This is a genomic window from Xanthomonas sp. 10-10 (genome assembly GCF_040182365.1).
GTDB lineage: Bacteria > Pseudomonadota > Gammaproteobacteria > Xanthomonadales > Xanthomonadaceae > Xanthomonas > Xanthomonas arboricola_F.
This window is the reverse complement of the sequence record NZ_CP144460.1, coordinates 1210267-1265982: the sequence shown is the minus strand read 5'-3', so window position 1 is coordinate 1265982 and position 55716 is coordinate 1210267. Positions and strand designations below refer to the sequence as shown.

The following is a 55716-nucleotide window of genomic DNA, read 5'->3' as shown; positions in this document are numbered from 1 at the left end:
TGGGCTGAAAAGTCATGCGCAAAGGCTCCCCGCCTCTGCAGGCGTGAAAATATTCAAACGAGGAAAAACAGACGCGGCCCCAAATTCCGCCTTCGCATGGTAGGCGTTTCGCTCGTTCGTTAAGTGTGACGCAGCTCTCACTTTACTCGTGACCGCCCAGGGTTTGCGTGTCAAGCCGACATCCTAGCTCGCAACGCTACGGTGGAGCCTGTCGTGGCTCCTTGTACGCCTGCGGGGGTTAAGGCTTCAGGTTGGCAGTCGCATCCAAGCCGTCGACCACGCCCTGCATTGCGCTGTAGAAGGCGTCCTCTTCGCGGTGCAGACGCAGCCGGTCCAGCCAGACCATCATGGCCAGCTCTTCGGGCGAGGACACGCACAGCCGCCCGCCACGGCGATTGACGAACATCAGCCGCCCGGAGATCGGGCTGATCCACGACAGCTTGCCAGGTTGGACGCGGCCTTCGCGGTCGACGAAATCCAGGCTGGTGCCGATCGCCAGGGCGCGGAAGAAATCGGCAGTGATGCGGTCGAATTCCACCTGCGCCCCGGCATCGAGCATCGGCGTCAGCGGCTCTGCCACCGGGTCGGCCGGGCTGGGCGCCAGGCTCAACGCGCTCAGGGTGGGCGCGAGTCGTTCCGCATCGGCGACAGCCGGCGTGGGTGCCAGCGCGTGCAGCAATTCCAGCAAGGCCTGCTCGGCCTCGCGCGCCCCAAGGCCGGCCAGCGCAAACGCCTGCAGCAGCGCCGTCCGCTGCTGCGCGTCCAGCCCGGTGTCGCTGCGTGCAGGCGTCAACTGCGCCAGCACGGCATCGCCCACTGCAATGGCAGCGTCCAGGGCCGGGCCGGCGCCATCGGTGCGCAGCGCGGCCTGTTGCACGCTCGGATGCCAGACGCGGCTGAGGAAATGCTCCACCACCGGCGGCAGCGGTCCGCGCGCCAGGCGCTCGGCCAGCGCCTGGGCGGCAATGCCGCGCGCGCGTTCGCGACGTTCTTCGGCACGTTGCAGCTCATTGGCGCGGCGCTCGGCAATGTCCACGCGTCGCCGGTATTGCTCGTAACCGGCGCCGAACTCGGCTTCCAGCGCCAGAAAGACCGCTGGATGCTCATCGAAGTCGCGCACCACGGTGGCAACGGCAGACTCCACCTGCGCCAGCAAAGCCTGTTCGGCGGCGGTTTCGCAGCCGTTGCCGTCGCAGGCATCCACCAGCAGATTGAGCAGGCGGCGCGCCGGATGCCCATCGCGCACGAACAGATGGCCGTCGAGCATCGCCATCTTGGCCATCGGCACCAGCAGCTGTCCCAGCAGGCGACGTTGCGCCGCAGAGAGCTGGCTCTGCACCAGGATCGCGTCGAACAGCAGCGCGATCAGATCCAGCGCGTCGGCATCGTTGGGGTCCAGGCAGGTGGTGGCCGGGTCGACGCCAAGCGAGGCAGCCGCGCGCATGAGGTGCTGACGCAGCGCAGACGGCAGGCCCCGCTGGCCGTCGTCGATGCTGTCGAACCCGGCGCCGGGCATGGTCTGCAGCAGCGACAACGCCGAGACCACCTCGCGTGGCGACAGCCGCCGCAGCGCGGCCGACTCCGACCGGCCAGCCTCGGGCTCGCGCAGGCGGCGCGCCTGTTGCAGGCGCTGGTGCAATGCTGCCGGCAGCACTTCGCGGCCACTGCGCAGATGCACGTCGATCACCGCCACGCCGACCAGCGCCCCCTGCCCGCCGGACCAGTCGGCAAAGAAGCGGGCGATCCAGTCCGGCGTGTCGGCGCTGTCTTCGCCACCGGCCTGGCCCTGCCGCGGGATGCCGCTGCGGCGCAGCCGCGCCTGCGGCAGCTCGCGCAGACGGGCAACCTGCGCCAGGGCCTGCTCCAGCTCCGCATAACGCTGGCCCACGCGCGGCATCAGCTGCTGCTCGCACACCTTGATCACCGCCAGATGCACCTTCGCCGCCAGCGTCACGCCCTGGAAGGCCTCGTATAGCGCCACGCCCAGATGCTCGGGACCGAACGGGTTGCTGTCGCCATCGATGCGCAGCCCGCCGGCGATGAAGCCGAGATAGCGATTGAGCCGCATCAGCTCCGGCCGCCACTGATGCTGCAGGGCGGCGGCCAGATTGCGCACCGCCAGCCGGACTTCCAGATCCTGTTCGGGCAACAGGCTCAGCCCCGCCGCGCCGCGCGCCAGGGTGCGCTCGGCCGAGAGCGGGCGCGCGGACTCCAGGCCCTGCCAGGCCTTGGCCAGATGCCCGCGAAAGCGCGCGGTGATCGGCTCGCGCTGCTGCCGCAAGGCCCGGATGGCTTCCATGAAATCGTTCTGCGCCGCACCGGCATCGGCCGCCAGCCGGAACAGCGCCTCGGCCAGCGCATCCTGCACATCGATGAATGCATCGGCCAGCGGCAGCAACACGATCTCGCGCACCTGATCGAGCAGTTGCGGGTTGCGACTGGGTAGCGGCTCGGCGGAAACGAACTGGGTCATCGGACAACGCTGAAAGAGCGGGCAGGAAGGGGCGATGCCTGCAGACATCCCGGGGCCGGCCATCATGCGGCCGGCGTTGGGAAGGGCCCGTCTATAATTGGCGCATTCGTTGCCCAGAACCGCAAATTATGCACGCACCCTATTCGCTCCAGGCGCTGGACGCACGTCGGTCGGTCCCTTCCAAACAACTGGGTGAGCCCGGCCCGGATGAAGACACCTTGCTGCGCATGTTGACATCGGCGGTGCGCGTGCCCGATCACGGCAAGCTGGTGCCGTTCCGTTTCCTGCGCATCAGCGGCGACGCGCGGCATGCCTTGGGCGACTTTCTGGCCGAACGCACCCAGGCCGCCGATCCGCTGGCACCACCGGCGGTGGTCGAGAAAGACCGTAACCGCTTCAGCGATGCACCGCTGGTGATCGTGGTCGTCGCCACGCTACGCCCGGAGCACAAGGTGCCCGAGCAGGAGCAACTGCTCACCGCCGGTTGCGTGTGTTTTGCATTACTGCAGGCCGCGCAGGCGCATGGCTTCGGCGCGCAGTGGCTGACTGCCTGGATGGCCTACGACCCGGCCGTGACCGGCTATCTGGGCCTGGGCGAAAATGAGCGCATCGCCGGCTTCATCCATGTCGGCACGCCGCGCATGCAGGTGCCCGAGCGCGAGCGTCCGGACCCGCGCACCTTGCTGCGCGACTGGACCCCGTGAGCACGCTGCCGGGTGCCATTGCCGCGGCGCTGCCGGGCGGCCCGCGCCCGGAGCCGTTGTACCTGATCGATGCCAGCCTGTACGTGTTCCGTGCCTGGCACTCGATTCCGGACGAATTTCAGGACGCGCAAGGCTGGCCGACCAATGCGGTGCACGGCTTTGCGCGTTTTCTGCTGGACCTGCTGGAACGCGAGCGCCCGCAGCACATCACCATCGCCTTCGACGAAGCACTGGACAGCTGTTTTCGGCACGCGATCTACCCCGCTTACAAGGGCAACCGCGAGCCGGCACCGGATGCACTGCGACGCCAGTTCGCGCACTGCAAGGCGCTGTGCGCAGCCCTGGGCCTGAGCGTGCTGGCCCACCGCGAGTACGAGGCCGACGACCTGATCGGCAGCGCCTTGCACAGCGTGCGCGCGCACGGCCTGCGCGGGGTGATCGTGTCGGCCGACAAGGATCTGTCGCAACTGTTGTTCGAACACGACGAGCAATGGGACTACGCGCGCAACCTGCGCTGGGGCATGGACGGGGTCAAGGCGCGCCATGGCGTGCATGCGCACCAGATCGCCGACTACCTGGCGCTGTGCGGCGATGCGATCGACAACATTCCCGGCATCACCGGCATCGGTGCCAAATCGGCGGCCGTACTGCTGGCGCATTTCGGCAGCCTGGATGCGCTGCTGGAACGCATCGACGAGATTCCGTTCCTGCGCTTGCGCGGCGCTGCGCAAATGGCCGTACGGCTGCGCGAACAACGCGACCATGCGTTGCTGTGGCGCCAGCTCACCACCATTGCACTGGATGCACCGCTGGGCTTGACCGACGCCGGTTTCACGCGCGCGCAGGCCGATGCGGACATGCTGATCGGCTTGTGCGACAGCCTGCGCTTCGGGCCGCTCACGCGCCGCCGCCTGCTGGCCGTGTGCGACGGCGCCGCGCTGCCCCCACCTCCCGCTTCCCTGTCTCAAGGCGCCTGACCATGAACCGACACGACACCCCGCCCACCGTTGTCTACGAAGGCAAGTACCAGCGCATGGTCGTGCGCGGCACCTGGGAGTACTCCGAACGCGTGCATGCCGGCGGCCTGGCCGCGATCATCGTGGCGGTGACCCCGGACGATGCGATGTTGTTCGTCGAACAGTTCCGCGTGCCGCTGCAGGCGCGCACCATCGAAATGCCGGCCGGCCTGGTCGGCGATGTGCATGCCGACGAGTCGATCGAGCTGTCGGCGATCCGCGAACTGGAAGAAGAGACCGGCTGGACCGCCGCGCACGCCGAAGTGCTGATGATCGGCCCCACCTCGGCCGGTGCCAGCAGCGAGAAGATCGCCTTCGTGCGCGCCACCGGGCTGCGCAAGGTCGGCGCCGGCGGCGGCGATGCCAGCGAGGACATCACCGTGCACGAAATCCCGCGCGCGCAGGTCGGCGCCTGGCTGGTGCAGAAGATGGCCGAGGGCTATCAGATGGACCCCAAGTTGTGGGCCGGGCTGTACCTGGTCGATCACGCCCTGGATGGCACGCCGCGTGGTTGATGCCGCCGTGGACCCATTGCTTGGCCCAGAAGACCCGCCGGCGTTTACCGTGCACAACGCGCGGGCGGCATCGCCGTGGCTGTTGATCGCCGACCACGCCGGCCAGCGCGTGCCGGCACGGCTGGACAACCTGGGCCTGCCGCAGTTCGAGCTGGACCGCCATATCGGCTGGGATATCGGCATTGCGCAGGTCACCCGTCTGCTGGCCGAGGCGCTGGATGCGGTTGCCATCACCCAGACCTATTCGCGGCTGGTGATCGACTGCAACCGGCCCGATGGCGCGGCCAGCCGGATGCCGGAGGTCAGCGACGGCACGTCGATTCCCGGCAACCTGGCGTTGACCGCCGCCGATCGCCAGCAACGTATCGATGCGATCTTCGCGCCATACCACGCGCGCATCGCGGCCGAACTGGATGCACGCGCGCAGCGCGCGCAACCGACGCTGCTGGTGTCGATGCACAGCTTCACCCCGGTGATGGCCGGCAACGCGCGTCCCTGGCATGCCGGCGTGCTGTACCACCGCGACACGCGGCTGGCGCATCGTTTGCTGGATGCCTTGCGTGCGGAGCCGGACCTGGTGGTGGGAGACAATCAACCGTATGCGGTCAGCGATGCCACCGACTACGCCATCCCGGTCCATGGCGAAGGCCGCGGCCTGCTGCATGTGGAACTGGAAATCCGCCAGGACCTGATCGGCGACGCCGCCGGTCAACAGGCATGGGCAGATCGATTGGCGCGCATCCTGCCGCCGCTGGCGGATGCGCTGCTGCCGCGCTAAAAAACCGGCAAGCAGGGTAGGAGCGCGCTTGCGCGCGATCGGGCTTTACCGGTAGCGCCCCATCGCGCGCAAGCGCGCTCCTACGGGTCATGCGAGGGCATGACCCGTCTGCGTCCGACATGGTCGTTCAGGCAAACCCGTCGGTCGCGCGTACCAAGGCATCGACATTTTCCGGCTCGAACGCCGAGTGCCCCGAGGCCGGGCTGATCTGCAACTGTGACTTCGGCCAGGCCTTGTGCAGATCCCAGGCGCTTTGCAGCGGGCAGACCACATCGTAACGGCCGTGCACGATCACCCCGGGGATATCGGCAATGCGGTGCGCGTCGCGCAGCAACTGGCCTTCCACCTCGAAGAAGCCCTGGTTGACGAAGTAGTGGTTCTCGATGCGTGCGAACGCCAACGCAAAGTGCGCGTCCTCATGCCCGGTGACGAAGTCTTCGTCGACGTGCAAAAAGCTGGTGGCGCCTTCCCACACGCTCCAGGCCTTGGCGGCGGCCAGCCGCGTGGCTTCGTCGTCGCTGGTCAGGCGGCGATGGAACGCAGCGATCAGATCGCCATGTTCGTCGGCCGAGATGGCGCTGATGTAGTGCTCCCATGCGTCCGGGAACAGCCGGCTGGCGCCTTCCTGATAGAACCATTCCAGCTCGAAACGACGCAGCAGGAAGATGCCGCGCAGCACCAGCTCGGTGACCTGCTGCGGGTGGGTCTGCGCATACGCAAGCGCCAGCGTCGAGCCCCAGCTGCCGCCGAACACCTGCCAGCGCTCGATGCCCAGGTGCGTGCGCAGGCGCTCGATGTCGGCGACCAGATCCCAGGTGGTGTTGTCGGTGAGATCGGCATGCGGGGTGGACCGGCCCGAGCCGCGCTGGTCGAACAGCACGATGCGGTACTTGGCCGGGTCGTGGAAGCGCCGCATCTTGGCGTTGCAACCGCCGCCCGGGCCGCCGTGCAGCATCACCACCGGTTTGCCCTGCGGGTTGCCGCACTGTTCGAAGTACAGCGTGTGGCGGTCGTCGACCTTCAGGCTGCCCTGCTCGTAGGGCGTGATCTCGGGATAGAGCGTGCGCATGCGTCGGTCCTGGGCGAAAACCCGCATTGTAGCGATCGACGATGGAGCCAACGGCCGTGTCTTCCCGCAGCGGTGAGTGCCCGGGCACGCCGGCACGCAGTGACTGCACCGTCAGCGACACTGCAGCAGACAACCTTATTGCGTCGCGCCCGCCTCCCAGCATCCCAGCGTCACCCGATCGCGCTGTTCCAGATCCTGATGCGTGGCCACGTGCGTAAACCCGCGCGCGCGCAGCAGCTCGGCCACGGCCGCACCCTGATCCCAGCCATGCTCGAGCAGCAGCCAGCCGCCTGCGCGCAGATGCGCGGGCGCATCGGCCACGATCGAACGGATGTCGTCCAGCCCATCGCTGCCGGAGGCCAGCGCGCTGGCCGGCTCATAGCGCAGATCGCCCTGCGCAAGATGCGGGTCGCCGGCCGCGATGTAGGGCGGATTGCTGGCGATCAGATCAAAGCGCTCGCCGGCCAGCGGCGCGAACCAGCTGCCGTGGCGGCAGTGCACGTTCGATAGACGGTGACTGTCGGCGTTGCGCTGGGCGATGGCGAGCGCGGCCGCACTGGCGTCGGTGGCGATCACCTGCGCCTGCGGCCGCTCGCTGGCGATCGCCAGGGCGATCGCGCCGCTGCCCGTTCCCAGATCGGCCACGCGGCGGCCGGGCGTGTGCTCCAGCCGCTCCAGCGCCAGCTCGACCAGCGCTTCGGTATCGGCACGTGGAATCAGCGTGGCGGTGGAGACAGCCAGGTCCAGGGTCCAGAACCCTCGCGAACCGGTCAGGTAGGCCACCGGCTCGCCCGCCTGCCGCCGCTGCACCAAGGCTTCGAAGGCCTGCGCCATGGTCGGCGGCACCGGGTCACGGCCGTGCGCGAACAGCCAGGCGCGGTCGCGGCTCAGCGCGTGCAACAGCAGCGGTTCGGCGTCTCGACGGTCGATCCGCAGCGCGGCCTGCCGTAGCAGCTGTTCGGCAGGGATGCCTGCAGGATCGTCGCTCATACGGATCATTCACTCATGCGAAACATCGGCCGACCATTATCGGAGATGGGACGGCCCACCCGCAGCGCCAGATGCCGTCTGCAAAATCGATAGCCAAAAACTATCTATCCAATTCCATCAATCGATTTGAGAAATCTATCGATCCTGCCTACCATGGCGGCTGTTCCATCCCCCGCCCCCCTTCATCGCACGAGGAAACTCAATGTCTCTCATCAACACTCAGGTCCAGCCGTTCAAGGCGAATGCGTACCACAACGGCAATTTCATCGAAGTCACCGAGGCCAGCCTGAAGGGCAAGTGGTCGGTGCTGATCTTCATGCCGGCCGCCTTCACCTTCAACTGCCCGACCGAAGTGGAAGACGCCGCCGACAACTATGCCGCGTTCCAGAAGGCAGGCGCCGAGGTCTACATCGTCACCACCGATACGCACTTCTCGCACAAGGTGTGGCATGAAACCTCGCCGGCCGTGGGCAAGGCGCAGTTCCCGCTGATCGGCGATCCGACCCACAAGCTGACCCGCGCGTTCGGCGTGCACATCGAAGAAGAAGGCCTGGCCTTGCGCGGCACCTTCATCATCAACCCGGACGGCGTGATCAAGACCCTCGAGATCCACGACAACGCGATCGCCCGCGACGTCACCGAGACGCTGCGCAAGCTGACTGCTGCCCAGTTCGTCGCCAACAACCCCGGCCAGGTCTGCCCGGCCAAGTGGAAGGAAGGCGCCAAGACCCTGGCTCCGTCGCTGGACCTGGTCGGCAAGATCTAAACCGACTGACACCTCCGGCCTGTGGTTGAGGCCGGAGCATCTCCGGCCCAGCACTGGGCCGGGGGTGAACCGGAGCCGGTGCCGGGCTGCCCGCCAGCCATCGCCAGCACGCATTCCCGACATCGCGCCGGCTGCGGTTCATCCCCTTCCTCCCCCGGCGACCTGCGCTTGCGCAGCGACGCCACGCTCTCCCCTTGCCCATTTCCAGGAGTTTTCCATGTTGGATGCCAATCTCAAGACCCAGCTGACCGCCTACCTGGAACGGGTTACGCGGCCGATCCAGATCAATGCCTCGATCGACGACAGCGCCGGCTCGCGCGAAATGCTCGACCTGCTCGAGGACCTGGTGTTGCTCTCGGACAAGATCAGCCTGGACATCCACCGCGACGACAACCAGCGCAAGCCCTCGTTTGCGCTGACCACGCCGGGCCAGGACATCTCGCTGCGCTTTGCCGGCCTGCCGATGGGCCACGAGTTCACCTCGCTGGTGCTGGCGCTTTTGCAGGTGGGCGGGCACCCGTCCAAGGCTGCCGCCGAGCTGATCGAGCAGGTCCAGCACCTGGATGGCGACTACCAGTTCGAAACCTATTTCTCGCTGTCGTGCCAGAACTGCCCGGACGTGGTGCAGGCGCTGAACCTGGCCGCCGTGCTCAACCCGCGCATCAAGCACGTGGCCATCGACGGTGCGTGGTTCCAGGACGAGGTCGAAACCCGCCAGATCATGTCGGTGCCCACCGTGTACTTGAACGGCGAGCTGTTCGACCAGGGCCGCATGACGCTGGAGCAGATCGTCGCCAAACTCGACACCAACGCGGCCAAGCGCGACGCCGCCAGGATCGCGGCCAAGGACGCCTTCGACGTGCTGGTGGTCGGCGGCGGCCCGGCCGGCTCGGCAGCAGCGGTGTATGCCGCACGCAAGGGCATCCGCACCGGCGTGGCCGCCGAGCGTTTCGGTGGCCAGGTGCTGGACACCATGTCGATCGAAAACTTCATCTCGGTACCGGAAACCGAAGGCCCGAAGATGGCCGCCGCGCTCGAGCAGCATGTGCGCCAGTACGACGTGGACATCATGAACCTGCAGCGCGCCGAGCAGCTGATTCCGGCCGGTGCCGATGGCCTGATCGAGATCAAGCTCGCCAATGGCGCCTCGCTCAGGAGCAAGACCGTGATCCTGTCCACCGGCGCGCGCTGGAGGCAGATGAACGTGCCTGGCGAAGACCAGTACAAGAACAAGGGCGTGGCCTATTGCCCGCATTGCGATGGCCCGCTGTTCAAGGGCAAGCGCGTGGCGGTGATCGGCGGCGGCAATTCCGGTGTCGAGGCCGCGATCGATCTGGCCGGTATCGTGGCGCATGTCACGCTGGTGGAATTCGACGACAAGCTGCGCGCCGACGAAGTGCTGCAGCGCAAGCTGCGCAGCCTGCACAACGTGCGCATCATCACCAGCGCGCAGACCACCGAAGTGCTCGGTGACGGGCAGAAGGTCACCGGCCTGGTCTACAAGGACCGCACCGGTGGCGACATCCAGCACGTGGATCTGGAAGGCGTGTTCGTGCAGATCGGCCTGCTGCCAAACACCGAGTTCCTGCGCGGCACGGTGGAGCTGTCGCCGCGTGGCGAGATCATCATCGACGACCGAGGCCAGACCAGCGTGCCGGGGGTGTTTGCGGCAGGCGACGCCACCACGGTGCCGTACAAGCAGATCGTGATCGCGATGGGCGAAGGCTCCAAGGCCGCCCTGAGCGCATTCGATCACCTGATCCGCTCCAGCGCACCGGTCAGCGCCGAAAACGTTGCGCAAGCCGCATAAGCGCAACCGCAGCCATCGCCCGGCCATGCCGGGCGCTAAGCTGCATCGCACGTCAGTCGTTAACCGTCACCGCCTTGAGGGCTGCTGCACATGAATCTGCGTGACCTGAAATATCTGGTAGCCCTGGCTGACCACAAGCATTTCGGCCGCGCCGCGACGGCGTGTTTTGTCAGTCAGCCGACACTGTCCACCCAGATCAAGAAACTCGAGGACGAGCTGGGTGTGCCGCTGGTGGAGCGCGCCCCGCGCAAGGTGATGCTGACCCCGGCCGGCCGCGAAGCGGCGATGCGTGCGCGCGGCATCGTGGCCGAGGTGGAACAGATGAAGGAAGCCGCACGGCGCAGCCAGGACCCGGAAGCAGGCACGGTGCGGCTGGGCATCTTCCCCACCCTGGCGCCGTATCTGTTGCCGCATGTGGTGCCGCGCATCCGCGAGCGTTTCCCGCGCCTGGAGTTGCTGTTGATCGAGGAAAAAAGCGACCGGCTGATGCACCAGTTGCGCGAGGGACGCCTGGATGCGGCGCTGCTGGCGATGCCGTTGCAGGACGACCAGTTGCATGCCGAGTTCCTGTTCGAGGAGCCCTTCGTGCTGGCGGTGCCGGAAGGCCATCCGTTGGCGCGCCACGACAGCATGACGCTGGACGATCTGTCCGAACAGCGCCTGTTGCTGCTGGAAGACGGCCACTGCCTGCGCGAACAGGCGCTGGATGTCTGCCATCTGGCAGGAGCGTTGGAGAAGTCGGAATTCCAGGCCACCAGCCTGGAAACCCTGCGTCAGATGGTGGCTGCCAATGTCGGCGTCACCCTGCTGCCGCTGCTGGCAGTCAAGCCGCCGGTTGCCCGCTCGGAAAACATCCGCCTGATCCGCTTCCGCGAAGACAAACAACCCAGCCGCCGCATTGCCATGGCCTGGCGTCGCAGCTCGGCGATGACCGCCTTCCTGGAGCAGCTGTCGCAGTTGTTCAAGGAACTGCCGGACAGCCTGTTCACGCTGGAGCAGCCTGTGACGGGTCCCAAGGCGGTTGCGGCTTAGGATTCGGGAATCGGGAATCGGGAATCGGGAATCGTCAAAGCGTTTCCACGGCTGTGGTCGCTTTTGGCGACATTTGTAGATGACAAACAATGGCGGCGCGGAAGCGGCGCCTTTTGTTCTTCTTGCACCGCTGTTTTTCCAACGCTGCAGATTCATCCGTGCGGCTGCTTCCATCTGGCGGCTTAGATGCGCAGGCATTTGCTCCTGCCATCTGTGCCCTGGGCCTCTGTCGCAGCGCTCGCTTGATCGACGCGCTAATCCCGGCGCCCTGAAAAAACGCTTCGACCTTCGCAAGTCAGTCGCAGTGTTGCGCCGGGCAGGATGTATTGGGATCGGCCGACGGTGCCCTCATCTTGTCGATTCCGCTTGCCGTGTTGGCGAGCCGTATTCGTCAGGAGAGTGCCATGACTTCGCAACATCACAGCGGCTTGCCGCCATCGATCCTTGTCTCCAGCCACGACCTCGCACGTCTTGAGGCCTTGCTCGATTCCCCCGCGTTCAACAAACATCCCGCCGCCACTGCGCTGAGCGACGAACTGGGCCGCGCACGCGTGCTGCCGCCCGACCAGATTCCCGGCGATGTCGTCACCATGCACTCGCGCATCGAATGCGAAGACCAGCTGCACGGCGAACGGCATACGCTTACCCTCGTGTACCCGCATGAGGCCGATGTCCAGCACAGCCGCATCTCGGTGCTGGCGCCGGTCGGCAGTGCGCTGCTTGGCCTGTCGGTCGGCCAGAGCATCGACTGGCGCACGCCCGACGGGCGCGACCTGCGCCTGCGCGTGACTGCCGTGCACGATCAACCCGCTGCCGCGGGCGACTTCCAGCGCGCGGCGCGCTAACGTAGCGCGCTGCGTCCTATCCACGACCCGTTCCACGATTCGAGAGAACCCGCATGACTGCATCCCCCTCCAAGCTTGCCCAACTGCGCGACCTGTCCGTGGTCGTTGCCGACACCGGCGATTACGACGCCATCAAGCGACTGAAGCCGGTCGACTGCACCACCAATCCTACCCTGGTCAAAAAGGCGCTGGACCTGCCGGTCTATGCCGATCTGATCGAGCGCGAACTGGCCTGGGGCCGCGAGCACGGTGGCGAAGACCGCACCGCCACCGTCAACGAGGTCGCCGACCGCCTGACCATCGGCGTGGGCGTCAAGCTGGCCGAACTGGTGCCGGGCCGCGTCTCCACCGAAGTGGACGCCGACCTGGCGCACGACACCCAGGCCACCATCGCCAAGGCGCGCAAGTTCATCGCGATGTACGCCGAGCGTGGCGTGTCCAAAGACAAGATCCTGATCAAGATTGCCGCCACCTGGGAAGGCATCGAAGCCGCCCGTCAGCTGCAGCGCGAAGGCATCGACTGCAACCTCACGCTGATCTTCAATCGCTCCCAGGCGCTGGCCTGCGCAGAAGCCGGCGTGTTCCTGATTTCCCCGTTCGTCGGCCGCATCCTGGATTACTACGTCGCCCAGGGCCAGACCCCGGCCAGCATCGACGAAGATCCGGGCGTGGTGTTCGTGCGCACCGTCTATAACGAATTCAAGCGGCGCGGCTCGTCCACCGTTGTGATGGGCGCCTCGTTCCGCTCCACCGCGCAGATCGAAGCGCTGGCCGGCTGCGACCGCCTGACCATCTCGCCGGACCTGCTGGAAAAGCTGGATGCCGAACACGGGCAGTTGCCGCGCAAGCTCTCGCCAGCGGCTGCCGACAACGCGCAGATCACCCCGATCAACAGCGACAGCTTCGCCACCGACCTGGCCGCCGACCCGATGGCCACCGAAAAGCTTGCCGGCGGCATCGACACCTTTGCCAAGGACCTGCAAGCCCTGCGCAAGACCATCGCCGATAAGCTCGCCGGCTGATCGTCCTGACGTAAAAGCACGACCACCAACGCCCGCAGCCGATGCTGCGGGCGTTGTCGTGTTCGGGAGTGCAGCGAGGATCGCAGCACAGCGTTTTTTCATCCTGCTCGCACCACCGCCCGCGCATCCGATGCACCGCTTGCAGGTCGATACCGCTGCTCGGCGCGCTTCCCCGGCGCCGGCACACGCTGTCTGTTGAGGTAACGCAGGTAACGCGACGGATCCGATCCACACTGCGTGCCTTGCACATGGCGGCCACCGTCTGCTATCCCGCCTATCTCGCAGGCAGCCGCTCGGCTGGCCGATGAACCCGGTCGCGCTGCCGCCCGCTCCCTGCGCATCTCCACACCTTGCTTACAATCGCCGCACGCGCACTGCCTAGAATCCGGATACCTCAACTGGCGTAACGGACAATGGCAAACATTGCAGTGGTGATGGTCGACGGCGTGGCCGATTGGGAAATCGGCGTGGTGCTGCCAGCGGCGCGCGAATGGTTTGGCGACCAGGTGGCCATTGCCAGCATCGATGGCCAGCCGGTGCAGTCCATCGGCGGTCTGCGCATCACCCCGGAATTTGCGCTCTCGGATCTGGCGCCGCTGGATGCCGACCTATGGATCCTGCCCGGCAGCGAGCGCTGGCAGGCGGGCGAGATTCCGGGCTTGAGCGGGCTATTGGTGGAGCGCGTGCAGCACCAGCGCCCGGTCGCTGCGATCTGCGGCGCCACCATCGCGCTGGCCTATGCCGGCCTGCTCGACAACCGTGCCCATACCAGCAACGCGTTGGCATTTTTGCAGGAACATGTGGTGCCGTATGCCGGTGCCGCGCAGTATCGCCACGAAAAAGTCGTCACCGCCGACAGCGTGATTACTGCGCCAGGCACCAGCCCGGTCGGCTTTGCGCTGGCCTGCATGCGCTTGCTGCATCCCGAACGTACCGACATGCTTACGCAGCTGCGCGGCATGTTTGCCGGCGAATTTGTCTGATCCAACGGATGCAGGCACACCTGGCGCATTTGCTGCGCTACCGGATGCAGTGATTCGCCGCACCGATTCATTGCACCGGTTGGCTGTCGTGATTGGCTGTCGTGATTGACCGCAATTGCACCGGTGCGTTGCTCAGCCACACGCGGCGGCGGCGCGTCTGGCGCACGCCGCAAAAAAAGATGGCCACGTCGTCTCCGACGTAGCCATTCAAGTTGCCTGGCATGCACTCCCATGCGCTGCCTGATCGTGATAACGCTGCCGGTCACTATTGGCCATCGGCGCGCTGCCACGATCACGTGGTTGGCAGCGTTTCAATCCGGCCCGCCTTTCCGTCAGGCATCCAGCCCGATCGGGCAGCTCACTCCCGTGCCGCCAAGCCCGCAATAGCCATTGGGGTGCTTGGCGAGATACTGCTGGTGATCGTCTTCGGCGTAGTAGAACGTCGGCGCCGGGAAACGGATCTCCGTGGTGATTGCGCCATACCCTGCAGCATCCAGCTGCTGCTGATAGGCGTCGCGGCTGGCGAGTGCCGCGTCGTATTGCGCCTGCGTCGTGCAGTAGATGGCCGAGCGGTACTGTGTGCCGACATCGTTGCCCTGCTGCATGCCCTGGGTGGGGTCGTGGCTTTCCCAGAACGTGCGCAACAACTGTGCGAACGACACCGACGCTTCGTCGTACACCACCAACACCGCTTCGGTATGGCCGGTCTGTCCCGAACACACTTCGGAGTAGGTCGCATTGGGTGTCTCACCGCCGGCATAACCCACCGCGGTGGTGTACACCCCCGGCACGTTCCAGAACTTGCGTTCCGCGCCCCAGAAGCAACCAAGCCCGAATTGCACCTGGGCCAGGCCGGTAAATTCCCCGCGCAACGGGTGACCGTTGATCAGGTGCGTGTTATGCAACGGCAGCGCTTGCTCGCGGCCAGGCAGTGCCTCGCCCGGACGTGGCATACGTTGTTTGAAGGCGCCGATTCCCAGCATGGTGCAACTCCGCAATCGTGAGGATTGCCTGCTGGATGGCGCCGGCCGCGGCAGCTTTCAAGCCTGCCCGGCCGGCACCCGTCGCCGATGCGGCGCTTACTTGGTCTTGGCGACCGCCGCGCGCGTGTCCACTTCCGGCATCGCCGAGCTGTGGTGGTTGATGATCAGCCACTTGCCGTCGCGCTTTTCGTAGACGAAGGTGTAGCGCGCCTGCACATCGCTCTTCTTACCGTCCTTGTCGGTCAGCGTGAAGGTGTACACACCGGCATCCACCGCGCTGTCGTCATCGAGCACGCGCACGGTGCGGTAATTGACCACGCCCTGAGGCTTTTTGGTCAGGAACATCTCGAAGTACTTTTCGATCTGCTGGCGCGAGGCGCGTACTTCGTTGGACACGGTCGGCAGCAGCACGCCATCGGGCGCATACAGATCGGCCACCTTGTGCGGGTTGCCCGTGGCCAGCGCGGCGTTCCAGGTGTCGAACAGCGCAGCGACTTCACGCTCTTCGCCGCCAGCCGGCAGCGTGGCCTTGTCGGCGTAGTGCATGACGCCGCCGGCCAGCGCCGGGGTGGCAGCCAGAGCCAGAACCAAAGAGGACAGAGTGCGACGCATGGGAAATCTCCGTTGGGTTGTGGTGGGGTGCCTCAGCGGGCGAGCTCAGTATCGAAATCGAGCGACCCCAACAATTCTGCCGAGTGGCATATACTCAAATATGCTGATCGGCCTAGAGCGAATCCATGGAAACCCCTACCAATGCTGGCGATTGGCGTCTGAGCTTGCGGCGCGAGGCTTCCGATAGCGCGCGCTGGCAGGCGTTATGGGAGGCGGCCGTGGCCCTGCGTCAGGCGCACACGCCCGAGCACGCCTGCGATGCGGTGCTTGGCCGCGTGCTGTTGTTGCTGGGCCTGGAACACGGCGCCGTGCTGGCGCAGCGCGGGCCGCGCGCGCAGGTGCTGGCCAGCCGCGGACGCGCACTGCCGCCCGGTGCCAGTGCAGCCGGCGATGGCCACGAAGCGGCCTGGCTGATGCCGCCACGCCCCAGCGACATGCGCGAAGCCAAGGTGCCGATCCATGCGATGGGCACGACCCACGGCATGCTCTGCGTGGCCTGGCACGACAACCGCCCCGCGCCCGGCAACGACGACGTGCAGGCGCTGCAGGCCTTCGCGCTGTTGTTGCCGGCGATGGTGGCCGAACCGGCCAAGCCGATCGCCACGCGTCGGCGCAAACCGATACAGGACGACCGCCTCAGCGCGCTGAGCAAGCGCGAAAAACAGGTGCTGTCGCTGCTGCCGCGCGGGCTCACCAACGCCACCCTGGCAGCTGAACTGGGGATTTCTCCCGGCACCGTGAAAGTGCATGTGGAGCGAATCCTGCAGAAACTTGAGGTAAAAGATCGCACCCAGGCCGCGGTGTACGCGGTCCAAGCCGGACTCGCGCTATGAATGCATTGGCAGTGCGTTGGAACGATTGGCCGATCACCCGCAAGAGTCTGGCGGTGGTGACCCTGCCGCTGCTGTTGCTGGCGGTGGCGCTGATGGCGATCTACAGCGTGGAGCGGCAGAACATCGCCGCCGAAAACGACGTGCGCCAGACGCTGGAAGTGTTGAGCGACCTGTACGAAGCGCATGCGTTGTTGGCCGAAACCGCGGCCGGCGTGCGCGGCTACCGGCTGGTGCGCCGCGACGAATTCCTCACCCCGTACCGCGATGCCGAACCGCGGCTGCAACGCGTGGCCGAGCGCCTGTCGCAACGCATCACCGACCCGGGGCAGGCGCAGCGGTTTGCGCGCATCAAGCCGTTGTTTGCGGAAAAAATGCAGGGTTGGCGCCGCTTGCTGGCCCCGGATCTGAGCCGCGAGGAAGAGATCCGCCAGCTCTGGGACGGCAAGTACAAGCTCGACATCCTGCGTGCCGAGCTGCGCGAGCTGCGCAATTACGAAACCGCGCAATTGCAGGTGCGCACCGCCAAGGCGCAGGGCTTGCGTCAGCGCAATCTCATCATCACCCTGAGTGCGGCCATGCTCGGTGGCCTGGGCGCGGTGTTCGCGGTAGCGTGGTTCGCCTCGGCCTTGTCCGGGCGGCTGCGCACCCTGGCGGCCAACGCCGACCGACTGGGCGAAGGCCTGCCGCTGGCACCGCAGCCGCGTGCCGGCGATGAATTGGGCCAGGTCGGTCAACGCCTAGCGCAGGCCAGCGAGCTGCTGGCCGCACGTGCGGCCGAAGCGCAGCTGGCACGGCGCGAGGCGGAAACCGCCAACCGCGCAAAAACCGAATTCCTCTCGCGCAGCAGCCATGAACTGCGCACACCGCTCAATGCGATCCTGGGCTATGCGCAGGTACTGGAAATGGACCTGCCCGAGCCCGGTCCCCGCCGCCATCTGCAGCACATCCTGGGCGCCGGCCGGCACCTGCTGGGGCTGATCACCGAGCTGCTGGACATCGCGCGGATCGAGGCCGATCAACTGGATCTGAGCCCGGAACCCATCGCGGTGCGCGCAGCCGTGCACGAGGCGCTGGGCCTGATCGCGCCGGATGCCGACAGGTACGGCATCGCGCTGCAGCCGGCCGCCATCGACGGGCCATGGACGGTCCGCGCCGACGCGCAGCGGTTGCGTCAGGTGCTGCTGAATCTGCTGTCGAACGCGGTCAAGTTCAATCGCCCCGGAGGCCAGGTGCAGGTCACCGCACAGGCAGATGGCGAACAGGTGCGTATCACCGTGGCCGACCAGGGCACGGGGCTGACGCCGGCGCAGATCGAGCGCCTGTTCACACCGTTCGAGCGACTGGGCGCCGAGCGGTCGGCCGTGGAGGGTACCGGTCTGGGCCTGGCGTTGAGCAAGCGCCTGATCGAGGCGATGGGTGGGCAGATCGGCGTGGACAGCAGCCGCGATGGCGCACGCTTCTGGATCGCGCTGCCGCAGGGCGAGCCGCAGCGCAGCGAGCCGGCGCGCACCCTGCTGCCCCCCAGCACCAGCGGCAGCGGGGTGTGCCGGCTGCTGAGCATCGAAGACAACCCGTCCAACCAGGCGCTGATCCGCACCCTCACCGAGCGTCGCCCGCAGTGGCATTTGCTCGAAGCCGCCAGCCTGGCGCAGGCACGCGAGCTGCTGCAGCAGGGCGTTCCGGATCTGATCCTGCTGGACCTGCACCTGAGCGATGGCAACGGCGAAGAACTGCTGCGCGAGCTGCAGGCGCAGCCGGCCACGGCACAGGTGCCGGTGGTGGTGATCAGCGCCGATGCCACCACCGCCACCCTGGCGCGCGTCGGAAATCAAGGCGTGCGTGCGTATCTGACCAAACCGCTCGATGTAGCGGAATTCTTCACCGTGATCGACGGGCTGCTGGCATGACACGCGACGAAATCCTGGGCTCGCGCATTCTCATCGTCGACGACGAGCCGGCCAATGTCCGGCTGCTCGAAGACCTGCTGCAGCGCGAAGGCTTCCAGCAGGTCATCGCCACCACCGACCCGCTACGGGTGATGGGGCTGGTGTCGGCGTTCGCGCCCGACCTGATCCTGCTGGACCTGAAGATGCCCGAGCTGGACGGCTATGCGCTGCTGGAACAGCTGGCGCGGCTGTCCGACCCGGGGCATTTCCTGCCGGTGATCGTGCTCACCGCCGACCCCAGCCGCAGCGCGCGTCACCGCGCATTGGGCCTGGGCGCCAAGGACTTCCTGACCAAGCCACTGGACACCTTCGAGGTCGCGCTGCGGGTGTGGAACGTGGCCGAAACCACGGTGCTGTTCAAACGCCTGCGCGCACTGGCCGCGCCGGAGGCCGCGCCGCCAGGATGGCGTCGGCCGGAATGATGGTGCATGTCGCAGGAGCGCACCCGGGCGCGACGAGGCTTTATCGGTAACGCCCGTCGCGCCCGGGTGCGCTCCTACGACTGGCGCTGCGCTACAGCGCGCGGGTGACCTCGCCGCACAGGCCGATGTCGGCCAGCACCGCTTGCGCCTGGCTCAGATGGATGTCGGCCACGCACACCTGCAGCACGCCGAAGGCCGGCAATTCGCCGGCGCCGCCCAGCAGCGATTCGCCGAACACGAAAGAAGTGATGCCGGCATCTTCCAGCGCGTGCTTGGCCAGATGCGCATCGATGATATGGCTGGCGCGATAGGCAACCTGCATCAGCCACGCTCCGCGCGTTCGCGTTCGCGTTCTGCGCCGTTGCGCCATTCGCGCAGCGCCGGCAGCGCATCCAGGGCGGCCAGGTAATCGCCGGCAGCCTCGAACAGCGGTACGCCATAGCTGGCAAAGCGCAGCGCAACCGGGGCATACATCGCATCGACGATACCGAAGTTGCCGCACAGGAAAGTGCCGGCATGGCCGTGCTCGGCGCGCAGGCTGGCCCACAGGGCCTGGATGCGGGTGATGTCGCATTCGGCCGCCGCATCCCACTGCGCCGGACCAGGCGGACGCGCCAGATCCATCGGCAACTGCATGCGCAAGGCGGCAAAACCCGAATGCATTTCGGCCGCGGCCGCGCGCGCCTGGGCCTGCACCGCCAGATCGGCCGGCCAGCCGCGGCCGTCGAGCCAGCGCTCGTTGATGTATTCGCAAATCGCCAGCGAATCCCAGACATGCAGGGTGTCGTCCCACAGCACCGGCACCTTGCGGGTGGGCGAATAACCGGCAATGCGCGCCTGGAACTCGGGCGTATCCAGCGGCAGGCGAACTTCGTCGAACGGCACCTGGAAATGTCGCAGCAGCAGCCACGGCCGCAACGACCACGAAGACAGGGTTTTGTCGCCGATCACCAGGCGGGGCAAAGGCATGCGCTGCTCGCTGCAGAGGGTCGGCGCAGCGTACGCGTCGGGGCCGGCCACCGCCAGCAGTGCCGACCGGGCGCAGCCGCACTCCTTCTGGCAGCCTCGCGGCGGCCTGACGGCTCGCCGCAGCTTGCGGCCTTGGGGATGCCCGTTGCGCCAGCGAAGTGCGCTGATGGCAGGGATGCGGGGGCCTTGCCGGCACTTCACGCCGCCGTAAACCGCATCAGCCGAGCGCGCAACACCCACGCCGCCTACCCCTAACCGGTGCCACCGCCTAAACTTGCGGTTTACTTATTGCCGATGCCCCGCATGTCCGAGATTCCAGCCACCGACGCCACCGCCCCGGCGGAGAAGAAAGACTTCATCCGCCAGATCGTTCGCGAGGACCTGGCCAGCGGCAAGCACACGGTCATCCGCACCCGCTTCCCGCCCGAGCCCAATGGCTACCTGCACATCGGCCACGCCAAGGCGATCTGCCTGGACTTTGGCCTGGCAGCCGAGTTCGGCGGCCTGTGCAACCTGCGCCTGGACGACACCAACCCGGCCAAGGAAGACCCCGAATTTGCAGCCGCCATCCAGGATGACGTGCGCTGGCTGGGCTACGCGTGGGCGCAGCTGCGCCACGCGTCGGATTACTTCGAGGTGTATTACCTGGCTGCGCAGAAGCTGATCCGCGATGGCCATGCCTTCGTCTGCGACCTGTCCGCCGAACAGGTGCGCGAGTACCGCGGCACGCTGACCGAGCCCGGCCGCGATTCGCCGTACCGCGAGCGCAGCATCGAGGAAAACCTGGACCTGTTCGGCCGCATGCGCGCCGGCGAATTCCCCGATGGCGCACGCACGCTGCGCGCCAAGATCGACATGGCCAGCGGCAACATCAACCTGCGCGACCCGGCGCTGTATCGCATCAAGCATGTCGAGCATCAGAACACCGGCAACGCCTGGCCGATCTACCCGATGTACGACTTTGCGCACTCGCTGGGCGATGCAGTGGAAGGCATCACCCACTCGCTGTGCACGCTGGAGTTCGAAGACCACCGCCCGCTGTACGACTGGTGCGTGGACAAGGTGGACCTGGCCGGGCATCCGGAGTTGCTGCAGCCGCTGCTGGACAAGGGCCTGCCGCGCGAGGCCGCCAAGCCGCGCCAGATCGAATTTTCGCGCCTGAACATCAACTACACGGTGATGAGCAAGCGCAAGCTCACCGCGCTGGTGGAAGAACAGCTGGTGGATGGCTGGGACGACCCGCGCATGTACACGCTGCAGGGCCTGCGCCGGCGCGGCTATACACCGGCGGCGATGCGCCTGTTCGTGGACCGGGTCGGCATCAGCAAGCAGAACTCGCTGATCGACTTCTCGGTGCTGGAAGGCTGCCTGCGCGAAGATCTGGATGCCGCGGCGGCGCGCCGCATGGCGGTGATCGACCCGCTCAAGCTGGTGCTGAGCAACCTACCCGACGGCCATGCCGAGACACTGCAGTTTTCCAATCATCCCAAGGATGAGAGCTTCGGCACGCGTGAGGTGCCGTTCTCGCGCGAGCTGTGGATCGAGCGCGAGGATTTTGCCGAGGTCCCGCCCAAGGGCTGGAAGCGCCTGGTGCCGGGCGGCGAAATCCGTCTGCGTGGCGCGGGCATCGCGCGCGTGGACGAAGTGATCAAGAACGCGGACGGCGAGATCGTCGAGCTGCGCGGCTGGCTGGATCCGGAATCGCGTCCGGGCATGGAAGGTGCCAACCGCAAGGTCAAGGGCACCATTCACTGGGTCAGTGCGGCGCATGCGGTGGAGGCGGAAATCCGCCTGTACGACCGACTTTTCTCGGTAGAAAAGCCCGACGACGAATCCGAAGGCAAGACCTACCGCGACTATCTCAACCCCGACTCCAAGCGCAGCGTGCGCGGCTATGTGGAGCCGTCGGCGGCGCAGGCAGCACCGGAGCAGGCGTTCCAGTTCGAACGTACCGGGTATTTCGTGGCCGACCGCCGCGACCACAGCGCGGCCACGCCGGTGTTCAACCGCAGCGTGACCTTGCGCGATACCTGGGCCAAGTAATCGCGGCAACCACGTCGGCGACGCCTGCGATACGGCAGGCGTCGCCGATTGTTTGATGGGAAGATGGAATCGTTCGCCCGCCTTGTTCGAACAACCGGCTTGCGGCCGTCCGGCTGCTGATCGCAGCGGTGTCGTTGCCCACGACGCTCACCCGTGCATGCGGGGGCCAATCATCCTGCATGACGCCTGCAAGCGGACGATCGTGAGAGGCAATGAAAGATCGCGTCGGGCATGCTGCTTGCGGGCGCACCGCTGTGGACTGCTTCATTGTGGACAGAGTGCCGCGGGCATGCGTGCGAGCGGCGAGCTTGATCAACGCAGCGCTGCACTGCACGCTGCAGCGCATTGCATAAAGGAGAAGCACGATGCGTGAGCGCCTGACGATGGGCGTGGCCTGTGGCATCGGTGCGGGCGCGTTATGGGGGCTGGTGTTTCTGGCACCGCAGTTGTTGTCGGCGTTCACCCCGCTGCAATTGGCAGTGGCGCGCTATCTGTCGTATGGCGTGGTGGCCGCGCTGGTACTGGCCCCGCGCGCGCGACAGACCGCTGCCCGTCTGGGTCACGCCGAATGGTGGGCGCTGGTTCGCCTGAGCCTGATGGGCAATCTGATTTATTACGTATTGCTCGGCAGCGCGGTGCAGTGGGCCGGTAGCGCGGCCACGGCGCTGATCATCGGGCTGCTGCCGGTGGTCGTCACCGTCATCGGCACGCGCGCCGCCGGCGCGGTGCAACTGCGGCGGCTCGCCGCGCCATGCCTGCTCTGCGTCATCGGTGTGGCATTGGTCGCGCTGGACACCGTGCAGGACGACTCCGGGCAGCAGGCGAACGACCGCCTCACCCGCATTGCCGGCTTGCTGTGCGCAGTCGGTGCACTGGTCTCGTGGTCGGCCTATTCGATCGCCAATGCACGCTGGTTGCGTCGCCGTCCCGACCTGTCAGGCGGCGACTGGTCGCTGCTCACCGGCGTGGTCACCGGCGCATTGGCGCTGTTGCTGGCGCCGGCCGCACTGATCGGCAGCGGGCCACATGCGCCGCTCGACTGGGCAAGTTTCTGGGGCATTTCGCTGTTGCTGGGCATCCTGGCCTCGGTGATCGGCAATGCCTTGTGGAACCGGGCCAGCCGCGTGCTGCCGCTGACCCTGGTCGGGCAGATGATCGTGTTCGAAACGATCTTTGCGCTGCTGTACGGCTTTGCCTGGGAAATGCGCCTGCCCACGCCACTGGAGCTGGCCGCCATCGCCTGCCTGCTGGTCGGCGTGCTGTGGTGCGCAGCACTGCATGCGGAAGCGAAATGACGCCGACAGCTGATGCACCCATCGGCCTAGATTGCAGGCTGTGTCCGCCAACAACGCCGCCATGTGCCTCCCACAACCACGTTTACGCTCACCCGCAAACACGTTGCGCAGCGCGGTGTTTTCGCTGTCGATCGGCCTGACGGCCTGCTCGCCGCAGCCGCCAGTCTCGAACGCGACGACTCCGGCCGAGGTGTTCTGCACGCTTGTTCCGGGGCGGGCAGATGAGGATCTGCCCAGCGATCGCCGCGACGAAAGCATGCAGCAACTGGACCTTGCCACACGCTGCAACCGGGCGCTGCGCAGACAGCATTGACTGCACGGACGCCGCAGGCGTATTTCGATCACACGCCAGGCCCTGGCCAGCGTTAGCCCGCAGGACAGGGATCCCCGGGTTTTCCAAGGCTGATCCAGCGCTCGCCACATTCGGCGCATCCGGGGCTTACCATGGCCGCTCACCTGTCCTGATCGGAGCGGCCGCATGTCCCGTCTGTTATCCCGGTGTCTGAGCACGATGGTGCTGCTGGCCTGCCTTGTGTCGATCGGCTGTGTGGCCGCACCACAGGCCGGGACGTCCACGCCGCCTCCGGCGACCGGCTCGGCAAGCGGCCCGGCAACAGGCAAACCGATCACCGTGACGACCACCTGCCGCACCGACGCCGATTGCACGGTAAAGAACGTCGGCAACTGCTGCGGCGCATTCCCGGCCTGCGTCAACGTCAACAGCGCCACCGATCCCAAGGGCGTGATGGCGCAGTGCCAGGCCAGCGGCATGATGAGCGTGTGCGGCTTCCGCGAGATCAGCGCCTGCCAGTGCGTGGCCGGGCAATGTGCCGCAAAGGACGCCCAGGCCGATACACTGCGCCCCGCTCCCCCTTCTACCGAAATGGTCCACTGATGCTCTACGCGCAAGTCCACCTCACGCTGCCCGACTGGATCCACGCGCATGTCGACGACAGCCGCGCCTATCCCAGCGACGAGGACAAGGTGGCGCTGGCAATCGACCTGTCGCGAATGAATGTGCGCGAGCGCAGCGGCGGCCCGTTCGGTGCGGTCGTGTTCGGCCCGGACCACCGCATCATCGCTGCGGCGGTGAATCGCGTGGTGCCGCAGACCACCTCGCTGGCGCACGCCGAAAACATGGCCTACATGCTCGCGCAGCAGCGCCTGCAGACGCCGCGTTTGAACGATGTGCTGTCGCCGGTGACGCTGGCCACTTCCGCGCAGCCGTGTTGCCAGTGCTATGGCGCCACGGTGTGGGCCGGGATCGACCGCCTGTTGATTGGCGCGCGCGCCGAAGACGTGATGGCACTGACCGAATTCGACGAAGGCCCGCTGCCTGCCGACTGGGTGGGCGAACTCACCCGCCGCGGCATCGAGGTGGTCCGCGATGTACAACGCGAACACGCCTGTGCGGTGCTGCGCAGTTACGGCGAGGGCGGCGGTGACCATTATTGACCGCTCGCCGCGAGCGCCGCGATGAGCGGGCTGCTCTGCTATTGCCGCCAGGGCTTTGAACCGGAGCTGGCCGCCGAACTGAGCGCGCGCGCCGCATTCGTCGGCATCGCCGGCTATGCACGTACCCAGCGCAACGATGGCTATGTGCTGTTCGTCTGCGATGAGCCCGCGCAACTGGCCGCAAAACTGCACTGGCGCGAACTGATCTTTGCGCGGCAGAAGCTGGTGGTGCTTGCCGAGCTCAAGGGCATCGATCCCAAAGACCGTATCACCCCGATCCTGGCCGCGCTGGAAGGGCAGGCGCGCTTTGGCGATCTGTGGGTGGAGCACCCGGATTCGGACGCCGGCAAACCGCTCGCTGGCCTGGCGCGCAGCTTCGGCAACGCGCTGCGGCCGGCACTGCGCAAGGCCGGCCTGCTCACCGACAAGCCGCAGCCGCGTCTGCCGCGCCTGCACGTGTGTTTTCTCGATGGCGACCACGCCTTGCTGGCGGTGGCCGATGCCGACGACAGCGCGCCGTGGCCGCTGGGCATTCCACGGCTGAAACTGTTACCCGAAGCACCGTCGCGCTCGGCGCTCAAACTCGACGAAGCACTGCTCACCCTGCTCACGCCCGAGGAGCGCGAGCGCCTGGTCAAACCCGGCATGCGCGCGGCCGATCTGGGCGCCGCTCCCGGCGGCTGGACCTGGGTCCTGACGCGCCAGCATCTGCATGTCACCAGCGTCGACAACGGCCCGCTACGCGAGCATGTGCTGGAGACCGGCCTGGTCGAGCATCTACGTGCCGACGGCTTTCACTGGAGGCCTGCGCAAGCACTGGACTGGATGGTCTGCGACATGGTCGAGCAACCGCGCCGCGTGGCCGAGCGCATGGCCACCTGGATCCGCGAAGGCTGGTGCCGCCACACCATCTTCAACCTCAAGCTGCCGATGAAAAAGCGCTGGGACGAGACGCGCCTGTGCCTGGACCTGTTCGAGCAGCAGGCCGAAAAATCGCTGACCGTACGTGCCAAGCAGCTGTATCACGATCGCGAAGAGATCACCGTGCTGGCGATGCGGGACTGAGAGCCGGGAATCGGGAATCGGGAATCGTAAAAGCCGGGGACCGGCGGCGGGATTGCTGGCGACGCTTTCGGTAGTGAACTGCACGGGCTTTGGGTGCTTCATCGTGGCGGGTGGGTGCGCCCGCCATCCTCCCCGCCTGCTCGCCTGGCTTGGGCGGGCCTGCTCCGTCGATGACGGAGCCAGGCGCGATCAGAGCACGATGCGCTTGCTGCCTTCGCGTGCGGAGCGATAGATCGCATCGACGATGCGGATGTCCCGCAGGCCTTCTTCGCCCGGTGCACGCAACGGTGTGCCATTGATGATCGCCAATGCGTCTTCGTCCATCTGCAAGGCCTGCTGATGCGGCACCTTGGCGTCGAACACGCGGCCGTCGCTGGCCTTGCCGGTCACGCCCTGGTAGCTCTGGAACGGCGACAGCTCGTACCAGCCACGCTCGCATTCGGCACGCAGCACATTCATGTTGGCGCCGAAGCTGGTCTTGCATGCCGCACGCACGGAATTGGGAAATTCCAGCGTGAAATCCATATGCTCATCGACTTCATCGAACAACTCGGGACGATCGGTCCAGCGCCTGGCGGTGACTGCCAGCGGCTCGGCACCCACGGTGTAACGCGCGGCATTGAGCGGATACACACCCATGTCGTACATCGCACCGCCACCGAATTGCGAACGCAGCCGCCACGGGCGATCGGCCTTGGTCGTATCGCGATAACCGTTGTAGCCGGCCTCGGCACGCACTCGCTGCATCGCGCCGAACGGCTTCTCGCTGGCCATTGCAATCAGCCGCCGCGTATTGGGTTCGTGCTGCATGCGGTAGCCGATCGTCAGCGCCACCTTGTTGCGCTTGCAGGCCGCGATCATCGCCTCGCATTCGCCTGCGTGCATCGCCATCGGCTTTTCGCACCACACATGCTTGCCGGCCGCCGCCGCACGCAGTGCCAGCGGTGCGTGCATGTGGGTCGGTGTGACGATGTAGACCACATCGATGTCGTCGTTGTCGGCAATGCGGTCGAAGTTGTCGTAGTTGTAGACGTTGCGATCGGCAATGCCGTACTTGGATTGCCACGGCGCAATCTTCGACGGCGTACCGGTCACGATACCGGCCAGTTTGCAGTGCTTGGTCAACGCCAGGCCTGGCGCGAGTTGCTCGCCGGCATAACTTCCCAGCCCGGCCAGGGCCACATTGAGCGGCTTTCCGGGCTTCTTTTTCGGCAGCGCCCATGCAGGTGCGCCAAGCAGGATGCCCGCACTGCCGAAGGCGGCAAGCAAGCGGCGACGCGTCAAGGATTCCACAGACATGCAAACCTCCTTCGTAGAGAGAATAGCGACCGGCGTTGACCAGCGGCATCATGCAGGCAGCGTCAGCGCGATGGACGTTGCGATGCGCGCACGACCTCGGCATGCATCGACCACCTCTGCCTGGCCACACGCCAGCATTGCCCAGCTGCCCTGGTCCGGTACTGCCCGCGCACCTTACTTGATCGCACGTGATCATCGCCATGGTCGGGCTGCACGTTCTGGCACACTGCAAACGATCACATCTGGAGCACTGCGCATGACCATTGCCGCCCGCCGCCGGCTACTGCCACTGGCGTTTTTATTGTCCAGTTCGCTCGCCATCGCCGACGACACCCCGTTTGTTGCACGCGACCTGATTGGCGATGGCGCATTCACTCATAACGCCGAAGGCCCGGCAGCAGGCCCGGATGGCGCGCTGTACGCCGTGAATCTGGGCAAGGACGGCACCATCGCGCGCATCGCGCTGCAAGCAGACGGCAGCGCAACTGCCGAGGTGTTTGTCACCTTGCCTGCCGGCAGTACAGGCAACGGCATTCGCTTTCGTGATGGCGCGATGTACGTCGCCGATTACACCGGCCACAAGATCCTGCAAGTGAACCTGCAGACGCGCGTGGTGAGCACCTTCGCCTCGCTGCCCGATTCCGATGGACCCAACGACTTGGCGCTGGCGCCAGATGGCAGTTTCTATGCCAGCGACCCGAACTGGAAGGACAATAGCGGGCGCTTGTGGCACATCCGTCGCGATGGTGCGGTGCAGCTGATGGAATCGGGCATGACCACGCCGAACGGTCTGGACGTCAGTCCGGACGGCAAGCGCCTGTATGTCAACGAAAGCGTCTCGCGCAAGGTGTGGGTATATGATCGGCGAGACGATGGCAGCCTGCGCAACAAGCGCCTGCTGATCGCCTTCCCCGATTTCGGCATGGACGGCATGCGCTGCGATGCCGACGGCAATCTATATATCGCCCGCTACGATGCCGGGCAGATCGCGGTGGTCTCGCCGGCTGGCAAGTTGCTGCGCACCATCGCGCTCAAGGGCCGCAAGGCCAGCAACGTCGCCTTCGGTGGCAGCGATGGCAAACAGGTGTTCGTCACCCTGCAGGATCGTGGCGCAGTTGAAACGTTCAGATCCGATCGCCCAGGGCGCGAAACCGGACACTGAAATTGCTGCGCGCGTCGCATCGGTTCTCAGGTCGCGCAACAGCATCCTGGCATCCTGCAGGTCACCCGCGGAGGACTCCCCCATGCAACCGATCGAACTCAAGGATGCGGCCGCCTTCGGCAGCGAATTCCTGCGACTGACCCTGTTGCAGGGGTTCCAGTCACTGACCAAACGCGACCTGGAACTGCTGATCTTCGTGCTGCTGGAGCGCGATGGTGCGATCTCGCGCAATAGCTCCAACGCCCTTGTCGCCCTGCAGTTGCGCGTCACCTCGGCCAAGGTCAAGGCCTTGCGTCGCGATGGCTATGCCCGTTGGCGTGCCCTGGTGCCCGAAGAAGGCGACGCGGCAATGCAGCGCATCGTGGCCAACGTGTTCACCGAAGACAATCTGCGCTCCGGTGCCAAGCATGTCAGCGAGCGCAGCCGCAAAGAGGGATTTCTGGCGGTGCGGATCGAGCACCCCGACGACGCACAGCAGTTCGAGCAGGCGATTCTCGATGTCGGCGCATTGCCGGTGTACGAACGCAATCGCGAGGTGGTGGCGGTGCGCTTCGACACGCTGCTGAAGATCGCCGAACGCTGGGGCTATCTGCAGCAGGACCCGCAGGCGGCGATACGCGAACTGCAAAAGCTCACGCCCACTGCCGAAGAAGTGGCGGACCTGTTGAAAAAGGACATCGCGCAGCTGCGTTGGGAAGACGTGCGCCGCGCACTCAACAGCCTGGGCGCCAAGGCCGTGGCCAGCACGGCCGAAGGCGGCTTGAAGGGCCTGCTCAAGATCGTGTTTCCCTTCATCCCCGGCTGAGTGGCCTGCAAGGCGACGGCAACGCTGTCGCCTTGCAAGATCCGCCGTTGACGCCAATGCCGCGACTGCCAACTCGTGCAAGGAAGCTGGCGATGCGCCGCCTTCACCGAACGCGCACCACCGCAAGCGGCCCACACCCTCTATCCTTACCGGCTGTTCCACATCAGGGGGATCTGATGACCATCCGCCGTCTCGCCACATGTACCGTACTGCTGCTCGTTTGCGGCGTCGCATCCGCCCAGCAGGCACCCACGCCGGCCAGCAGCATGCCGCTGGTCGATGTGCCCACTGTCATCCGCACCCAGCCGCTGTCCAGCGGCGAGGTCACCCATCAGACCCGGCTGGAACGCCCGCGCGACGAATCCAGCGTGATCGTGCGCTCGATCCAGCCCAGCAGCGTGGTCGGCAGCTACCGTATCGACTTCCAGGCTATGGACTCGGACGGCGACGGCCGCATCAGCCGTGCCGAAGCCCAGGCCAACCCCGCGCTGGCCGACGAATTCGATGCGCTCGACAGCCGCCACAGCGGCTACCTGACGCGCGAGCAGCTGGCCGGCTGGCTGACTCCGTGATCACGCCGCACACCTGAGCGGCAGGCAGGCGCACCGGCATGACGCAGGTGCGCAACAGCGCTTCGGCTTTCGACATCACCCCCTCTTGCAGCGCCCGCTTCGGTCGGCTAGATTGTATTTAACGGATACAATTTGGATGGATCGATGACCGCTCTCCTGGCACTGGCCAAAGACCTCGGCTACCAACTGCAACTGGCCACCTTGGCGTCCAGCCATGCCGCCCGCCAGGAACTGGCCGAGCTGCATCTCACCCCGGCACGCGTCACCGCGCTGATCCACATCCGCGACCAGCCCGGTTGCGACCAGACCGAACTCGGCAACCGCCTGCTGGTCAACCGCGCCGCCGGCATGAAGATCGCCAATGCGCTGGCCGAGCAAGGCCTGATCGAACGCCTGGCCGGCCGCGACCGTCGCAGCAAGGGCCTGTACCTGACCGACCATGGCCATCGCACGCTGGAGGTGGCGCAAGCCTGCCTGGCACGCGCCGTCGCACGCACCTGCACCGGCCTGCAGGCCGGCGAACAGCAAACCCTGCTCCGCCTGCTGTGCAAATTGAACGCCAGCGCCACGCTGGAGCGCACAGCCGTGGCAGAGGCCGCGCTGGCCGAAGACCTCTGATCCCGCAGCCCCCGACTTGAAGGAGACGCCGCTTGAACGAGCATGACGTGGTATCGGTTCGCATCGAAAACCGCATTGCCTGGGTGAAGTTCGCACGCCCGGACAAGCGCAACGCGATGAGCCCGGCGCTCAACCGCCGCATGATGGACGTGCTGGACGAGCTGGAGTTTGACGACGACGTCGGCGTGCTGGTGCTCGGTGGCGAAGGCACCGCCTGGTCGGCCGGCATGGACCTGAAGGAATACTTCCGCGAAACCGAAGCGCAGGGCCTGCGCGGCGTGCGGCGTTCGCAACGCGAATCCTATGGCTGGTTCCGTCGCCTGCGCTGGTATCAGAAGCCCACCATCGCGATGGTCAACGGCTGGTGCTTCGGTGGCGGCTTCGGCCCGCTGTTCGCCTGCGACCTGGCCATTGCCGCCGATGAAGCGCAGTTCGGCCTGTCGGAGATCAACTGGGGCATCCTGCCGGGCGGCGGTGTGACCAAGGTTGCGGTCGAGCTGCTGTCCATGCGCGATGCGATGTGGATGACGCTCACCGGCGAAATGGTCGACGGCAAGAAGGCGGCCGAATGGCGCCTGGTCAACGAGAGCGTGCCGCTGGAACGGTTGGAGGCACGCACGCGCGAAGTGGCCGAGCTGTTGCTGCGCAAGAACCCGGTGGCGTTGAAATACGCCAAGGACGCTGTGCGCCGCGTGGGCACCATGACCTACGACGAAGCCGAAGATTATCTGGTGCGCATGCAGGAAGCGGCCAACTCGTTCGATAACAACGCCCGCAAGGAAGGCATTCGTCAGTTCATCGACGAAAAGAGCTACAAGCCCGGCCTGGGCGAGTACGACCTCAAGAAAAACAGCGCCTAGGCACGTCCGACGGCGCCCGAAGCGATGCGTGCGACCCACGCACCGCTGGCGCTGCCAGTGGTTTTCTGCACCGAGGAGGGAGTATGGAAGCCTTATCCGCAACGCTGCGCGGGATCGCCGCGCGTGGACCGCTGGGCCTGTTCATCGACGGCCAGTGGCGCGCAAGCAACGGCGATCGCCATGTCGATGTGATCGCCCCGCATACCGAAGAACGCCTGCTGCGCTACACCGAACCATCGCACGCAGATACCGAGGCCGCCGTGGCCGCGGCGCGTGCCGCCTTCGACACCGGCCCCTGGCCGCAACTGTCGCCGCCCGAGCGCGGGGTGATCCTCAAGCGCGTTGCCGACCAGCTGCGCGCACGCATGCCGGAGCTGGCCGAAGCCTGGACCGGCCAGGTCGGCGCCACCATCGGTTTCAGCCGGCGCGCCTCGCAGCAGGCGCCCGGCCTGTTCGACTACTACGGCGATCTGATCGCCACCCATCCGTTCGTCGAACCGCGCGCCCGCGCCAATGGCGGACGCGTGCATGTGGTGCAGGAACCGGTTGGCGTGGTTGCGGCGATCACGCCCTGGAATGCGCCACTGGTCTTGCTTTGTTACAAGGTCGCCGCCGCGCTGGCCGCCGGCTGCACGGTGGTGGCCAAACCCTCTCCGGAGACCCCGATCGATGCGTACATCCTGGCCGAATGCATCAGCGCCGCGGGCGTGCCCGACGGCGTGTTCAACCTGTTGCCGGCAGGCCGCGAGGTCGGCGAGCAGCTGATCCGGCACCCGCTTGTCGACAAGGTCAGCTTCACCGGCTCCACCCAGGCCGGGCGCCTGATCGGCGTGGCCTGTGCCGAACGCCTGGCGCGGGTCGGCCTGGAGCTGGGCGGCAAATCGGCCGCCATCGTGCTCGACGATGCAGACCTGGCCAAAGTGCTCCCCAGCCTGGTGCCCTACTCCATGCCGATCACCGGCCAGGTGTGCTTTTCGCTGACCCGTGTACTGGTACCGGCGCAACGGCGCGACGAAATCCTGCAGGCGTATTGCGCAGCACTTGGCGCACTCAAACTCGGCGACCCATTCGCCGCCGACACCGGCATGGGGCCGTTGGCGCTCGGCCGGCAGCTGGAACGCGTGCAGTCCTATATCGCCCAGGGCAGTGCCGAAGGCGCGCAGCTGGTGATGGGCGGCAACCGCCCGGCGCATTTGCCGCGTGGCTTCTTTATCGAGCCGACGGTGTTCGCCAACGTCACACCGGACATGACCATCGCACGCGAAGAAATCTTCGGCCCGGTGGTGAGCTTCATCGACTATCACGACGAGGCCGATCTGATCGCCAAGGCCAATGCCAGCGACTATGGCTTGCACGGCACCGTCTATGGCGAGGATGTCGATCGCGCGTATCGCATTGCGCGGCGCGTGCGCAGCGGCAGCCATTCGATCAACGGTATGTGGGTGGATATCGAAATGCCGTTCGGCGGCTTCAAGCACTCGGGCATGGGCCGCGAAGGCGGCATCGAAGGCCTGCATGCGTTTCTCGAAACCAAAACCGTCTATCTCAGTTGAGCCTTACCTCAGCGGCTGCGCGGCGAGCCTGCTTGCGTCGCCGCAATACAGCGCGCTGCGCATCAGGACATGTCGTCTCCCGTGATGCGCGAGCAACCTGTCTGTGAACGCGTACTGCGCCGTTGCGCACGCGCATCAACCTTCCTGCCATCTCTGTCGCACTCACGCCAGTCACTCCCCCACCTTGCATTCGGATAGACAGCGCCATGACCATGCCGACCGACTCGATTTCCTTCCATGCCCGCCTCACACCGCAACGGCTTGTCGCGCGCGACCTGTTGCTGGATCAGGAATGGACATATGCCGAACTGGACACCTTGATCGGCCAGCTCGCCGCATCGCTGCAGACGCGCGGCTGCGTCGACGGCGAACGGCTGGCGGTGCTGGCCCGCAATTCGGTGTGGCAGGTCGCGCTGCATTTTGCCTGTGCGCGGGTCGGCGCGATCTATGTGCCGCTCAACTGGCGACTGAGCTCCACCGAGCTGGACACCTTGCTGCAACGCGCGCAGCCGCATCTGTTGCTGGGCGATGACGTCGCGGCCGGGCGCGCGCATGTGGAAGCCCTGGCCAGCTTCATCGACAATGCCAAGGTGCTGGCACCGGCCGAAACGTCGTACATCCCGCCCGAGCGCGTGAGCCTGATCCTGTTTACCTCGGGCACGTCCGGCCAGCCCAAGGGCGTGATGTTGAACGAGCAGAATCTGCAGCAGGTGGCGCATAACTTCGGCGTCACCACACGTGTGGATGCCAACAGCAGTTTTCTGTGCGAGGCGCCGATGTTCCATATCATCGGCCTGGCCACCAATGTGCGGCCGGCATTGGCGGTGGGCGGGTCGATCCAGGTGTCGAGCGGCTTCGAGCCGAAGCGGACATTGAGCTGGCTCGGCAACCCGGCGCTGGGCATTAGCCACTATGTCGGCGTGCCGCAGATGATGCAGGCGTTTCGCAGCCAGCCCGGTTTCGATCCAGCAACGCTGCGTCACCTCACCGCGCTGGTCAGCGGTGGCGCGCCGCACGCCGCAGACGATCTGCTGGGCTGGCTGGACGATGGCATCCCCATGGTCTGCGGCTTCGGCATGAGCGAAGCCGGCACTGTATTCGGCATGTCGGTGGATTGCGATGTGATTCGCCGCAAGCTCGGCGCAGCAGGCATTTCGTCGCCCAACGTGCAGACCCGGGTGGTGGACGGGGATGGCAACGACTGTCCGGCGGGCGTGCCTGGCGAGTTGTTGTTGCGGGGCCCCAACCTCAGTCCCGGCTACTGGCGCGATCCACAGGCAACCGCACAGATGCGCGATGCACAAGGCTGGTTTCGCACCGGCGATATCGTCAGGCGCGATGACGAGGGCTTCTTCTGGGTGGTGGACCGCAAGAAGGACATGTTCATTTCCGGCGGCGAAAACGTGTATCCGGCCGAGATCGAAGCCGTGCTGGCCGATCACCCCGACATCCGCGAGTGCGCCGTGGTCGGCATGGCCGACCCGCAATGGGGCGAGGTGGGGTATCTGGCGATCGTGCCCGCTGCCGAAGCGACGGATCTCGAGCAGATCCGCAGCTATCTGATCGAGCGCCTGGCCAAGTACAAGGTCCCCAAACACCTGCGTCTGGTGGAGGCGTTGCCACGTACGGCGACCGGCAAGCTGCAGAAGGCGCGGTTGAAGGATGCCTTGGCCAAGGAAGCCTGATGGCGTTGGCAGCCGACGGAGACGAGCGTGCGCATCAGCGCGCACGCCCGGACTGCAGCGATGTCGGCTATCGCTGTGCAAGCCACTCGATCAGCCTGGCGCAGGATCACCCGAGCGCGGCGCGGGCTTCAATCATACGTATGCGGCAGTCGAGTCCATCCACGTCCGCAGTCGAACAGCGCAACGGTCCAAGCAAGCGACGCACCGCACGCGTCCCGCCCGGCGATGCACCTCGCGCGTGTCGCTGCGATCATCCGTTATGCAGAGGCATCCAGCAGCATGTCGTCCTCGCCGATGTGCTCGTCCACCCATACCGCACCTTGCTGCGCCATCAGCGCCAGTTGATGTTCCAGCTCGCGCATCAACAACCGTACGCCGGGTTTGAGGATGGCGCTGCTGTCGCGATAGATCACGCCACCTGCGCGCGCCTGCGAGGGCTGCTGTAGCTGGAAGGCCCGCAGTTCGCCGCGTGCGATATCGCCGGCGACCATCATGCTTGGCATCACCGCAATACTGTCGGTACCGAGCAGGATCTCGCGGGTGAAACTGGCAGAACTGGACCGCAGTTGATCGCGCGTGGCCAATCCGTGCTCGCGCATGACCTGCGCCACGTCGCGCTCCACGTGCTGACTCAGGGTTGGCAACACCTGTCTGTAGGCAGCCGCTTCGGCGATTCGCACCGGGCCATTGGCAAACAACGGATGGTCGCTCCGCGCCACCAGCGCAATCGGATCCTGGTACAGCACCTTGCGCACCAACGCGTCGTAGCGCGCCAGCGGATACAGGCGGCCGACGACCAGATCCACCTCGTTTCCGGCAAGCTTTGGCAGCAATTCGTCGGTGCGTCCATGCAGAAGGCGCACCCGTAGCGTCGGCTCGGTGCGGTACAAGGCTGCCAGCACTGCCGGTAGCAGGCCGCTCGCGGCCACCGGCAGGGCACCGACGGTGATGGTGAGCGCATCGTCCTGCAACAAGCCTTCGAAGGTGTCCTGCGCGCGCCGCAGCTGGCCGAGCACGACGTGCGCGGTCTGGACCAGCACCTCGCCCATCGCATTGGGACGCACGCCACGCGAATGGCGCTCGAACAAGGGCGCGCCGACGATCTCTTCGATCTCCTGCAAGGCACGCGTGAGTGCAGGCTGGGTCACATTCAATACGCGTGAGGCGCGGAGCAGGCTTTTTTGCCGGTCCAGCGCCTCGATGACACGTAGATGCCGGACCTTGATGCGGTGTTCGAAGAACACGGAGGACATGGTCATGGGGGTGGGCCTTACGTTGGAAAGTCGGGGGGCAGCACCCGGCCAGCGGCCGGGACGCGCAGATCAGCGTGCCTCGGGCACACGCCTGGTCTGCATGAAGTCTTCGAACGACTCGCCGCGCATGATCGCGTAAACCTGCAGATTGGTCATGCGCACCACGCGGGCGAACTTTTCGATCACAAAAAAATTGGCGCCGTACTGCACCAGTCCAAGCCAGTCGCGCGCGCGCACCAGCGCTTTCTCGTGCTCGGTGAGCTCGGCTTCCTGCATCAACACTTCCGCCTCCTGCAAAAAGCGATCGCGCCATGGGGCGCGGATCATATGCCAGAAGAAGCGATTGAGGCGTAGTGCGCGGTTGCTGGTGCGCAGATCGAACAGATAGGTGCCGTCGATCTTATCCATGTCTTTTACTTGCGGATTCATCAGCAGGCCCTCATGCCGCGTTGGCGGTGCGCGCCAGCAGCTCTGCCGAGCGCGGCGCGTCGGCGCGTTCTTCGCCCGGCTCGTACAACACCACGGTCATCGCGGTGGTCGTCATCAGGTAGTAGTTCTGATGCAGCTTGCGGATCGGCCCATCCAGTGCCCCGCGCATGGCCAGCCACATGATCTGCTCCACGCTCTCGGCACCGCCCAGGCGCACGTAGTCGGTGTGGGTCAGATCGGTCAGCGTTTCCGGCGCGTGCTGGAAGCGGTCCAGAAACTCCATGTCCCAATCGGTGTTGTTGAAGCCGGTGCGCTCGCCATGGATCTGGTGCGACAGCCCGCCGGTGCCGACCACCACCACCCTGAGGTCTTCCGGATACGACTCGATCGCACGACGCACCGCCTGGCCCAGCCGGTAGCAGCGGCGTGCGGTCGGCAGCGGGTACTGCAGGACGTTGATCGCAATCGGCACCACCGTGCCCGGCCAGTCCGGTACATGCGGCCACAGCAGCGGCAGCGGCGCCGCACAGCCGTGGTCGATCGGCTTGTCCTGGAACACGGTCAGGTCGAATTCGTCGTTGACCAGGCACTCGGCGATATGCGCCTGCAGCTGCACGTCGCCGCGGATCGCAGGCAGATTCCGCAGCCCTGCGCCTTCGTCTGCGACCGGAAAGCGCTCGCCCACGCCCAGCGCAAAGGTCGGATACAGATCGAAGAAGAAGGTCGTGCAGTGGTCGTTATAGAAAAACACCAGCACGTCGGCCCGTTGTTCGGCCAGCCACTCGGCCACCGGCGTGTAGCCGTCGAACAACGGCTTCCATACCGGATCCTGTTGCTTGCCCTTGTCGTAGGCCACCCCGATGGTGGGAACGTGCGAGGTTCCGATGCCGCCGATGATGCTAGCCATGCTTTGCTCCTGCGATGCAGCGCTGCCAGCGAAGGCAGCGCGCACGTCATTGATTGAGTCAGGATTGACGATGCAATGGATCCCAACACGGGTGACCAACCACCCCGGATCGCCAAAACGGTATCCTTGGGATCCAAATTGCCATCAAGCGATCTCATCTGCAAGGTTTTTGTACAGGTAATTGCGAGTTTCCCCTTCGAAGGAACGTGCGCTGCGGTACGGCGCGAGAGAATGGAGCCAATGGCGAACAACCACCGATTGCAAGCGGTCCAGCAACTACGCGAATTGATCCTGTGTGGCACCTTTGCCCCGGGCGAGCGCATCACCGAGGCGGCCCTGGCCGAGCGTCTGGCCATTTCGCGCACACCCATCCGCCAGGCGTTGCCGGCGTTATGCCAGGAGGGCCTTCTGGTGCAGGTCGGCAACCGTGGCTACGCGGTCCGGCGTTTCAGCCAGCAGGAAAGCCTGGATGCCCTGGCAGTGCGAGCGCTGATGGAGGGAATGGCGGCGCGCACGGTGGCCGAACAGGGCGCGTCGGCGAGCTTGCTTTCCACCCTGCACGATTGTCTGTGCGAGGGCGACCGGCTGTTTGCCAAGCGTAGCCTCGATGCAGGCGATGAGCAGACCTACGGCGCGATCAATGCGCGCTTCCATCGCGCCATCGTGGTGGCGGCCAACAAACCGATCCTCACCGAAACGGTGGACCGCTGCACGCTGGTACCCTTCGTCAGCCCGGTCAACGTGGTGTTCGGTCAGCGCTCGGCCACCCTGGCCTATGACGATCTGTATTACGGGCACCGCCAGCATGGCGCGATTGTCGCCGCCATCGAACAACGCGATGGCGCACGTGCGGAACTGCTGTTCCGCGAACATGCCAATACACAGCGACACAGCATGGGACTGTGAATCTTGCAGATGCACGGTGCTGTGTGTCGGGTAGAACAATGGCATCGACGTGCGCGCAAGGACCGTCTGTTGTATCCGACGCATGCCCCCACGAACAGCGACACACGGTTTCATCCATCCCGCACGCCGACCACGACGGCCGGTGTGCGTGGCAGATTGCATGCGCTATAGCGAGTGCACGAACATCAGATTGAAGCTGTTGCCGGCCACCGAGTTCTCCACCTTCAGCGGCATGTATACGTTGAAATTGAACACGTTCTTTTGGTCCATGCGCCAGGACAGGCCCGGGCCCAGATAGACCTGCATGCGCTTGCTGTCCGGCACGCGCTGGTCATTGGTACGGTTGTCTTTCAACTGCTGCAGGTAGTAACCGTTCAGACCCACGCGCCATTGCTCGTTGAGTTTGAGCGAGGTAGCCAGATTGACCCACACCGCATCGCCGGCCTGGCCATTGCGAAAACGGAATCCTGGAATCGGCGGCACCCCGCCGGCGCGACTGGTGCGAAAGTTGTATAGGTAATTGATGCGTGCGCTGATTTCCCAGTCGTCGCTGGGTTGCACGGTGAATGCCCAATGCGGCGCCACCGACCAGAACCCGGTGCTCTGGTTAATCGCGGTGTCGCGGTCGAACTTGCCCACCGGCGCAAACGCGTCGATCGCGAAACGCTGAAAGAAGAACACCCGCCCATCGCGCATCACCGGCGGCATCTGCAGTGCCGGCCCGAACGAAATGTCGCCCATGCCGAAGCCGTTGCTGCTCAATCGCACCGGGCTGTCAGCGGCGAATGCGGTGTTGTAATTGACCAACGGCACGATGGCATTGAAGCTCAGCGAGCCGCTTTTCCAGGTGTAGGGCGTCACGTAGATGAGCTGTGTGAGCAGCACGCTGACGTCGACCTGCGGATCGCGAAAGGCCGGCGAGTCGTCGCCGCTCGCGTTCTTGATGGCATTCAGGTTGTAGTGACGCAAATACTCGATGACGGTCCAGCCGGGCGTCATCGAACCGAAGCCGTCCATGAAACTGGTACCGCCAAGATTGATGCCTTGTGGAGGCGCGGCTGTCTCTGGCACTGCTTGCGCCAGTGCCGCATTCGGCAATGCGACGGCGAATAACGCCCCCGCAACCAATGAACACGGCCGGCGTGACAGTGCGCGAGACAGGACAGAGCGACGACGGGCGGGGATGCGAACGCGTTCCACTGGGCGAATCTCCAATGCGAAGGGATGGATGACTGCGAGCGCGACGTGGGGAAGAAAGCGGGACGGCAACGCGCGGCGCGAAACCGGCGCCAGCACCATGCCTGGAGGGGAATGCGGCTCAGCTGCCGATGCGCAGCAACAAGGTTCCAAGGCGTTGCTTGAACAACCAACGCTCCTGCTCGAAGACCAGCACATCGTCGAAACTGCCCAGCAACGCGGGCGATTGCGCGCTCCATGGCGGCGACATCGACGTATCGCCGGCGGTGTAGAGCAGCACGTTGCTGTGCGCATGCGCCAATGTGGGCGATTGAATGTCGACCAGGGTGTTGAGCATCAGATGACAGGTGGTGCGCGGCGGGCGCTCGCGAAAGGCCTGCAGAATCGCCGCGCGGCCATGCACCGGAGCATCGGGCACGCTGGGGCGCGCGAACACGCCATCGTCGGTGAACAATGCCGCGAGTTGCTCATGGTCGTGACGATCGTTGTACAGCGCGAACCGGCGGATCAATTGCTCGCAGGCAATGATGATCGAGACATCGTCGTGCATGCAGCCTCCTTTATTTCCAGCAAACACCGGTTGGCGCGGTCAGCGAGTGCAGCAGTGACCCACGCGCCGTTTCCTCTGCGCCATCACGCGGCCTGCAACCAATCGCGCAACGCCGCCGTCACCGCAGCAGGCGCTTCCACCGGCGCCATGTGCCCGCAGTCTTCGAACACGCTCAGGCGTGCCTGGGGAATCTGCCGTGCCATGTCCTGATGCCGGGCCAGCGGGCTCCAGGCATCCTGGCGCCCGACACCCAGCAAGGTGGGGCAGCGAATCTGCGCAAGCACCGGCGCGGCATCCGGACGCTCCAGCAACGCGTTGACCTGGCCCGCAAAGCTTTGCGCGCTTTGCCGCTGCACCATCGCGCTGAGGCCTTGCATCAAAGCGGAATCGGCAATGCGTGCGGGGTGCAGCATGGGCGGCAGCCAGGCCAGCGCCAGCGCATGCATGCCCTGCGTTCGCGCCAGATCCACCAGCGCCTGACGCTCTTCGCGTTCTTCATCGCGACGCGGCGCGATGCCGGTATCGAGCAGCGCCAGCTGCGTCACCCGTTCTGGCGCCTGACGCATGATTTCCAGCGCAACCCGCCCGCCCATCGAATGCCCGGCCAACGCGAACTGCGGCGGTGCGCCAGCCAACACGTGGGCGGCCATCTGCACGATGCTGTCGAATCCGGGGAAGTCCAGCACCTGCACATCGGCCAGATCCGCCAGCGCGTCGCGCTGCGGTTGCCAGATGGCAGCGTCGCAAAGCAGGCCGCAGAGCAGCAGCAAGGTGGGTCTGGACGTATGCGCAACGGAAGTCATGGCGCGACTGTAGCCACGCCGGACGCGTGCGTCGTATGGAAGATGCGGCCTACGCTATAAGCCAAAAGGCATATAACGTCAGCATTGCCGCCTGGCGGACCGGCCTGCGGGCGCGAGGACGGTCACGCGCCGCCGGATGCGCGTTTCCACAACGCATCGACCAATGGCGGCAGTTTGCCGGCCAGGCCGAGCACCGATCCGCGCAGCAGGGTCAGGTGCATTTCGTCGTTGGAAAACACGCTGTTGATCGCATCGAAACCGTAGGCGGCCACCGTATTTTCGCTGCGGCGGGTGCGCGCCCAGCGCTGCAGCCGATGCGGCGCGGCCCAGTCCGCACGTTTGGCAAGCGCTGCGCGCACTTGCGCGCGCAGCGCAGCGACATCGCGCAGGCCCAGGTTGACGCCCTGCCCCGCCAGCGGATGCACCACATGCGCGGCGTCGCCAAGGGCCAGCACGCGGCCGCTGACGTATTGCTCCACCAATTGCCGTTGCAGCGGAAATGCAGTGCGTGCGGACACCACACGCACCTGTCCCAGGCGCGCGGCAAACGCCTGGGTCAGCTGGTGCGAAAACGCCGCATCGTCCAGTTCCAGTACGCGCTCGGCATCGCTATCGGGCAACGTCCAGACAATCGAACTGCGGCCATCGGCAAACGGCAGGAACGCCAGCGGCCCGGTGGTCAGAAAGCGCTGCCAGGCAGTAGCCTGGTGCGGCTGTTCGGTCTCCACAAAGGCAACCACGCCACGTTGTGCGTAGGCATGCCGCGACACCGGCAGGCCGGTCAGGTCGCGCAAGGTGGACGCTGCGCCATCGGCCGCGACGGCAATCGCAGCTTCCAGCCGACTGCCGTCGTCCAGGCGCAGGCGCACGCCGTTGGCGTCCTGCTCCAGTTCGGCCACGCGCGCCGGACAATGCACTTCGATCCCCGCACTGTGCACGGCCGCCCAGAGGCGATCGACCAGCAGCGCATGCTCGACGATCCAGCCAAGTTGTTCGCGGCCCAACGTGTCGGCGTCGAAACGCAGCTCGCCGCCACCGCCGGCATCCCAGACCCGCATGCGCCGATATGGCTGCACGCGCCCGGTGCGCACGCTGGCCCACACGCCAAGACTGTCGAGCAGCGCGGCGTTGTCGGCGGCGAAGGCATACACACGCAGATCGGGCTGATCGGCATGCCAGCGCGCGGGCTCGCGCCCTTCCACCAGCGCAACGCTCAAGCCGGCGTCTGCCAGCGCCAGCGCGCAGGCGGCGCCGACCACACCACCGCCGACGATCACCGCATCGCGCGTACTGCGGCGGCTCATACGCTCCCCCGGCATAGTTGCGGCACATCGCCACGAAAACCCATCGCTCCGCCGACCAGCATCGATTGCAGCGGCGCGGCCTGCGAGGTCGCGAGCAATCCCAGGCTGCGTAGCGGCCGCAGCAACGGTGCCGGGTTTCCGGTCAGCCGCGCCAGCCCGCTGGAGAAGCCGATCGTCTGCTCGCGGTCCACGCGCCGACGCGCCACATAGTCGGCCAACAGCGCGCCGGACCCGGCATCGCTGCGATCGTGTTCGATCAGCTCGGCCAATGTCAGCGCATCGCGCAAGCCCAGGTTGAAGCCCTGCGCGCCGATGGGGTGCAGCGTCTGCGCCGCGTTGCCGAGCAGCACCACGCGCTCGGCGATCAGGTGGTTGGCAAGCACCTGCACCAGCGGATAGGCGCTGCGTTCGCCGCTGGCGACAAAGCGCCCGGCGCGCCAGCCGGCCGCACGCTGCAACCGGGCCAGCCAGCCGGCCTCGTCGAGCGCGGCGACCGCCTCGGCCTCGGCGCGCGCGACGCAATGGATCGCGCCGTAGTGGCGGTCGCCCCGCGGCAGCAGCGCAGTCGGCCCATGCTCGCCGAAGCGCTCCCATGCGGTGCCATCCGGCGGCCGGGAGGCGCGCACGCGGGCCACGAACAGAGTCTGCAGGAAATCGTGCGTGTCGGTGTCGATATGCAGCAGTTCGCGCACGGCGCTGTGCGTGCCATCGGCACCGACCACCAGCCTGGCCAGGACGCGCTGTTCGCCATCGGCGGTTGCCACGCGCACCGCGCGCATGTCGTCCTGTACCGGCTCCACACCGATGCAGCGCGCCGGGCGGTAACGGCGCACGCCAGCCGTTTCGTCCAGACGTGCCTGCAAGGCGTCGCCGAAGTCGCGCGCCACCACCACCTGGCCAAAGCTGTCGCGCCCGTAGTCGACGGCCTCCAGCTGCACGCGCCCGAAATCGCCGGCGCGGCTGACGTGGATGCGCCGGATCGGGCCGGGCGGGCTGCGCAGCTTGGCCATCACCCCCAGCACGCCGAGCGCGTTGACGGTGGCCGCGGCAAAACTCAGGTTGCGTTGGTCGAACACCGCCGGCGGCGCGCCGGCCGGCGTGGCTTCGACCAGTCCGACATCCAGGCCGAGGCGGTCCAGTGCAATCGCCAGGCTGGAGCCGACCAGGCCGCCACCAACGATCAGAACGTCATGTGGGTGTGTCATCTGGCCATGATAAGCCTTCGCCCCCGGCCCGGTGGCGCCGCTGCGTGGGACATCTTGCCGCGTCTGCCGGTGCGCGCGTCGCCGCAGTCGGCGCCGGTCTTCCCACCGCCCAGCCCGGCGCCGGTCAGACCGCGGCGCGGGCGCGCCGGCTTCCACGCTACACTTCCCCCTCTGCAACCCGGCCCTTCCCGCACATGACGCCTCGCTCGCACGACAACTGGATCCTGAGCCTGCTGGCCGTGCTGATGGCGGCCACGCGGATCAATCACTTCGCCCCGGTGCCGGATGCGTCGTGGGCGGTGTTCTTCATCGGCGGATTCCATCTGGCGGCGCGCACCCGGCTGGCATTCCCGCTCTTGATGGGGCTGGCGGTCGCGGTGGACTGGCTGGTGATCACCGGCCAGGGCATGAGCTTCTGGCAGCACTACTGCGTGTCGCCGGCGTACTGGTGCCTGATTCCGGCGTATTTCGCGTTGTGGGCCGGTGGCGTCTGGCTGCGTCGGCATTACCACGGTGCGCAGTGGAGCGCGTTGGCCTGGCTGGTTCCCACCCTGCTGGTTGCCGTGGCGCTGTGCCAGCTGATCGCCCAGGGCAGCTTCTACTGGATCAGCGCCAGCGTGAGCGAGCCCACCGTGGCCGGCTGGTTCAAGAACTACACCGACTGGCTGGGGCTGTACCTGCGCAGCGCTGCGCTGTACGTGGCTGCGGCGGCGCTTGTCCAGGTCGTGGCCGAGCGCGTGATTGCTCCGCCGCGCCAGACCCACGCAGGCTGAGGTCATGGGCAACCGTCTTTCTCGTATCTATACGCGCACCGGCGACGATGGCAGCACCGGGCTGGGCGACGGCAGCCGTACCGGCAAGGACGCCTTGCGCGTCAACGCCTACGGCACCGTGGACGAAGCCAATTCGGCCATTGGGGTGCTGCTGGCGGCTCCCGGCGTCCCACCCCAGATCGCCGAGCTGCTGACCACCGTGCAGCATCAGTTGTTCGATCTGGGCGGCGAGCTCTGCATCCCCGGCCACGCCGCGATCGAGGCGGCCGATATCCAGGCGCTGGAACACCATCTGGACCACTTCAACGACAGCTTGCCGCCACTGCAGGAATTCATCCTGCCGGCCGGTGGCGAGGCGGCCGCACGCTGCCATCTGGCCCGCACCATCGTGCGCCGGGCCGAGCGCGAAACCGTCGCCCTGTCGCGCCAGGAAACGGTGCGCAGCGAGGCGATCGGTTACCTCAATCGCCTGTCCGACCTGCTGTTCGTGCTGGCGCGGGTACTGGCCCGTGTCGATGGCCAGCAGGAAGTGCTGTGGCGGCACGACCGGCGTCGCGCTTGAGCATGTGCCCGGCACCGCGGAGAGGCTAGAGTTGCCCCATGCTGGTCTTTACCCACCCCGCCTGCCTCGGCCACGACGCCGGCCCTGAGCACCCCGAGAGTCCCGCCCGCCTGGAAGCGGTGGTCGATGCCCTGCGCGCCGCCTTCCCCGATCTGGACTGGCGCGAGGCGCCACTGGCCAAGCTCGGCGACCTGTGCCGCGTGCACGAGCGCGAACAGGTCGACGCCGTGCTGGAAACCCCTTTCACCGGCTACCGCCAGCTGGACGTGGACACCCGCATGGTGCCGGCCTCGCGCGCAGCCGCCCTGCGCGCCGCCGGCGCCGGCATCGCCGCCGTGGATGCGGTGATGCAGGACCTGACCCGCACCGCCTTTTGCGCCGTCCGCCCGCCCGGCCACCACGCCACCGCGCAGGTGTCGATGGGCTTCTGCCTGTTCAACAACGTCGCCGTGGCCGCCGCCCATGCGCGCGACCGGCATGGCCTGGAGCGCATCACCATCGTCGATTTCGACGTGCATCACGGCAACGGTACCCAGGCGATCTTCGAACGCGACCCGGCCGTGCAGTACCTCAGTACCCACCAGTCCGGGCTGTACCCGCATTCGGGCAGCGTCCATGAGCGCGGCGTCGGCAATGTCCACAATCTGCTGTTGCCGCCGGGCAGCGACGGGCTGCGCTTCCGCAATGTCTGGGAGGACGAAATGCTGCCGCTGATCGATGCGTTTCGTCCGCAACTGATCCTGATCTCGGCTGGCTTCGACGCCCATCTGCGCGACCCGCTGGCCGACCTGATGCTGGACGACGACGATTTCGGCTGGCTGACCGCCGCCCTGCGCACCCTGGCCGAACGCCATGCACGCGGGCGCGTGGTCTCTCTGCTGGAAGGCGGCTACGACCTGCAGGCACTGCGCGAAAGCAGCGTGGCCCACGTCGCTGCGCTGCGCTGACTGGCAGTTGGCCCCGGTCGCCTCGATGCTGGCGATGAACCTCGCCCTCTCCGCGCCGGCGCTCTTCATTGCCCCTATGCGGGGTATACGGCAAGCTAGTCGCCATTTTATTGGTTGAACCACGCGTGCGCCGAGCTCTCCGCCTGCTGCCCCTGCCCTTGAGCATCGCCATCTGCCTCCCGGCCATGGCTGCCGACAAGCCGTTGAACTGGGGATTGTGCCCGGCCGTTGACCCGCTGCCTGGTTTCGACGGCGCCCCCGCCGCCGACGCCAAGGCGGCCGAAATGCGCCAGCAGCTGCCGACCGACATCGAAGGCGACCAGCTGTCCGGCACCAGCACCACCCCGCAGTACCAGGGCAACGTGGCGCTCAAGCGCGGCGATCAGTTCCTGGGCGCAGACAACCTGCGCATGGATACCGAGACCGGCAACTACATCGCCGAAGGCAATGTGCGCTACCAGGACACCTCCTTCCGCATGGTCGCCGACCGTGCCGAAGGCAACCAGGACACCGACGCCCACAAGGTCACCAACATCCAGTACCAGCTGGTGGACCGGCGTGGCAACGGCGGCGCCGAATCCGTGGACCTGCAGGGCCAGGTCGGGCAGATGCACCGCTCCACCTATACCACCTGCGATCCCTCGCAGCCGATCTGGCGCGTGCGCGCGCCGGAGATCGATGTCGACAATGAAGAGGGCTTCGGCACCGCACGCAACGCCGTGCTGCAGATCGGCAAGGTGCCGGTGCTGTACTTCCCGTGGTTCAAGTTCCCGATCGACGACCGTCGCCAGACCGGCCTGCTGTTTCCGCAGTTTGGCCTGTCCGGACGTAACGGCTTCGATTACCTGCAGCCGATCTACCTGAATCTGGCGCCGAACTACGATGCCACCTTGCTGCCGCGCTACATGAGCAAGCGCGGTTTCATGTTCGGTACCGAGTTCCGCTACCTGTACGACGGCGGTCGCGGCGAAATCACCGGTAACTACCTGCCCAACGACAAGTTGCGCGATAAGGACCGTGGCAGCGTCTTCTACAGCGGCTACCATGACGTTAACAAATACTGGCAGGCGCGCAGCAGCATTTCCTGGGTCAGCGATACCCGCTATGTGGAAGACTTCACTAGCCGCCTGAACGGCATGGGCTCGGCGTCCAGCCTGCAGAGCACCATCGGTATCTACGGCACCGGCGAAACCTGGACCGCCGGCCTGATGGCCGACCGCTGGCAGCTGACCGACTACACCCTGGACGAGCGAGCCCTGCCCTACAACCGGCAGCCGCGCGCCTATTTCACCTGGGAAAAGCCGTTCGGCATTTTCGAAGCCGGTGTCTATGCCGAGGCGGTGCGCTTCACGCATGACGATTCGTATCGGGTGGACTTCATCCCGAACACCAACGGCAACGGCAACAACAACAACGGCGACGAATACGTCCGCACCAATATCCGTAATTACGAGTATGGCAGCGGCTCGCGCCTGGACGTCAAACCCTACATCTCGATGCCGCTGTCGGGCGCAGCCTGGTTTGTGACGCCGACGGTCGCCTGGCGCTACACCGCCTACCAACTGGATTCGACGCTGGCCACCACCCTGCCGTTGACTGGTGATCGCACGCCCACGCGCAGCCTGCCGATCGCTTCGCTGGATGCCGGCCTGTACTTCGATCGTGAGACCTCGCTGTTCGGCACGAACTATCTCAATACGCTGGAACCGCGCATGTACTACCTGTACGTGCCATACCGCGACCAAGACGACCTACCGGTCTTCGATACCCGTCCGTTCACCTTCAGCTACGGCCAGCTGTTTCGAGACACACGCTACACCGGCGCAGACCGTCAGAACGATGCCAACCAGCTGACACTGGCAGTGACTTCGCGCTGGCTGCGCCAGGACGATGGGCGCGAAAAGCTTTCGCTGAGCGCCGGCCAGATCCTGTACTTCAACGATTCGCTGGTGACGATCAACAACAGCACCAATGCCGCTGCCGGCAGCGAGCAACCCGTTCAGCAGGGCAAGTCCGCCTGGGTGGCCGATGCCAACTACATGATCAACGACCGCTGGTCGATGGGTGCCACCTATCAATGGAACCCGAATTCGCGCAAGGAAGATCTGGCCAGTCTGCGCACGCGCTATCTGCTGGGCAACGACGGCATCATCAATCTGGCGTACCGGTATCGTCGCGATCTGATCAGTAACAACGACCAGCTCAAGCAGGCCGACTTCTCGTTCCTGTATCCGATCAACCCTACCTGGAGTGCGGTCGGACGCTATTACTACTCGCTGCTGGACCGCAAGCCGCTGGAAATCATCGGCGGCGTGCAGTGGGACAGCTGCTGCCTGGCGGTGCGCGCGCTGGTGCGCCGGTTCGTGCGTAACCGCGACGGCGAGATGGACAACTCGATCCAGTTCGAGTTCGTGCTCAAGGGCTTGAGCTCGTTCGGCCAGAACACGGACCGCACTTTGCGCCGTGCTATTCTCGGTTATTACCGCGACGACCTGTACCTGGTCCCGCCCAGCAACACCACGACCAATCCGGACGATTACGATCCGAACCTGATTCCATGACCAAGCCTTTCTCTGTTCTTCTTGCCTCGTTGCTGGTAATCACCAGCACGGTCTCGCCGCTGGCATCGGCGCAGCAATCCCAGCCGCTGGATCGTATCGCCGCTATCGTGGACGAAGACGTGGTGCTGCAGAGCGAGCTCGATCGCGCTGTGCGCAACGTCAAGTCGCAGTACGCCGGTCGCGAAAACCAGCTGCCGCCGGACGATGTCCTGCAGCGGCAGGTGCTTGAGCGCCTGGTCCTGGTCAAGTTGCAGGTCGGCCGCGCCGACGGCAGCGGCATCCGCGTCAGCGACGAGGAACTCAACCGCGCCATTGCCAGCATCGCCCAGCAGAACGGCACCACCGTGGATGGCCTGCGCCAGAAGCTGGCCGCCGATGGCATGGCCTACGGCGATTTCCGCGCCTCGGTGCGCGACGAAATCATCGTGCAGCGCCTGCGCCAGAGCTTTGCGCAGAGCCGCATCAGCGTGAGCGAAGGCGAAGTGGATACCGCGCTGGCCCAACAGGCCACGACCGGTAGCCAATACCACCTGGCGCATATCCTGGTTGGCCTGCCGGAAGGCGCGACTGCCGACCAGATCGCCACCGGGCAAAAGAAGGTCGATGGCGTCAAGGCCCTGATCGACAAGGGCGAACTGGACTTCTCTGCGGCAGCGGTGCGTTATTCGGATAGCCCCAACGCGCTGGAAGGCGGCGACCTGGGCTGGCGTAGCCTGGACGAAATCCCCAACGCATTTGCCCAGCTGATCCGCGACATGCAGCCCGGCCAGGTCGCAGGACCGCTACGTGGTCCCAGCGGGTTCCAGCTGCTCAAGCTGGTGGAAATGCGCGACGCCAATGCCGGCGGCGAAAAGAAGATGGTCACCGAATACAACGCGCGCCACATCTTGGTCCGCATCGGCGACAACCAGACCGACGCACAGGCCAAGGCCAAGATCGACACGCTGCGGGCACGCATCGCCGGCGGCGCCGACTTCCAGGCAACGGCCAAGGAGTCCTCCGAAGACACCAATAGCCGTGGCCAGGGTGGCGATCTGGGTTGGTTCCCGGCCGACGCGTTCGGCCCGGATTTCGGCAAGCAGGTCGAAGGCCTGGCCGACGGTGCGGTGTCCGAACCGTTCCGCACGCAGGCCGGTTGGCACATCGTGCAGCGCGTCGGCAGCCGTCAGACCGACGTCAGCGCGGAAAACCAGCGTGCGCAGGTCCGTGAAACCATCGGCCGCCGCAAGCTGGAAGAGGAATACAACCGCTACCTGCAGGAACTGCGTGGCGAGGCATATGTGAGCTACCGCACCGGCGATCGCGCCGACGGCAACGCGACTGCCGAGCCGACCAAGAGCGCAGAACCGGCTGCCCCGACCCCGCCGCCGGCACAGCCGGCGCGCTGAGTCGGTGATGGTGCCGTCGCTCGCGCTGGTGCCAGGCGAGCCGGCCGGAATCGGGCCGGAGCTGTGCATCCGGCTCGTCCAGCAGCCGCGCTCCGATGCGCAGCTGGTTGCCTACGCCGACCCCGATACCCTGAACAGCGCCGCCAAGGCGCTGTCCTTGTCTGTGCGCCTGCTCGATCCAGACCAGCCGGCACGCATGCCCGGCGATCTGCCGCTGTTTCCGATTCGTCAGGCCGTCCCGACCCGCTTCGGCACCGCCGACCCGGCCAATGCAGCGGCCGTCATTGCCGGCCTGCGTACCGCCGCCGGCGACTGCCTTGCCGGACGTCTGCAAGGCATCGTGACCGGCCCGGTGCACAAGGCGATCATCAACGCCGGCGGAATCGCCTACACCGGCACCACCGAATTGCTGGCCGAACAGGCCCACTGCCCGGTGGTGATGATGCTGGCCAACAGCATCGTGCGCGTGGCACTGGTGACCACGCATCTGCCGCTGCGCGCGGTGGCCGATGCGATCACCGCCGACGCGGTTGCGCGCTGCCTGCGCATCACCCATGCCGCGATGCGCCGCGACTTCGGCCTGGAAAACCCGCGTCTCGCCGTGCTCGGCCTCAACCCCCACGCAGGCGAAGACGGTCACCTGGGCCGCGAAGAACTGGACATCATCATCCCGGTGCTGGAGCGGCTGCGCGACGAAGGCATGCAGCTGATCGGCCCGTTGCCGGCCGACACCGCCTTTCTGCCGCAGAAGCTGGGCGGTTTCGATGCGGTGGTGGCGATGTACCACGACCAGGGCCTGCCGGTACTCAAGTACAGCGGTTTCGAGCAGGCGGTGAACATCACGCTGGGCCTGCCCTACCCGCGCGTGGCGGTGGATCACGGCACAGCGCTGGACCTGGCCGGGCGCGGCATCGCCGATCCCTCCAGCCTGATGGCGGCAACGGCGTTGTGCGCACGCCTGGCGGCACGCAGCTAACGTCGCGTCGCTGCTGCGCGATCGCCGCAGGTTAGATGACTTCCCTCGCCATTACCGCAGCCACACGCAGCACCGACACCGCGTGCAGCCGCCGGCTCCGTTAAACTGCGCGCATGAATCCTTCCTTCAGCGCACCGGCCAAGAAGTCGCTTGGCCAGCACTTTCTTGCCGACCGGTATTACATCGACCGGATCGTCCAGGCGGTGGACCCGCGCGCCGGCCAGCACCTGGTCGAAATCGGTCCCGGCCAGGGCGCCATCACCTTCCCGCTGCTGCGCAAGCATGGCGCGTTGACGGTGATCGAGTTCGATCGCGACCTGATCGCACCATTGACCGAGGCGGCCGCACCGATCGGCGAGCTGAGCATCATCCACCGCGACGTGCTCAGCGTGGATTTCACCGAACTGGCCAACGGCACGCCGATCCGGCTGGTCGGCAACCTGCCTTACAACATCTCCTCGCCGATCCTGTTCCACGCGCTGGACCACGCCGCTGCAGTGGCCGACATGCACTTCATGCTGCAGAAGGAAGTGGTCGACCGCATGGCCGCCGGTCCCGGCAGCAAGGTCTATGGCCGGCTCAGCGTGATGCTGCAGGCGTATTGCGAGGTCACCGCACTGTTCGTGGTGCCGCCAGGCGCGTTCCGACCGCCGCCGAAGGTGGACTCGGCGGTGGTGCGGCTGGTGCCGCGCGATGCGGCCACGGTCATGATCAACGACCGCCGCCGCTTTGCCGATGTGGTGCGCGCCGGCTTCGGGCAGCGTCGCAAGACGCTGCGCAATGCCTTGTCCAGCGTTTGCGAGCCCGCGCATTTCGAGGCGGCTGGCGTGCGGCCGGATGCCCGCGCCGAACAACTCGAGGTCGCCGATTTCATCCGGCTGGCCAATGTCGAGCTGGCTTGAGCGCCGCTCCCACGCCGTTTTATTTAGACTTTCCCCATGCAAGATGATCCACGCTATCGGGTCGAGGTCGAGGTGTCGCCGCGCTTCCTCGCCCAGCAATCGACCCCGGAAGAAGGCCACTTTGCCTTCGCCTACAGCATCCGCATCCACAACGCGGGTGCCGTGCCCGCGCGCCTGATCGCACGCCATTGGCAGATCACCGACGCCAACGGCCGCACCGAGCAGGTGGACGGCGAAGGCGTGGTCGGCGAGCAGCCGTGGCTGCGCCCCGGCGAAGCCTTCCATTACACCTCCGGTGTACTGCTGGAAACCGAGCAGGGCCAGATGCAAGGCCACTACGACATGGTGGCCGACGATGGCACCGAATTCACCGCCCCGATCGCCGCCTTCGTGCTGAGCGTACCCAGGACGCTGCACTGATGACTGCTGGATTGATGGAGCGCACGCGATGAGCGTCTGGGCAATTGGCGACCTGCAAGGGTGCTACGACATCACCCAGCGATTGCTGGAGAAGATCAATTTCGACCCGGCACATGACACGCTGTGGTTCTGCGGCGACCTGGTCAACCGCGGCGGGCAATCGCTGGAAACGCTGCGGCTGGTGCATTCACTGCGCGCGCACAGCGTGGTGGTACTGGGCAATCATGACCTGTCGCTGCTGGCGATCGGCGCGCGCTCGGAAGAAGAGCAGCGCAAGGTCAACCCGGATCTGCAGCGCATCGTGCTGGCCGAGGACCGCGACGTGCTGCTGGACTGGCTGCGCATGCAGAAGCTGGCGCACGTGGACCGCGAACTGGGCTGGATGATGATCCACGCCGGACTGGCGCCGAAATGGACCACGCAGCTGGCCGAAAAACATGCGCGCGAGGTCGAGCAGCAGCTACAGGGCGGCGGCTATCGCAAACTGTTGCGCAACATGTATGGCGATCAGCCGGGCTGGTCGCCAGGTTTGAGCGGATACGACCGCAGCCGCGCGATCATCAACCTGTTCACGCGCATGCGCTATTGCACGCCGCGCGGGCGCATAGCCACCGACGACAAGGGCACGCCGGGCACGCAGGCACAAGGACTCTACCCGTGGTTCGAGGTGCCGGGCCGGGTCGAGCGCGATCTCAAGATCGTGTGCGGCCACTGGTCCGCGCTGGGGCTCACCATTACCCAGGGCGTGCATGCCATCGATACCGGCGCGGTGTGGGGCGGCAAGCTCACCGCCCTGCAGCTGGATACCGAGGAGCTGCGTGTGGTGCAGGTGCCGGGGCGCGAGGTCACCGCCCCCGCCGCCCCTGCTGCAAACGCGCCGCGGCGTCCCCGCGAAGGCCAGGGCCGCCCGCGCGGGCGTGGCCGTGGACGTGGCGGAAACGGCACCGGCGGTGGCGCTGGTGGCAGCGGCGGCGCCAATGGCAAGGGCACCGCCGCGCCCAATGCCGGCGAAACCGGCGCCGGCACCACACGTCCAGCCGGCCCGGCAGCGGAATAAGCCTCCGGCCGCCGTCGCGGCCTGGGCGTGGTGCTCAAGCCAGCGCCGACTGCGCGCGTTGCGCTTCCAGCGCGCGCACACGCGGCAGCACTTCTCGGCCGAAGTACTCCACCTCTTCGATGAAGTGCAGGAAGCCGCACAGCACCAGATCCACGCCCACCTCCTGCAGGGCCAGGATGCGCTCGGCGATCTGTTGTGGCGTACCGATCAGGTTGGTGCGGAAACCGTCGTTGTACTGCACCAGGTCCTCGAAGGTGGAGGTGGCCCAATTGCCCTCGCCCTCCGGCGAGGCCTGCCCGGCCTGCCGCGCGGCATCGGCGAACGCCCTGACCGCATCGACATGCGCATGCGCGATGATTTCCTGCAGCACCGCCTGCGCCTCCTGTTCGGTCTCGCGCGCGATCACGAAGGCGTTGACGCCGACACGAACGCGGTGGCCGTTGGCGGCCGCCTTGGTCTGCAGGTCCTGGATCTGTATGCGCAACTGCTCCGGCGTGTTGCCATTGGTGAAATACCAATCCGACACGCTTGCCGCGTTGTCGCGCGCCGCGCGCGAACTTCCGCCTTGAAAGATCTCCGGGTGCGGCTTCTGCAGCGGTTTGGGACTGAGGGTGTAGTTGTTGAAACGGTAGAAATCGCCATGGAAACTGAAGGCATCCTGGGTCCAGATCCCCTTCAGCACCTGGATGAATTCCCTGGAGCGCCGATAGCGCTCGTCGTGTTCCAGCCACGGCTCCCCAATGGCAACGAACTCGCCCTTGAACCAGCCGCTGACCACATTGATCGCAATGCGTCCGTTGCTGATGTGGTCGATGGTGGCGATCTGCTTGGCCACCACGGCCGGCGCCCAGGGGCCGGGCAGGATAGCGGCCAATACCTTCAGGCGCGAGGTGGAATGCAGCAAGGCCTGACTGAAGGACACCGACTCATGCTGATGCTCGGCGCCATAGCCGGCGGTAAAACGGATCTGGGTCAGCGCGTAATCGAAGCCGGCGTGTTCGGCGGCCTGCGCCAGCCGCACGTTATAGTCCAGGCTCCAGTCGGTGCGCTGCTCGATCGTGCTGACAACCAGCCCGCCGCTGACATTGGGAACCCAGTAGGCGAAGCTCAGCGGCGCAGCGTTGGACGAATGGCTCATTGGAAACTCCTGCGAGGATAAGGATTGGACGGCGGACTGCGCGCTGCCGGTCTTCTTCGGTGCTGGAAAGCACATGCATTGCGCTTTGCAAATACGACGCGCGTACGCGGGTCACCGCCATCGCATGCAACGCACATCGCGTGCCATGCTTATCTCTGCGCGACATGTCGACATGCCCGCCGTGCGATCCACATCGCGTTGACCAACATCGCGCGCCGCGCGAAAACAATTGACTCGCCAGCGAACGACCCAATACGACAACGCGATGCAACCTTGCGGGCTACGCAAACACGATCTGGCTGCGCGATACCGCGCCGATATCGGTGATGTACACGCATCCACGCGACCTTGTTCGTAAAGCCCGGGCGATCACTCCAGCAGCCACGTCGCTACCCAGCGCGTGACTGCACTGCACGCACCGGGCGTTATTGAAACGAACAATGTCACGCGTGTGATTCGTCCTGCATGCCGCACTGGATGAATGTATCCAACCAGGAAAATGCGCAAACTGCTGATCCGATGTTTCCCTGCAAACAGTTTTTGGGCGCTTATCTCCGCGCGCTCTATCCTCATACTCGTTACGTCATGAAGACCGCATCGAAAATGGCTTGAAACAGCTAATTTTCTGCAATTTCATTAGATCATTCTCAATCCTGCTAAGCGCACGCCATCGCCGATGGCGCTTTGCCATTGCACTGCATCGCGCCATGCAGTCAGATGCAATTGCTCGTGATTGACACGTCGACGCATGTTGCTTCCGCGTTTTATGTCGCTGCAGCAACAGCAAGCATGTCTGGATGGCACGGAGTTTGCGTGACAGCTCGACACGCCCCCCTACAGGAATCTCGCATGCGCACTCCGTTGAATGTCGTTGCCGTCTCCGGCAGCACCTCGCGCCCTTCGCGCAGCCTGGCCCTGGCAGAGGCCACCCTGGCAGAGCTGGCGCAGCACCTGGCCATCAAGCCCAGCATCATCCAGCTCGGCGATATCGCAAGGCCCTTGGGCACGGCGCAATGGCGCAGCGACGTCGACGCAACTACGGAACAGGCCTTGCGCCAGGTCGAAACGGCAGACCTGCTGCTGGTCGTCGCACCGGTGTATCGCGGATCGTATCCAGGCTTGCTCAAGCATCTGTTCGACCTGATCGACATGCACGCACTGATCGACACGCCGGTGTTGCTGGCCGCTACCGGCGGCAGCGAACGGCATGCATTGGTCATCGATCACCAACTGCGGCCATTGTTCGCGTTCTTCCAGGCGCTGACGCTACCGATCGGCATCTATGCCAGCGAAAGCGATTTCCACGATTACCGGGTGGTCGATCAAGCGCTGTGCCAGCGTATCGCACTGGCCGCCGAACGCGCTGCCGGCGTGCTGGGCGTGCGCCCCGATGCGCGACTGCGCATCGCCTGATCCGGTTCGCCGGCGCGATGCAGCAGCCCACCTGAAGGAGAGTGCGATGGAGATGTTCTGGTTCATTCCCACCCACGGCGACAGCCGCTATCTGGGCACCAGCGAAGGCGCGCGCCAGGTCAGTGCCGACTACGTGACACAGGTGGCCGTAGCGGCGGACACGCTGGGCTATGAAGGGGTACTGATTCCCACCGGGCGCTCCTGCGAAGACCCGTGGGTGATTGCGTCCAGCCTGATCAATGCCACGCGCCAGCTGAAGTTTCTGGTGGCGCTGCGCCCCGGGCTGATGGCGCCCGCACTGGCAGCGCGCATGGCGGCCAGCTTCGACCGGCTGTCCGGAGGGCGCCTGCTGGTCAATCTGGTCACCGGCGGCGACCGCGGCGAGCTGGAAGGCGATGGCGTGTTTCTCGATCACGCCGACCGTTACGATGCCTCGGCCGAATTCATCCGGATCTGGCGCGAGATCATCCGCCACAGCCATGACAGCCAGAGCTACGACTTCGATGGCAAGCATCTGCAGGTGAAGGCGGCACAACTGCTGTATCCCACCGTGCAACGGCCGTATCCACCCGTGTGGTTTGGCGGCTCGTCCGATGCGGCGCACGACCTGGCGGCCGAGCAGGTGGACACCTACCTCACCTGGGGCGAGCCACCGGCTGCGGTAGCGCAGAAGATCGCCACCGTCCGCAGCAAGGCGGCCGCGCTCGGGCGCACCTTGCGCTTCGGCATCCGCCTGCATGTCATCGTGCGCGAAACCGACGCGCAGGCCTGGGCGGCCGCAGACGCACTGATCCGCCATCTCGACGACGACACCGTGGAGCGCGCACAGCGCGCCTTCGCGCGTA

Annotated in this window: 56 protein-coding genes (2 of these 56 cut by a window edge); 38 read left to right on the top strand and 18 right to left on the bottom strand. The window is 65.9% G+C overall.

Translation table 11 applies throughout. The features are described 5' to 3' along the window. Together VZ068_RS05310 and VZ068_RS05305 are read right to left on the bottom strand one after the other, a co-directional pair. Positions 1–16, bottom strand: the 5' end (the start) of a protein-coding gene (locus VZ068_RS05310; protein WP_259168355.1) for a DUF1631 domain-containing protein. Its footprint begins 2342 nt before the window's first position; 16 of the gene's 2358 nt are visible here — the first part of the coding sequence; the start codon lies at positions 14–16; its stop codon lies off the left edge, out of view. Positions 17–238: 222 nt separating this feature from the next. After that, positions 239–2473 (bottom strand): DUF1631 domain-containing protein, encoded by a 2235-nt coding sequence (locus VZ068_RS05305; protein ID WP_349657109.1) that lies wholly within the window; start codon positions 2471–2473, stop codon positions 239–241. A 128-nt stretch (positions 2474–2601) separates the two neighbouring features. On the opposite strand from VZ068_RS05305, the gene VZ068_RS05300 reads away from it, so the two are divergent. Genes VZ068_RS05300 through VZ068_RS05285 form a run of 4 tightly spaced genes read left to right on the top strand, consistent with a single transcriptional unit; the run spans position 2602 to position 5486 of the window. Beyond that, positions 2602–3177, top strand: coding sequence for a nitroreductase (locus tag VZ068_RS05300; protein WP_259154177.1), 576 nt, complete (start codon positions 2602–2604; stop codon positions 3175–3177). Further along, positions 3174–4154: a 5'-3' exonuclease H3TH domain-containing protein gene (locus VZ068_RS05295; protein ID WP_259168349.1), complete on the top strand. Its 981-nt coding sequence runs from the start codon at positions 3174–3176 to the stop codon at positions 4152–4154. Before VZ068_RS05300 ends, VZ068_RS05295 begins: the two co-directional genes overlap by 4 nt. Positions 4155–4156: 2 nt before the next feature. Next, positions 4157–4708, top strand: a complete 552-nt coding sequence (locus VZ068_RS05290; RefSeq protein ID WP_065466011.1) for an NUDIX hydrolase — start codon at positions 4157–4159, stop codon at positions 4706–4708. Continuing rightward, positions 4689–5486, top strand: a complete 798-nt coding sequence (locus VZ068_RS05285) for an N-formylglutamate amidohydrolase (protein ID WP_349657108.1) — start codon at positions 4689–4691, stop codon at positions 5484–5486. The genes VZ068_RS05290 and VZ068_RS05285 overlap by 20 nt, the downstream gene beginning before the upstream one ends. 127 nt (positions 5487–5613) lie before the next feature. On the opposite strand, the gene pip is transcribed toward VZ068_RS05285, so the two are convergent. Then, positions 5614–6555 carry a prolyl aminopeptidase gene (gene pip / locus VZ068_RS05280; protein WP_349657107.1) on the bottom strand — a complete coding sequence of 314 codons (942 nt, stop codon included), beginning with the start codon at positions 6553–6555 and terminating at the stop codon, positions 5614–5616. Between the two features lie 135 nt (positions 6556–6690). Continuing rightward, positions 6691–7545 carry a peptide chain release factor N(5)-glutamine methyltransferase gene (prmC, locus tag VZ068_RS05275; RefSeq protein ID WP_259168342.1) on the bottom strand — a complete coding sequence of 285 codons (855 nt, stop codon included), beginning with the start codon at positions 7543–7545 and terminating at the stop codon, positions 6691–6693. A gap of 202 nt (positions 7546–7747) precedes the next feature. Here prmC and ahpC point away from each other — a divergent pair, with 202 nt between their 5' ends. From ahpC to VZ068_RS05245, 6 genes are all read left to right on the top strand, one after another. Continuing rightward, positions 7748–8311 carry an alkyl hydroperoxide reductase subunit C gene (gene ahpC, locus VZ068_RS05270; RefSeq protein WP_016900725.1) on the top strand — a complete coding sequence of 188 codons (564 nt, stop codon included), beginning with the start codon at positions 7748–7750 and terminating at the stop codon, positions 8309–8311. A 217-nt stretch (positions 8312–8528) separates the two neighbouring features. Further along, positions 8529–10121 (top strand): alkyl hydroperoxide reductase subunit F, encoded by a 1593-nt coding sequence (gene ahpF, locus VZ068_RS05265; protein ID WP_349657106.1) that lies wholly within the window; start codon positions 8529–8531, stop codon positions 10119–10121. A 90-nt stretch (positions 10122–10211) separates the two neighbouring features. Continuing rightward, entirely contained in the window at positions 10212–11153 is a 942-nt protein-coding gene (locus VZ068_RS05260; RefSeq protein WP_349657105.1) for a LysR substrate-binding domain-containing protein, read from the top strand. 404 nt (positions 11154–11557) lie between these two features. Beyond that, on the top strand, positions 11558–11998 hold the full coding sequence (rnk, locus tag VZ068_RS05255) for a nucleoside diphosphate kinase regulator (protein WP_055851460.1): 441 nt from the start codon (positions 11558–11560) through the stop codon (positions 11996–11998). A gap of 53 nt (positions 11999–12051) precedes the next feature. After that, a complete protein-coding gene (gene tal, locus VZ068_RS05250; protein ID WP_259154202.1) occupies positions 12052–13020 on the top strand; it encodes a transaldolase in 969 nt (322 codons plus the stop codon). 413 nt (positions 13021–13433) lie between these two features. Further along, positions 13434–14003, top strand: coding sequence for a type 1 glutamine amidotransferase family protein (locus tag VZ068_RS05245; RefSeq protein WP_259154205.1), 570 nt, complete (start codon positions 13434–13436; stop codon positions 14001–14003). 332 nt (positions 14004–14335) lie between these two features. Here VZ068_RS05245 and msrA read toward each other — a convergent pair whose 3' ends face one another. Continuing rightward, a complete protein-coding gene (msrA, locus tag VZ068_RS05240) occupies positions 14336–14986 on the bottom strand; it encodes a peptide-methionine (S)-S-oxide reductase MsrA (protein WP_259154214.1) in 651 nt (216 codons plus the stop codon). Between the two features lie 96 nt (positions 14987–15082). Next, complete coding sequence (locus VZ068_RS05235) at positions 15083–15598, bottom strand: SgcJ/EcaC family oxidoreductase (protein ID WP_259154217.1); 516 nt, start codon at positions 15596–15598, stop codon at positions 15083–15085. Positions 15599–15723: 125 nt separating this feature from the next. Between VZ068_RS05235 and VZ068_RS05230 the strand changes: the two genes are divergently transcribed. Genes VZ068_RS05230 through VZ068_RS05220 form a run of 3 tightly spaced genes read left to right on the top strand, consistent with a single transcriptional unit; the run spans position 15724 to position 18799 of the window. Further along, positions 15724–16431: a response regulator transcription factor gene (locus VZ068_RS05230; protein WP_259154223.1), complete on the top strand. Its 708-nt coding sequence runs from the start codon at positions 15724–15726 to the stop codon at positions 16429–16431. Further along, positions 16428–18338: an ATP-binding protein gene (locus VZ068_RS05225; RefSeq protein ID WP_259154225.1), complete on the top strand. Its 1911-nt coding sequence runs from the start codon at positions 16428–16430 to the stop codon at positions 18336–18338. Before VZ068_RS05230 ends, VZ068_RS05225 begins: the two co-directional genes overlap by 4 nt. Next, positions 18335–18799 carry a response regulator gene (locus VZ068_RS05220; RefSeq protein WP_259168321.1) on the top strand — a complete coding sequence of 155 codons (465 nt, stop codon included), beginning with the start codon at positions 18335–18337 and terminating at the stop codon, positions 18797–18799. The genes VZ068_RS05225 and VZ068_RS05220 overlap by 4 nt, the downstream gene beginning before the upstream one ends. Positions 18800–18890: 91 nt before the next feature. On the opposite strand, the gene VZ068_RS05215 is transcribed toward VZ068_RS05220, so the two are convergent. Then, entirely contained in the window at positions 18891–19121 is a 231-nt protein-coding gene (locus tag VZ068_RS05215) for a DUF2007 domain-containing protein (protein ID WP_349657104.1), read from the bottom strand. Next, positions 19121–19768, bottom strand: a complete 648-nt coding sequence (locus VZ068_RS05210) for a glutathione S-transferase family protein (RefSeq protein ID WP_349657103.1) — start codon at positions 19766–19768, stop codon at positions 19121–19123. Before VZ068_RS05210 ends, VZ068_RS05215 begins: the two co-directional genes overlap by 1 nt. A 303-nt stretch (positions 19769–20071) precedes the next feature. Between VZ068_RS05210 and VZ068_RS05205 the strand changes: the two genes are divergently transcribed. The 6 genes from VZ068_RS05205 to rlmM all read left to right on the top strand — a co-directional run bounded on the left by VZ068_RS05205 (position 20072) and on the right by rlmM (position 25626). Further along, the gene (locus VZ068_RS05205) at positions 20072–21811 is read left to right on the top strand and encodes a glutamine--tRNA ligase/YqeY domain fusion protein (RefSeq protein WP_349657102.1); all 1740 of its coding nucleotides are present in this window, start codon (positions 20072–20074) and stop codon (positions 21809–21811) included. 365 nt (positions 21812–22176) lie between these two features. After that, positions 22177–23106: a DMT family transporter gene (locus VZ068_RS05200; RefSeq protein WP_349657101.1), complete on the top strand. Its 930-nt coding sequence runs from the start codon at positions 22177–22179 to the stop codon at positions 23104–23106. A 40-nt stretch (positions 23107–23146) separates the two neighbouring features. After that, positions 23147–23419, top strand: coding sequence for a hypothetical protein (locus VZ068_RS05195; protein WP_259168413.1), 273 nt, complete (start codon positions 23147–23149; stop codon positions 23417–23419). A gap of 165 nt (positions 23420–23584) precedes the next feature. Then, a complete protein-coding gene (locus VZ068_RS05190; protein ID WP_349657100.1) occupies positions 23585–24001 on the top strand; it encodes a hypothetical protein in 417 nt (138 codons plus the stop codon). Beyond that, entirely contained in the window at positions 24001–24561 is a 561-nt protein-coding gene (locus VZ068_RS05185; protein WP_259154247.1) for a nucleoside deaminase, read from the top strand. The genes VZ068_RS05190 and VZ068_RS05185 overlap by 1 nt, the downstream gene beginning before the upstream one ends. A 21-nt stretch (positions 24562–24582) precedes the next feature. Continuing rightward, positions 24583–25626, top strand: a complete 1044-nt coding sequence (gene rlmM / locus VZ068_RS05180; protein WP_259154249.1) for a 23S rRNA (cytidine(2498)-2'-O)-methyltransferase RlmM — start codon at positions 24583–24585, stop codon at positions 25624–25626. Between the two features lie 189 nt (positions 25627–25815). Here the strand turns inward: rlmM and VZ068_RS05175 are convergent, their stop codons facing one another. Then, positions 25816–26925: a Gfo/Idh/MocA family oxidoreductase gene (locus tag VZ068_RS05175; RefSeq protein ID WP_259154250.1), complete on the bottom strand. Its 1110-nt coding sequence runs from the start codon at positions 26923–26925 to the stop codon at positions 25816–25818. 256 nt (positions 26926–27181) lie between these two features. On the opposite strand from VZ068_RS05175, the gene VZ068_RS05170 reads away from it, so the two are divergent. The 7 genes from VZ068_RS05170 (at position 27182) to VZ068_RS05140 (ending at position 34180) form a co-directional block, all read left to right on the top strand. Continuing rightward, entirely contained in the window at positions 27182–28087 is a 906-nt protein-coding gene (locus tag VZ068_RS05170) for an SMP-30/gluconolactonase/LRE family protein (protein ID WP_259154256.1), read from the top strand. Positions 28088–28169: 82 nt separating this feature from the next. Continuing rightward, complete coding sequence (locus VZ068_RS05165) at positions 28170–28892, top strand: hypothetical protein (RefSeq protein WP_259154257.1); 723 nt, start codon at positions 28170–28172, stop codon at positions 28890–28892. A 176-nt stretch (positions 28893–29068) separates the two neighbouring features. Next, complete coding sequence (locus VZ068_RS05160) at positions 29069–29464, top strand: EF-hand domain-containing protein (RefSeq protein WP_259168309.1); 396 nt, start codon at positions 29069–29071, stop codon at positions 29462–29464. 144 nt (positions 29465–29608) lie between these two features. Next, positions 29609–30082 carry a MarR family transcriptional regulator gene (locus VZ068_RS05155; protein WP_259154261.1) on the top strand — a complete coding sequence of 158 codons (474 nt, stop codon included), beginning with the start codon at positions 29609–29611 and terminating at the stop codon, positions 30080–30082. Between the two features lie 32 nt (positions 30083–30114). Further along, positions 30115–30942 carry a p-hydroxycinnamoyl CoA hydratase/lyase gene (locus VZ068_RS05150; RefSeq protein WP_259154262.1) on the top strand — a complete coding sequence of 276 codons (828 nt, stop codon included), beginning with the start codon at positions 30115–30117 and terminating at the stop codon, positions 30940–30942. Positions 30943–31025: 83 nt separating this feature from the next. Continuing rightward, the gene (locus VZ068_RS05145; RefSeq protein WP_259168307.1) at positions 31026–32495 is read left to right on the top strand and encodes an aldehyde dehydrogenase; all 1470 of its coding nucleotides are present in this window, start codon (positions 31026–31028) and stop codon (positions 32493–32495) included. 206 nt (positions 32496–32701) lie between these two features. Then, on the top strand, positions 32702–34180 hold the full coding sequence (locus VZ068_RS05140; RefSeq protein WP_349657099.1) for an AMP-binding protein: 1479 nt from the start codon (positions 32702–32704) through the stop codon (positions 34178–34180). Positions 34181–34437: 257 nt separating this feature from the next. Here VZ068_RS05140 and VZ068_RS05135 read toward each other — a convergent pair whose 3' ends face one another. The 3 genes from VZ068_RS05135 to VZ068_RS05125 form a co-directional block, all read right to left on the bottom strand. After that, a complete protein-coding gene (locus VZ068_RS05135) occupies positions 34438–35439 on the bottom strand; it encodes a LysR substrate-binding domain-containing protein (protein ID WP_259154284.1) in 1002 nt (333 codons plus the stop codon). 63 nt (positions 35440–35502) lie between these two features. Continuing rightward, a complete protein-coding gene (locus VZ068_RS05130) occupies positions 35503–35862 on the bottom strand; it encodes a protocatechuate 3,4-dioxygenase (RefSeq protein WP_259154287.1) in 360 nt (119 codons plus the stop codon). 10 nt (positions 35863–35872) lie between these two features. After that, complete coding sequence (locus tag VZ068_RS05125; RefSeq protein ID WP_259154297.1) at positions 35873–36769, bottom strand: gallate dioxygenase; 897 nt, start codon at positions 36767–36769, stop codon at positions 35873–35875. Positions 36770–37000: 231 nt separating this feature from the next. Here VZ068_RS05125 and VZ068_RS05120 point away from each other — a divergent pair, with 231 nt between their 5' ends. Continuing rightward, positions 37001–37675: a GntR family transcriptional regulator gene (locus tag VZ068_RS05120; RefSeq protein WP_259168304.1), complete on the top strand. Its 675-nt coding sequence runs from the start codon at positions 37001–37003 to the stop codon at positions 37673–37675. Positions 37676–37840: 165 nt separating this feature from the next. Here VZ068_RS05120 and VZ068_RS05115 read toward each other — a convergent pair whose 3' ends face one another. From VZ068_RS05115 to ubiH, 5 genes are all read right to left on the bottom strand, one after another. Beyond that, positions 37841–38875 (bottom strand): transporter, encoded by a 1035-nt coding sequence (locus VZ068_RS05115; protein WP_349657098.1) that lies wholly within the window; start codon positions 38873–38875, stop codon positions 37841–37843. Positions 38876–38993: 118 nt separating this feature from the next. Then, positions 38994–39422, bottom strand: coding sequence for a nuclear transport factor 2 family protein (locus VZ068_RS05110; RefSeq protein ID WP_349657097.1), 429 nt, complete (start codon positions 39420–39422; stop codon positions 38994–38996). Positions 39423–39505: 83 nt separating this feature from the next. Then, complete coding sequence (locus VZ068_RS05105) at positions 39506–40225, bottom strand: alpha/beta fold hydrolase (protein WP_349657096.1); 720 nt, start codon at positions 40223–40225, stop codon at positions 39506–39508. Positions 40226–40347: 122 nt separating this feature from the next. After that, positions 40348–41529, bottom strand: a complete 1182-nt coding sequence (locus VZ068_RS05100; RefSeq protein WP_349657095.1) for a UbiH/UbiF family hydroxylase — start codon at positions 41527–41529, stop codon at positions 40348–40350. Further along, entirely contained in the window at positions 41526–42734 is a 1209-nt protein-coding gene (gene ubiH, locus VZ068_RS05095; protein ID WP_349657094.1) for a 2-octaprenyl-6-methoxyphenyl hydroxylase, read from the bottom strand. Before ubiH ends, VZ068_RS05100 begins: the two co-directional genes overlap by 4 nt. Before the next feature lie 194 nt (positions 42735–42928). Between ubiH and VZ068_RS05090 the strand changes: the two genes are divergently transcribed. The 9 genes from VZ068_RS05090 to VZ068_RS05050 all read left to right on the top strand — a co-directional run bounded on the left by VZ068_RS05090 (position 42929) and on the right by VZ068_RS05050 (position 52320). Then, entirely contained in the window at positions 42929–43507 is a 579-nt protein-coding gene (locus VZ068_RS05090) for a hypothetical protein (RefSeq protein WP_349657093.1), read from the top strand. A gap of 4 nt (positions 43508–43511) precedes the next feature. After that, positions 43512–44069, top strand: coding sequence for a cob(I)yrinic acid a,c-diamide adenosyltransferase (locus VZ068_RS05085; protein ID WP_349657092.1), 558 nt, complete (start codon positions 43512–43514; stop codon positions 44067–44069). Between the two features lie 38 nt (positions 44070–44107). Then, complete coding sequence (locus VZ068_RS05080) at positions 44108–45016, top strand: histone deacetylase family protein (RefSeq protein WP_259154322.1); 909 nt, start codon at positions 44108–44110, stop codon at positions 45014–45016. 125 nt (positions 45017–45141) lie between these two features. Then, the gene (gene lptD / locus VZ068_RS05075) at positions 45142–47577 is read left to right on the top strand and encodes an LPS-assembly protein LptD (RefSeq protein ID WP_349657091.1); all 2436 of its coding nucleotides are present in this window, start codon (positions 45142–45144) and stop codon (positions 47575–47577) included. Continuing rightward, complete coding sequence (locus tag VZ068_RS05070) at positions 47574–48965, top strand: peptidylprolyl isomerase (RefSeq protein ID WP_259154326.1); 1392 nt, start codon at positions 47574–47576, stop codon at positions 48963–48965. Before lptD ends, VZ068_RS05070 begins: the two co-directional genes overlap by 4 nt. A gap of 7 nt (positions 48966–48972) precedes the next feature. After that, on the top strand, positions 48973–49941 hold the full coding sequence (gene pdxA, locus VZ068_RS05065; protein ID WP_349657090.1) for a 4-hydroxythreonine-4-phosphate dehydrogenase PdxA: 969 nt from the start codon (positions 48973–48975) through the stop codon (positions 49939–49941). Positions 49942–50054: 113 nt separating this feature from the next. Beyond that, entirely contained in the window at positions 50055–50843 is a 789-nt protein-coding gene (rsmA, locus tag VZ068_RS05060) for a 16S rRNA (adenine(1518)-N(6)/adenine(1519)-N(6))-dimethyltransferase RsmA (protein WP_349657089.1), read from the top strand. Between the two features lie 36 nt (positions 50844–50879). Continuing rightward, positions 50880–51263: a Co2+/Mg2+ efflux protein ApaG gene (gene apaG, locus VZ068_RS05055; RefSeq protein ID WP_349657088.1), complete on the top strand. Its 384-nt coding sequence runs from the start codon at positions 50880–50882 to the stop codon at positions 51261–51263. 28 nt (positions 51264–51291) lie between these two features. After that, a complete protein-coding gene (locus VZ068_RS05050) occupies positions 51292–52320 on the top strand; it encodes a symmetrical bis(5'-nucleosyl)-tetraphosphatase (protein WP_349657087.1) in 1029 nt (342 codons plus the stop codon). Positions 52321–52354: 34 nt separating this feature from the next. On the opposite strand, the gene sfnG is transcribed toward VZ068_RS05050, so the two are convergent. Beyond that, complete coding sequence (sfnG, locus tag VZ068_RS05045) at positions 52355–53458, bottom strand: dimethylsulfone monooxygenase SfnG (RefSeq protein ID WP_259168282.1); 1104 nt, start codon at positions 53456–53458, stop codon at positions 52355–52357. Between the two features lie 849 nt (positions 53459–54307). Here sfnG and msuE point away from each other — a divergent pair. Then, complete coding sequence (gene msuE / locus VZ068_RS05040; RefSeq protein WP_349657086.1) at positions 54308–54871, top strand: FMN reductase; 564 nt, start codon at positions 54308–54310, stop codon at positions 54869–54871. 46 nt (positions 54872–54917) lie between these two features. Further along, positions 54918–55716: the 5' portion of an FMNH2-dependent alkanesulfonate monooxygenase gene (ssuD, locus tag VZ068_RS05035; RefSeq protein WP_259154341.1), read on the top strand. 365 nt of this gene lie beyond the right edge of the window; the window shows 799 of its 1164 coding nt (coding positions 1–799); its start codon is at positions 54918–54920; its stop codon lies off the right edge, out of view.

What these genes read in the sequence shown, in the direction of transcription:
- VZ068_RS05070 (WP_259154326.1), top strand. Translation starts at nt 47,574, where the DNA reads ATGACCAAGCCTTTCTCTGTTCTTCTTGCCTCGTTGCTGGTAATCACC.
- prmC (WP_259168342.1), bottom strand. Translation starts at nt 7,545, where the DNA reads ATGAGCGACGATCCTGCAGGCATCCCTGCCGAACAGCTGCTACGGCAG.
- tal (WP_259154202.1), top strand. Translation starts at nt 12,052, where the DNA reads ATGACTGCATCCCCCTCCAAGCTTGCCCAACTGCGCGACCTGTCCGTG.
- VZ068_RS05160 (WP_259168309.1), top strand. Translation starts at nt 29,069, where the DNA reads ATGACCATCCGCCGTCTCGCCACATGTACCGTACTGCTGCTCGTTTGC.
- VZ068_RS05175 (WP_259154250.1), bottom strand. Translation starts at nt 26,925, where the DNA reads ATGTCTGTGGAATCCTTGACGCGTCGCCGCTTGCTTGCCGCCTTCGGC.
- VZ068_RS05215 (WP_349657104.1), bottom strand. Translation starts at nt 19,121, where the DNA reads ATGCAGGTTGCCTATCGCGCCAGCCATATCATCGATGCGCATCTGGCC.
- VZ068_RS05170 (WP_259154256.1), top strand. Translation starts at nt 27,182, where the DNA reads ATGACCATTGCCGCCCGCCGCCGGCTACTGCCACTGGCGTTTTTATTG.
- VZ068_RS05210 (WP_349657103.1), bottom strand. Translation starts at nt 19,768, where the DNA reads ATGCCTTTGCCCCGCCTGGTGATCGGCGACAAAACCCTGTCTTCGTGG.
- VZ068_RS05305 (WP_349657109.1), bottom strand. Translation starts at nt 2,473, where the DNA reads ATGACCCAGTTCGTTTCCGCCGAGCCGCTACCCAGTCGCAACCCGCAA.
- VZ068_RS05105 (WP_349657096.1), bottom strand. Translation starts at nt 40,225, where the DNA reads ATGACTTCCGTTGCGCATACGTCCAGACCCACCTTGCTGCTGCTCTGC.
- VZ068_RS05125 (WP_259154297.1), bottom strand. Translation starts at nt 36,769, where the DNA reads ATGGCTAGCATCATCGGCGGCATCGGAACCTCGCACGTTCCCACCATC.
- rnk (WP_055851460.1), top strand. Translation starts at nt 11,558, where the DNA reads ATGACTTCGCAACATCACAGCGGCTTGCCGCCATCGATCCTTGTCTCC.
- VZ068_RS05085 (WP_349657092.1), top strand. Translation starts at nt 43,512, where the DNA reads ATGGGCAACCGTCTTTCTCGTATCTATACGCGCACCGGCGACGATGGC.
- msrA (WP_259154214.1), bottom strand. Translation starts at nt 14,986, where the DNA reads ATGCTGGGAATCGGCGCCTTCAAACAACGTATGCCACGTCCGGGCGAG.
- rlmM (WP_259154249.1), top strand. Translation starts at nt 24,583, where the DNA reads ATGAGCGGGCTGCTCTGCTATTGCCGCCAGGGCTTTGAACCGGAGCTG.
- ahpC (WP_016900725.1), top strand. Translation starts at nt 7,748, where the DNA reads ATGTCTCTCATCAACACTCAGGTCCAGCCGTTCAAGGCGAATGCGTAC.
- VZ068_RS05185 (WP_259154247.1), top strand. Translation starts at nt 24,001, where the DNA reads ATGCTCTACGCGCAAGTCCACCTCACGCTGCCCGACTGGATCCACGCG.
- VZ068_RS05140 (WP_349657099.1), top strand. Translation starts at nt 32,702, where the DNA reads ATGACCATGCCGACCGACTCGATTTCCTTCCATGCCCGCCTCACACCG.
- VZ068_RS05230 (WP_259154223.1), top strand. Translation starts at nt 15,724, where the DNA reads ATGGAAACCCCTACCAATGCTGGCGATTGGCGTCTGAGCTTGCGGCGC.
- VZ068_RS05050 (WP_349657087.1), top strand. Translation starts at nt 51,292, where the DNA reads ATGAGCGTCTGGGCAATTGGCGACCTGCAAGGGTGCTACGACATCACC.
- VZ068_RS05205 (WP_349657102.1), top strand. Translation starts at nt 20,072, where the DNA reads ATGTCCGAGATTCCAGCCACCGACGCCACCGCCCCGGCGGAGAAGAAA.
- pdxA (WP_349657090.1), top strand. Translation starts at nt 48,973, where the DNA reads ATGGTGCCGTCGCTCGCGCTGGTGCCAGGCGAGCCGGCCGGAATCGGG.
- VZ068_RS05090 (WP_349657093.1), top strand. Translation starts at nt 42,929, where the DNA reads ATGACGCCTCGCTCGCACGACAACTGGATCCTGAGCCTGCTGGCCGTG.
- rsmA (WP_349657089.1), top strand. Translation starts at nt 50,055, where the DNA reads ATGAATCCTTCCTTCAGCGCACCGGCCAAGAAGTCGCTTGGCCAGCAC.
- VZ068_RS05285 (WP_349657108.1), top strand. Translation starts at nt 4,689, where the DNA reads ATGGCACGCCGCGTGGTTGATGCCGCCGTGGACCCATTGCTTGGCCCA.
- VZ068_RS05245 (WP_259154205.1), top strand. Translation starts at nt 13,434, where the DNA reads ATGGCAAACATTGCAGTGGTGATGGTCGACGGCGTGGCCGATTGGGAA.
- VZ068_RS05100 (WP_349657095.1), bottom strand. Translation starts at nt 41,529, where the DNA reads ATGAGCCGCCGCAGTACGCGCGATGCGGTGATCGTCGGCGGTGGTGTG.
- VZ068_RS05130 (WP_259154287.1), bottom strand. Translation starts at nt 35,862, where the DNA reads ATGAATCCGCAAGTAAAAGACATGGATAAGATCGACGGCACCTATCTG.
- VZ068_RS05135 (WP_259154284.1), bottom strand. Translation starts at nt 35,439, where the DNA reads ATGACCATGTCCTCCGTGTTCTTCGAACACCGCATCAAGGTCCGGCAT.
- ubiH (WP_349657094.1), bottom strand. Translation starts at nt 42,734, where the DNA reads ATGACACACCCACATGACGTTCTGATCGTTGGTGGCGGCCTGGTCGGC.
- VZ068_RS05225 (WP_259154225.1), top strand. Translation starts at nt 16,428, where the DNA reads ATGAATGCATTGGCAGTGCGTTGGAACGATTGGCCGATCACCCGCAAG.
- VZ068_RS05120 (WP_259168304.1), top strand. Translation starts at nt 37,001, where the DNA reads ATGGAGCCAATGGCGAACAACCACCGATTGCAAGCGGTCCAGCAACTA.
- pip (WP_349657107.1), bottom strand. Translation starts at nt 6,555, where the DNA reads ATGCGCACGCTCTATCCCGAGATCACGCCCTACGAGCAGGGCAGCCTG.
- VZ068_RS05165 (WP_259154257.1), top strand. Translation starts at nt 28,170, where the DNA reads ATGCAACCGATCGAACTCAAGGATGCGGCCGCCTTCGGCAGCGAATTC.
- apaG (WP_349657088.1), top strand. Translation starts at nt 50,880, where the DNA reads ATGCAAGATGATCCACGCTATCGGGTCGAGGTCGAGGTGTCGCCGCGC.
- VZ068_RS05200 (WP_349657101.1), top strand. Translation starts at nt 22,177, where the DNA reads ATGCGTGAGCGCCTGACGATGGGCGTGGCCTGTGGCATCGGTGCGGGC.
- VZ068_RS05145 (WP_259168307.1), top strand. Translation starts at nt 31,026, where the DNA reads ATGGAAGCCTTATCCGCAACGCTGCGCGGGATCGCCGCGCGTGGACCG.
- VZ068_RS05080 (WP_259154322.1), top strand. Translation starts at nt 44,108, where the DNA reads ATGCTGGTCTTTACCCACCCCGCCTGCCTCGGCCACGACGCCGGCCCT.
- VZ068_RS05290 (WP_065466011.1), top strand. Translation starts at nt 4,157, where the DNA reads ATGAACCGACACGACACCCCGCCCACCGTTGTCTACGAAGGCAAGTAC.
- VZ068_RS05220 (WP_259168321.1), top strand. Translation starts at nt 18,335, where the DNA reads ATGACACGCGACGAAATCCTGGGCTCGCGCATTCTCATCGTCGACGAC.
- sfnG (WP_259168282.1), bottom strand. Translation starts at nt 53,458, where the DNA reads ATGAGCCATTCGTCCAACGCTGCGCCGCTGAGCTTCGCCTACTGGGTT.
- VZ068_RS05300 (WP_259154177.1), top strand. Translation starts at nt 2,602, where the DNA reads ATGCACGCACCCTATTCGCTCCAGGCGCTGGACGCACGTCGGTCGGTC.
- msuE (WP_349657086.1), top strand. Translation starts at nt 54,308, where the DNA reads ATGCGCACTCCGTTGAATGTCGTTGCCGTCTCCGGCAGCACCTCGCGC.
- VZ068_RS05155 (WP_259154261.1), top strand. Translation starts at nt 29,609, where the DNA reads ATGACCGCTCTCCTGGCACTGGCCAAAGACCTCGGCTACCAACTGCAA.
- VZ068_RS05190 (WP_349657100.1), top strand. Translation starts at nt 23,585, where the DNA reads ATGTCCCGTCTGTTATCCCGGTGTCTGAGCACGATGGTGCTGCTGGCC.
- VZ068_RS05235 (WP_259154217.1), bottom strand. Translation starts at nt 15,598, where the DNA reads ATGCGTCGCACTCTGTCCTCTTTGGTTCTGGCTCTGGCTGCCACCCCG.
- VZ068_RS05260 (WP_349657105.1), top strand. Translation starts at nt 10,212, where the DNA reads ATGAATCTGCGTGACCTGAAATATCTGGTAGCCCTGGCTGACCACAAG.
- VZ068_RS05110 (WP_349657097.1), bottom strand. Translation starts at nt 39,422, where the DNA reads ATGCACGACGATGTCTCGATCATCATTGCCTGCGAGCAATTGATCCGC.
- ahpF (WP_349657106.1), top strand. Translation starts at nt 8,529, where the DNA reads ATGTTGGATGCCAATCTCAAGACCCAGCTGACCGCCTACCTGGAACGG.